Source organism: Bacteroides faecis MAJ27 (genome assembly GCF_900106755.1).
GTDB classification, from domain to species: domain Bacteria; phylum Bacteroidota; class Bacteroidia; order Bacteroidales; family Bacteroidaceae; genus Bacteroides; species Bacteroides faecis.
Window position 1 is genome coordinate 1 of record NZ_FNNN01000018.1, and the last position, 57,671, is coordinate 57,671.

General features: G+C 39.2%; 43 protein-coding genes, 1 tRNA gene and 1 pseudogene (1 of these 45 running past the window's edge). 24 read left to right on the forward strand and 21 right to left on the reverse strand.

The features are described from left to right. Positions 1-385: 385 nt before the first annotated feature. The 11 genes from BLW31_RS15440 to BLW31_RS15490 form a co-directional block, all read right to left on the reverse strand. Positions 386-1,432 (reverse strand): nucleoid-associated protein, encoded by a 1,047-nt coding sequence (locus BLW31_RS15440; protein WP_029424994.1) that lies wholly within the window; start codon positions 1,430-1,432, stop codon positions 386-388. A 1-nt stretch (position 1,433) separates the two neighbouring features. Further along, positions 1,434-2,840 (reverse strand): hypothetical protein, encoded by a 1,407-nt coding sequence (locus tag BLW31_RS15445; protein ID WP_010535355.1) that lies wholly within the window; start codon positions 2,838-2,840, stop codon positions 1,434-1,436. Between the two features lie 2 nt (positions 2,841-2,842). Continuing rightward, positions 2,843-3,886 carry a nucleoid-associated protein gene (locus tag BLW31_RS15450; protein ID WP_010535354.1) on the reverse strand — a complete coding sequence of 348 codons (1,044 nt, stop codon included), beginning with the start codon at positions 3,884-3,886 and terminating at the stop codon, positions 2,843-2,845. A 193-nt stretch (positions 3,887-4,079) separates the two neighbouring features. Further along, a complete protein-coding gene (locus BLW31_RS15455) occupies positions 4,080-4,409 on the reverse strand; it encodes a hypothetical protein (protein WP_010535353.1) in 330 nt (109 codons plus the stop codon). Positions 4,410-4,580: 171 nt separating this feature from the next. Further along, a complete protein-coding gene (locus BLW31_RS15460) occupies positions 4,581-5,570 on the reverse strand; it encodes a DUF5712 family protein (RefSeq protein WP_029424992.1) in 990 nt (329 codons plus the stop codon). Between the two features lie 4 nt (positions 5,571-5,574). Further along, positions 5,575-6,159, reverse strand: a complete 585-nt coding sequence (locus tag BLW31_RS15465) for a BfmA/BtgA family mobilization protein (RefSeq protein WP_010535351.1) — start codon at positions 6,157-6,159, stop codon at positions 5,575-5,577. A gap of 284 nt (positions 6,160-6,443) precedes the next feature. Then, positions 6,444-6,776 carry a helix-turn-helix domain-containing protein gene (locus tag BLW31_RS15470; protein ID WP_010535350.1) on the reverse strand — a complete coding sequence of 111 codons (333 nt, stop codon included), beginning with the start codon at positions 6,774-6,776 and terminating at the stop codon, positions 6,444-6,446. 129 nt (positions 6,777-6,905) lie between these two features. After that, positions 6,906-7,532: a hypothetical protein gene (locus BLW31_RS15475; protein WP_029424991.1), complete on the reverse strand. Its 627-nt coding sequence runs from the start codon at positions 7,530-7,532 to the stop codon at positions 6,906-6,908. A gap of 39 nt (positions 7,533-7,571) precedes the next feature. After that, positions 7,572-8,375, reverse strand: a complete 804-nt coding sequence (locus BLW31_RS15480) for a class I SAM-dependent methyltransferase (RefSeq protein ID WP_010535348.1) — start codon at positions 8,373-8,375, stop codon at positions 7,572-7,574. A 489-nt stretch (positions 8,376-8,864) separates the two neighbouring features. Further along, positions 8,865-9,350, reverse strand: a complete 486-nt coding sequence (locus BLW31_RS15485) for a DinB family protein (RefSeq protein ID WP_029424989.1) — start codon at positions 9,348-9,350, stop codon at positions 8,865-8,867. A gap of 85 nt (positions 9,351-9,435) precedes the next feature. Further along, on the reverse strand, positions 9,436-10,269 hold the full coding sequence (locus BLW31_RS15490; protein ID WP_010535346.1) for an AraC family transcriptional regulator: 834 nt from the start codon (positions 10,267-10,269) through the stop codon (positions 9,436-9,438). Positions 10,270-10,601: 332 nt separating this feature from the next. Here BLW31_RS15490 and BLW31_RS15495 point away from each other — a divergent pair, with 332 nt between their 5' ends. The 4 genes from BLW31_RS15495 to BLW31_RS15510 all read left to right on the forward strand — a co-directional run bounded on the left by BLW31_RS15495 (position 10,602) and on the right by BLW31_RS15510 (position 12,163). Beyond that, on the forward strand, positions 10,602-10,916 hold the full coding sequence (locus tag BLW31_RS15495; RefSeq protein WP_010535345.1) for a helix-turn-helix domain-containing protein: 315 nt from the start codon (positions 10,602-10,604) through the stop codon (positions 10,914-10,916). Next, positions 10,903-11,196, forward strand: a complete 294-nt coding sequence (locus tag BLW31_RS15500) for a DUF3876 domain-containing protein (RefSeq protein WP_010535344.1) — start codon at positions 10,903-10,905, stop codon at positions 11,194-11,196. Before BLW31_RS15495 ends, BLW31_RS15500 begins: the two co-directional genes overlap by 14 nt. Positions 11,197-11,249: 53 nt before the next feature. Beyond that, positions 11,250-11,543, forward strand: coding sequence for a helix-turn-helix domain-containing protein (locus BLW31_RS15505; RefSeq protein WP_010535343.1), 294 nt, complete (start codon positions 11,250-11,252; stop codon positions 11,541-11,543). A 92-nt stretch (positions 11,544-11,635) separates the two neighbouring features. Next, positions 11,636-12,163, forward strand: coding sequence for a GNAT family N-acetyltransferase (locus BLW31_RS15510; RefSeq protein ID WP_010535342.1), 528 nt, complete (start codon positions 11,636-11,638; stop codon positions 12,161-12,163). 311 nt (positions 12,164-12,474) lie between these two features. Here the strand turns inward: BLW31_RS15510 and BLW31_RS15515 are convergent, their stop codons facing one another. From BLW31_RS15515 to BLW31_RS15530, 4 genes are all read right to left on the reverse strand, one after another. Continuing rightward, the gene (locus BLW31_RS15515) at positions 12,475-13,695 is read right to left on the reverse strand and encodes a site-specific integrase (RefSeq protein ID WP_010535341.1); all 1,221 of its coding nucleotides are present in this window, start codon (positions 13,693-13,695) and stop codon (positions 12,475-12,477) included. 242 nt (positions 13,696-13,937) lie between these two features. Further along, positions 13,938-14,010 (reverse strand) — tRNA-Lys (locus BLW31_RS15520). A 94-nt stretch (positions 14,011-14,104) separates the two neighbouring features. Next, positions 14,105-15,238 (reverse strand): AI-2E family transporter, encoded by a 1,134-nt coding sequence (locus BLW31_RS15525; RefSeq protein ID WP_010535340.1) that lies wholly within the window; start codon positions 15,236-15,238, stop codon positions 14,105-14,107. Between the two features lie 18 nt (positions 15,239-15,256). Then, positions 15,257-15,856, reverse strand: coding sequence for a thymidine kinase (locus BLW31_RS15530; RefSeq protein WP_010535339.1), 600 nt, complete (start codon positions 15,854-15,856; stop codon positions 15,257-15,259). Between the two features lie 141 nt (positions 15,857-15,997). Between BLW31_RS15530 and BLW31_RS15535 the strand changes: the two genes are divergently transcribed. The 5 genes from BLW31_RS15535 to BLW31_RS15555 all read left to right on the forward strand — a co-directional run bounded on the left by BLW31_RS15535 (position 15,998) and on the right by BLW31_RS15555 (position 19,803). Continuing rightward, positions 15,998-16,717, forward strand: a complete 720-nt coding sequence (locus tag BLW31_RS15535; RefSeq protein ID WP_029424988.1) for a DUF8457 domain-containing protein — start codon at positions 15,998-16,000, stop codon at positions 16,715-16,717. A 6-nt stretch (positions 16,718-16,723) separates the two neighbouring features. Beyond that, positions 16,724-17,398 (forward strand): 16S rRNA (cytidine(1402)-2'-O)-methyltransferase, encoded by a 675-nt coding sequence (gene rsmI, locus BLW31_RS15540; protein ID WP_010535337.1) that lies wholly within the window; start codon positions 16,724-16,726, stop codon positions 17,396-17,398. 34 nt (positions 17,399-17,432) lie between these two features. Then, positions 17,433-18,287, forward strand: a complete 855-nt coding sequence (locus BLW31_RS15545; protein ID WP_008763834.1) for a Cbp1 family collagen-binding glycoprotein adhesin — start codon at positions 17,433-17,435, stop codon at positions 18,285-18,287. A 102-nt stretch (positions 18,288-18,389) separates the two neighbouring features. Next, positions 18,390-19,082: a YjjG family noncanonical pyrimidine nucleotidase gene (locus tag BLW31_RS15550; protein WP_010535336.1), complete on the forward strand. Its 693-nt coding sequence runs from the start codon at positions 18,390-18,392 to the stop codon at positions 19,080-19,082. 61 nt (positions 19,083-19,143) lie between these two features. Next, on the forward strand, positions 19,144-19,803 hold the full coding sequence (locus BLW31_RS15555) for a MarC family protein (protein ID WP_010535335.1): 660 nt from the start codon (positions 19,144-19,146) through the stop codon (positions 19,801-19,803). Between the two features lie 128 nt (positions 19,804-19,931). Here the strand turns inward: BLW31_RS15555 and BLW31_RS15560 are convergent, their stop codons facing one another. After that, positions 19,932-21,341, reverse strand: coding sequence for a RagB/SusD family nutrient uptake outer membrane protein (locus tag BLW31_RS15560; RefSeq protein WP_010535334.1), 1,410 nt, complete (start codon positions 21,339-21,341; stop codon positions 19,932-19,934). Between the two features lie 19 nt (positions 21,342-21,360). Next, positions 21,361-24,456 (reverse strand): SusC/RagA family TonB-linked outer membrane protein, encoded by a 3,096-nt coding sequence (locus tag BLW31_RS15565; protein WP_229112904.1) that lies wholly within the window; start codon positions 24,454-24,456, stop codon positions 21,361-21,363. A gap of 451 nt (positions 24,457-24,907) precedes the next feature. On the opposite strand from BLW31_RS15565, the gene BLW31_RS15570 reads away from it, so the two are divergent. The 11 genes and pseudogenes from BLW31_RS15570 (at position 24,908) to BLW31_RS15625 (ending at position 44,166) form a co-directional block, all read left to right on the forward strand. Beyond that, complete coding sequence (locus BLW31_RS15570; protein ID WP_010539501.1) at positions 24,908-26,098, forward strand: site-specific integrase; 1,191 nt, start codon at positions 24,908-24,910, stop codon at positions 26,096-26,098. A gap of 822 nt (positions 26,099-26,920) precedes the next feature. Continuing rightward, positions 26,921-29,923 (forward strand): annotated as a pseudogene (locus BLW31_RS15580) (SusC/RagA family TonB-linked outer membrane protein); the annotation flags it as partial. Positions 29,924-29,935: 12 nt separating this feature from the next. After that, positions 29,936-31,432, forward strand: coding sequence for a SusD/RagB family nutrient-binding outer membrane lipoprotein (locus BLW31_RS15585; RefSeq protein WP_010539499.1), 1,497 nt, complete (start codon positions 29,936-29,938; stop codon positions 31,430-31,432). 27 nt (positions 31,433-31,459) lie between these two features. Next, positions 31,460-32,152, forward strand: a complete 693-nt coding sequence (locus BLW31_RS15590) for a BT_2262 family domain-containing protein (RefSeq protein ID WP_022301463.1) — start codon at positions 31,460-31,462, stop codon at positions 32,150-32,152. A 10-nt stretch (positions 32,153-32,162) separates the two neighbouring features. Further along, a complete protein-coding gene (locus BLW31_RS15595) occupies positions 32,163-32,663 on the forward strand; it encodes a lipid-binding protein (RefSeq protein ID WP_010539497.1) in 501 nt (166 codons plus the stop codon). 467 nt (positions 32,664-33,130) lie between these two features. After that, positions 33,131-36,031 carry a SusC/RagA family TonB-linked outer membrane protein gene (locus BLW31_RS15600; RefSeq protein ID WP_055270589.1) on the forward strand — a complete coding sequence of 967 codons (2,901 nt, stop codon included), beginning with the start codon at positions 33,131-33,133 and terminating at the stop codon, positions 36,029-36,031. A gap of 19 nt (positions 36,032-36,050) precedes the next feature. Continuing rightward, positions 36,051-37,511 (forward strand): SusD/RagB family nutrient-binding outer membrane lipoprotein, encoded by a 1,461-nt coding sequence (locus BLW31_RS15605; protein WP_022301465.1) that lies wholly within the window; start codon positions 36,051-36,053, stop codon positions 37,509-37,511. Between the two features lie 105 nt (positions 37,512-37,616). Further along, positions 37,617-38,876, forward strand: a complete 1,260-nt coding sequence (gene hflX / locus BLW31_RS15610) for a GTPase HflX (protein WP_010539467.1) — start codon at positions 37,617-37,619, stop codon at positions 38,874-38,876. A 57-nt stretch (positions 38,877-38,933) separates the two neighbouring features. Then, a complete protein-coding gene (locus tag BLW31_RS15615; protein WP_029425720.1) occupies positions 38,934-40,925 on the forward strand; it encodes a DUF4954 family protein in 1,992 nt (663 codons plus the stop codon). A 311-nt stretch (positions 40,926-41,236) separates the two neighbouring features. After that, on the forward strand, positions 41,237-42,871 hold the full coding sequence (locus tag BLW31_RS15620; RefSeq protein WP_010539465.1) for a fumarate hydratase: 1,635 nt from the start codon (positions 41,237-41,239) through the stop codon (positions 42,869-42,871). A 134-nt stretch (positions 42,872-43,005) separates the two neighbouring features. After that, complete coding sequence (locus BLW31_RS15625) at positions 43,006-44,166, forward strand: acyltransferase (protein ID WP_029425719.1); 1,161 nt, start codon at positions 43,006-43,008, stop codon at positions 44,164-44,166. A 132-nt stretch (positions 44,167-44,298) separates the two neighbouring features. Here the strand turns inward: BLW31_RS15625 and pelA are convergent, their stop codons facing one another. The 4 genes from pelA to BLW31_RS15645 form a co-directional block, all read right to left on the reverse strand. Beyond that, positions 44,299-45,393: a pectate lyase gene (gene pelA, locus BLW31_RS15630; protein ID WP_010539463.1), complete on the reverse strand. Its 1,095-nt coding sequence runs from the start codon at positions 45,391-45,393 to the stop codon at positions 44,299-44,301. 150 nt (positions 45,394-45,543) lie between these two features. Beyond that, entirely contained in the window at positions 45,544-46,890 is a 1,347-nt protein-coding gene (locus tag BLW31_RS15635) for a TolC family protein (protein WP_010539462.1), read from the reverse strand. Further along, on the reverse strand, positions 46,887-49,919 hold the full coding sequence (locus BLW31_RS15640; protein ID WP_008759587.1) for an efflux RND transporter permease subunit: 3,033 nt from the start codon (positions 49,917-49,919) through the stop codon (positions 46,887-46,889). Before BLW31_RS15640 ends, BLW31_RS15635 begins: the two co-directional genes overlap by 4 nt. Before the next feature lie 15 nt (positions 49,920-49,934). After that, a complete protein-coding gene (locus BLW31_RS15645; protein WP_010539461.1) occupies positions 49,935-51,017 on the reverse strand; it encodes an efflux RND transporter periplasmic adaptor subunit in 1,083 nt (360 codons plus the stop codon). 552 nt (positions 51,018-51,569) lie between these two features. Here BLW31_RS15645 and BLW31_RS15650 point away from each other — a divergent pair. The 4 genes in view from BLW31_RS15650 to BLW31_RS15665 are tightly spaced (at most 32 nt apart) and all read left to right on the forward strand, a layout consistent with a single transcriptional unit that may run on beyond the window. Then, positions 51,570-52,508 carry an ABC transporter ATP-binding protein gene (locus BLW31_RS15650; RefSeq protein WP_010539460.1) on the forward strand — a complete coding sequence of 313 codons (939 nt, stop codon included), beginning with the start codon at positions 51,570-51,572 and terminating at the stop codon, positions 52,506-52,508. 25 nt (positions 52,509-52,533) lie between these two features. After that, on the forward strand, positions 52,534-54,828 hold the full coding sequence (locus BLW31_RS15655; RefSeq protein ID WP_010539459.1) for a Gldg family protein: 2,295 nt from the start codon (positions 52,534-52,536) through the stop codon (positions 54,826-54,828). Between the two features lie 32 nt (positions 54,829-54,860). Then, positions 54,861-55,784, forward strand: a complete 924-nt coding sequence (locus tag BLW31_RS15660) for an ABC transporter ATP-binding protein (RefSeq protein ID WP_010539458.1) — start codon at positions 54,861-54,863, stop codon at positions 55,782-55,784. 28 nt (positions 55,785-55,812) lie between these two features. Then, positions 55,813-57,671, forward strand: partial view of a Gldg family protein gene (locus tag BLW31_RS15665; RefSeq protein ID WP_010539457.1) — the 5' portion only. 466 nt of this gene lie beyond the right edge of the window; only the first 1,859 of its 2,325 coding nucleotides appear in the window; the start codon lies at positions 55,813-55,815; its stop codon lies off the right edge, out of view.

Here is a 57,671-nt window from a genome sequence, read left to right on the forward strand (position 1 = left end):
CAGTTTAGAGGAGTCAGAGATAAGGCATTTTTTTTATACAGACTTACTAAGTTATATGCATAAAATGAAAATCCCTCAGGTTTTTACATTGATCCCTTTTTTGTCTTTCAAGCAAGACTGAAACAATAAAAAAAGTCCTACAATACGTTGATATTGTAGGACTTGTCTCTTTTTTGTCACCGTTTGGCTTTGTTCTTATGTGATCCGCTTGGGATTCTCCTTGCAGAGTTACCATGCTGATATTTAAAACTTTATATTTCTGGCTTCAAGCATATCCCATGAATTATCCCACTAATTTGCTACGTGCTTTTGCGGTAGTTTGCTCATGGAGAATACTGAAAGCAAAGATAAGTACTTTCTAGTGATTATGTAGAAAAATGCATCGTTATTTTTCTTCTTTAAAAAAAAGCTGATAATAATATAGACCTGATGCATTATCATATCCTCTTTTTATCATCTGATTATCCCCATGAATATATATATGAAAGTTTTCATCCAGTTTAACTACGCTTTTTAAACCCTTTACCTGTTTATTTACAGCATTTTCAGATATTTCAAAATTATCTTCAATTGATATTTCTCTTTTCTGCTCGTAAGATTCTTTATATTTATTAAAGCTATCTATTATTTTTTGATCTCCAATGACCTGTTTCGAAAAATCTTCTAAAGTGAAGCTATTGTTCTCTTTAAAATATTTGACTGTATTATTTAATAATTCAGCTTGTTCTACTTTTGATATTTCGAATTCATTTGGAATTTGCTTTGTAACAAAGTTTTTAGATAATGATAGTAATGCTTTTGTATTATGATAATCATTTGACAATTTGTCTAAATGCAAGAAGCTATTAATCCAATATTTTGCTTCATTTTTTTTATTAGTATTATCTATAACAGAAACCACATATCCATTGTCTTTATCTATATTATAAATCAAGCATCCTTTATCTAATTTATTTATATTAATACCTTTGCCACATTCTATTGCAAAATTTTCTTTATCAGAATATACTTCCAAGAACGTTTCTTTATTTTCTGATTTGAATATTCCAATGGCATCTGTGTTTATGTTCTCAACCTCACAATTGGTAAAATAGGCAACATAAAATTCACCACTTTTTATATTAGGATGCGTAGATAATTCATATAGAAATTTGGCTAGCAATTGTGATTGTTCCAATATACAAGAACGATTTTGAAATATATTTGATACATAGTTGTACACTTCGTTGAGTTCAAGATTTGAGGTATGATGGAATTTGTACAAATCATCGTACTTAAATGAGGATATAAAATATTTAAGCAAGATAGAAGAAGTGTTTTCTGTTAACTCCACCTTGTGTTTTGAGATTGTAATTCCATCATCATTGGATTTATTTCCTACCCAATGAATAACTAATGAATCAAGATTTATGTCGTAATTATTTATTTCCATATTATTTAAATATTTCATTCCATATACTCGGAAAATTCCATGTTGCAAAAATTATTAATGCGTATAATATCATTAATAATATATATATAATTATAGTAACTATAATTCGTGGATTTAAAGTCTTTCTGATATGATTTTTAAGCTCTTTTTTAGGTATTACTTCACTGGTACACTTGCACCAATGATTAAGTTCAACTCTTGAAAGAATAAGGTCAGAGGTGTCTATAATGGCTTGTGTTATTGCTGATGCAGTAAAGTATATTGCTAATCCGCAAAAGATTATATTAATAATATTTTCATATCTCGATAGTTTTTCTATTTCCGTGAACTTTGTAAACATAGTAAAACCAATGAGAAGAATACCTGCAAGAACATCGCGTGTTAAATTGCCAAGTAGAGATCTTACTTTTGATGAATATAAATCAGATTGCGCCTTTAAATCTTTAAGAAGGTTAGTAAGCTCTTTTGCATATGCATCTCTTCTTTCAAGCATAACAAAATTATAGCGTTCTTTTGCTTGTTCAAAGGCGTTGTTGGCAACTATTGGTAATTCATTTAGTAATGGTTGCTCATAGTCAATGTCTAATGTTACTCTATCTAGAAAAAGTTTACGCTTAATATCAATTTTAGCAGAATCCCCATCTAAATAAATCCATTCTATGATTTCTTTTAATAATAATAGGAATTTAAGCGATAATTGAGTTTCCTCATTACATAGTGCAAGTTTTACTCTTTTTACTCCTTGTAGAATAACTGATTGCTCATTTAGTTCATTAACAAATGTACTACATAAAGTAATAGCTGAATTTCTCAAACAATAAGAGTAATACTTGTTTTTAGGATTTCTTTTTTCGACAAATGTTATTAAGTACTCATTTACATTGGAGCACAAATTGGAGTTATTGGGAATAACAACATGTTCTGCAACTATCTCATTGGATGGCAATAATGTAATGTTATTATCAAATGATTCATTTATGTTATTTGTAATAAGAAGATTTGGTCCACCTGTTATTGTATCTAAATTATATACGATAATTTTTAATTTACAATAAGAGGTGACCTTTAAAGGGTTTATACTTTTTATCCAATCTTCAAAGTAATCAATACTGTAAAAGAATTGAATATCATAATCATCAATTCTTTTTAGATTTAATTTGTTTATTATTATAATAAAATCACTTCCAGAGTAATCATCTATCTCTTCTATATCAATAGAATCAGTTTCTACGTTGATTTTTGGGGCTAATAAATAGTGATAATTCGTTAACTCATTACTTAGCTTTTGAATATCAGTTTGTAGCTCATTGTAATATCCAACATTAATTGTTAGATTACCCCATGATTCAACGAAACCTCCTTTGTGTGAAATAATTTCATCTAATATGTCAAATATTATGTCTAGCATATTTACAATGATATATCTTGAATGTCGTCTGTCTTTATTACTATATGATACATACCATCACTTTGGTCGCGTTCTTTGGGTAATGTAAGATTGACTAGAGCAGGATCGCCAGTCCAAGACATAGTCAATCCTTCTGCTGTTATTTTTTTGTGTTTTAGAGTATTGTTGTCAAGTGCTTTTCTGCTTATTTTGTAGTTTTGCCCATAGATACCCAATTCTTGAAGAAACTCTTTAAATGATGCTTTTGCTCTACTTCTTCGTTCTTCATCTTCATCATATAATACTGTATCAATAAACTCATCAGAATTAAATATACTATGGCTAGTCAGATAATTAATTGCACGTTGTTTATAGTTAGCAGCTGTATCGATACTGTTTAGTAGTGATTTATTGAGGTTAGCCCATTGAGTTGCAGCACGCAAAGTTTTCTTTGTTAGATCAAATATGTCATCTTTTTCTGTTACAGCTAAGAAATTCTTGAAATACTTTTTTATAGAATCACTATTTCGCTCATACACTAAAGCCTCCCATGCATACACATCAGATATTGATATTAAAGCCATCTTTTGTATTGCTTTAGTGTCTTCAACAAAAGTATCTTTTATTCTTTTTAATGTTGCTCTATCATTGTTGACTTTATATTGATAAACTAGCCTGTTATCTATTTTTATCAAAAAAATGAAACCGGGATTTTCTCGTATTTTTACTTGAGATACAATAAATACTCCATCAGATGTATTTCCTTTGTGCTGCTCCTTAAATGATGATGTTAGTTTTTTGGACATTTTGATAAAGCTAGATTCATCTTCTATAATTGTTTTGCAAAAATTATATGTAGAAGAATTTGGCTTATCAGGAAAAATACATCTTATTCCTTGAGCAACATCAATTAGCCTTTTTTTAAAGAACTCGATTTGCTCGTTATTTAAACTCACTTGATTTAGATAAAGAGGTTTTGCATCTTTTTCAATTATAATATGAAAAATGAACTGTACAATTTCTATTGATTCCTTGTCTTTTTCAGTTAAAACACTTTCTCTTTTCATATGGTCGTTTTTATGTGAGCAATTATGTTCATTATAAATGAGAGTCTAATGCTTACAAGTTCCTATAGATGAATTACACAGCTCGTATTTACAATGTTTCACAAATATAAGTTTTGTATCTATAAAAAACAACAGAATCGGACTTTTTTTGAAACAGTCATAATTTGATTCTTCATGTATCATAGAAAGTTAGTTAGTATTTTATAAACACTGTATCATTGGGATAATTGCTGCTATATGGATTCTTGTTGAAATCTATGAAAATTTCTTTGTCCCAGATCTTCTGCCATAGTATTCTGCTAATTTTAGTTGCATCACTAGGCAACATTTCTATTTCGCTATATTCAGTATTTGCCTCTTTTTTTAATTTACCCTCTTTCTTTGCTTCATTAAGAATATAGTGACATAGTCGTTTATAGGTAACTTCATTGTCTGATAAGTCAATGAAGTTAGAAATCTTATTCTTTAACTCTACGTCTGTATAAGATACAGCAAGAGGCGTTATACCATATTTATGTATCATTTCGTATATTTTTTAGTGTTCTCTACAAATATATATCATTGCTTTTATCTTTTTGTATAAAATCTAAAAATAATCAAGGCTATTACAACATCTGTATGAGTTAGCTTCTATAAGAGGTTAACAGTTATTGTTGTAAGTGAGGTATTAAGTGTAAAGAGTTTATGATGCTGATTAAATTATTCGCTTCAATTTCCTTTTTTTCTTTTTAGGCTTTTTATTTTGTTCTTCGGGACTATATGGTAAATCTGCTTTAGATGAAACAAGTGAGATAGACGAAGCAAGTACTTGATCCTCATCTTGATTTATAGAAGTATTACTTTCTTGTTTGGTCGTAATATAAGGAGTTATATTGAAAGTTACAGTGTCAGTTTTCTTGTTTTCAAAATTGATAGAAAACAAGTTTTCTTGGTTACTATCTAGGCTGATTTCTATTTTTCTTTCATTGGATTGGAATTCTTCTTTGTTCTTATCGCCAGTAAATTCTTGCTCTTGGACAGCAAGCTGTTCGGGTATAGAACAGTTTTTCATCGTATTGTAATAAAAGAACGATTCTATTTGTTGGCGGTTATAGTCGAATAGCTTATCAAACCCTTGCTCTGCCTGTTTAAACAAGTTCACACGGTTGAAACCTCCTGTTACTGTTCCTTTTTGAGTGTTTTTGTGGTTAGTAAGTGGTGACAACTTCTTTTTATTCGATTGATCTTTCCGGCTTACAATCAAATGACAGTGCATATCCAGTTCATTATCTGAACGGTTACGATCAAAATGAATCTTCCCGTAAAACTTTATATCCGAAGCGGATAGTTCTTTGTTGAAGTTAATGGCATATTCTGGGATAAACACCTCACGGATATAGCGTTTCATTGCTTCGACTTGTTCTTGTTCGGTGTTCCCCATTGCTCGAAGTTCCTTTTCTGATGGGCTGACATGGATAGCATAAAACTTAGCATCCGTCTTTAAGAACTGCCCGATATTGCTATCTATATCTTTTATGACCTTAGATTTATAGATATTATCCTCTGTCAGATTAAAAAAGCCTTCGGTATAGATGCCCTTTTCTATCCTTTTTAAATCTTCGTGTTCCATGTAATTAGCTAGTTGTCGGCAGCTTCCAGAATTATTATATGTTCCGTTTGATGGCGGAGCAAAGTCTATGTGCATGATCCTATGTATTTATCAGATTGATGATTTCGGCTTTTAGGCTCTCTTTTCGTTTGCTATCCATCACGCCACAAGCGGAAAGTTCTGAATAGAGTTGTATCAGGTGGAGTAGTTTTTTATAATCTCGTTGGTGTATTTGATAAAGTGCATTTATCTGTTTGGACTGATTGTTTATCACATCGGCATGATTACAGAACTGTTCACTTAGCTTTTTAAGCACGGCTGTTTGTCTCTCCTGACTGGCTTCCAGTTGAGAGAGAATAAGAGTTTCTAAAGTTTTACCGATAGCATCGAAACGTAAAGCGATAGAATTTGTAGCCCGTATCATGGGATTCAGTTGTTCTTCTTCATAGTGACGAATGAAGCGGATAATATTATCCTGCCTCTTATTTATTTTCGCCAGTTCTGATTTTACGGATTCAGGAGCTTCGGAAGGATTGATATGTGCCTTATCAATATACCCGAACGCCAACTTTACAACTTCACTCTTTTTCAGTGAATAGCGTTTGCATATCTTCTCTACCAAAGCTGCCGTTTCCTTGTCAATGGAAATGGTAGTGAATATCGTTTTTCGACTGCTGTTTGGCATAGTAATTACTTTTTTATAGAAATATGAGTGGATAAATACCTGATAATAAGCGTTGTAAAGAAAATACTTATTACAGGTGTCATTACTGCGTGTTCTTGTAACACGCTAAAGCCGAAGGCTTTGCCTCGCAGAGCAAGAGGAAAGAACAGGACTTGTCCAGTTCCCTCTTGCTCAATTTAGCGAAACGTGCGAAGCCGGAAGGCGTAGCTGTTTCAGCTAAATTGGGGTGGCAGCATAGAGAAATAGCCTAAACACAGGCTTCTTTCCTCTGCTACCTTTTGCTTTCAAGACTGATTCTCAAATTGATTAGCTTTTTCAAATTGTTTGTAGCTTTGAGAGTCGGCACGTTCACGAACAAAAGCCCGAATATCATTCGCTCGATAGTAAGTTTTCTTTCCAATGGTAAAGTAGGGTAGTTGTCCGCTTACCCTGTAACGTTGAAGCGTTCGGAAAGATACTTTCAATAGAAAGGCTAAATCCTGATTGTCGAGTATCTTTTCATTATCATCCAGTACCTTATCGGTGTTTATAAGAGATTTTAGGTTTTGCCCTATTTCAGTGAGTTTCTTAGATAACTTCACCATCCACTTTTCAAAGTCTTCGTTGTCAATATACATTTTGCTTCATTTTTAAGTTGAACATTAAGATTTCCAATCGATTGATAAAGCAAAGTTCAGCAAACGGGCGCAAATAAATTAGGGGAGTAGATCATCTATTCCCCCATAAATTATTGATAAACTACTGATTTACAAATACCCTCTATTTTTACTTTCTATCTTGATAGCGATTATTAATTCATTTAGAAACTCTGTCAGTTTTGTGGCTTTACGCTTAAAAACATCATCCCTTTTCTTATATATGTCTGCAAATTTAAAGTTCATTCCTTTCTCAAACACCCGTGCCAGTTCTGAAAAATTTACAGAATTTCCAATCTTGTTTTTTACGGAGTGTGAATAAAATAAACCGCATATCAATTCCATTATATCAATCATATCAACATCATTAGCTAAATACACATCAGGGTCAAAACTATTCTCTGTGTTTATCGGAAATAAATCAGGGTTATCCAAGCGAAATTGTATCACCTTAAAAGTAGAATCCAATATACTTAATACCTTGATTATTAACAACCGGATTTCAAGTGAAGATTTATCATCCTTAATCTCTAGACGCATATTCAATTCTTTTACCTCTGTTACTGTGTAATTTATAGCAAAGCATAATAATATAATATTCTGTTCTTCCTGACAAAACAAAAGGAGTTGCCGTACAAAATCATCATAAGCCATTGATAATTCTATATGGCTAATCTCATTGCCATTAACAGAGCAAGAGAGTAGTTTGAATAACTTTGTTTCTAAGAAACGTTTCACTTATACTTTAAATGGATAGGTTACATATAATCAAACATTTCACTTTTCTGCAACTATGAAAATTTCACTGCTTGATGTGAAATTGTTCTTACCGAGTAAATCTCTATAAATTGTTATTTTGCGGAATCCGACCTTTTCTAATATGTCTGTTATTTCTTTCTCTGAATAATATCTTTCCCAAATAATAAAATGTTTGATTATTCCTTCGAGTACCAAGTTATGTTGATATGCAAATACTTTGTTCTTAGGATAATGGAATGTTTGACTCAAAAGCAGATATTCATTTTCATCCCAGAAACCACCGTGAGGTGCGTATTCCCAATTTTTACTTTCTCGTCTGTCACTAATTATCCTTTCCGAGAAAACATCAAAAATAAAAGTTCCGCCATTAGTAAGAGAGTGATATATATTATCCAGTAATCGATCACGGTCACTATCGGAATGAGTTCCCATATCACAATAGATCATGGTTATAGTATCGTAATTGCCATTGGGGTAATCATTAATGTAGTCATTCAGAATGTATTTTATTCCATTCCGTTTTCTTTTAGCATACTCTATTGAAGACTTATTAAAGTCAATACCTGTTACAATATAATTTGCATCTGCAAAAAGTGACGTATATAATCCCGGTCCACATCCCAAATCAAGTAAATGACTTTTAGGTTTTGAATGTTTAAGAACAAAATTCACTATCTTTAAAACAGATTCTTGCCTTCGGCTAGCTTCATCAGACTGAAAATCGAGATGTTTTTTTAATATTTGCTGCTGAATATAAGGATCAGTCCAAATATTATGATTGGACTTTTCAAATAGAACTGGTTTTTTGTTGATGATTCTCATTTGTATTTTGAATATTTGTTATTTTAAAAATCCCATAATAGGATAAGAAATACAACTATCCGTTACAAACATAGAAATTTACGCACCTTTTTCGGGCTAAAAATAATATTGCTAAAACGTAGGAAATGATACGCAAACAAGTAACAGAAAGTTTTTCTGCTATAACTAAAAGTTTGTATGGATAGAATATCCGCGTATCTACATATAGAGTGTATTGGTTCAGTGTGCTAAAATAGCGATTTCTATTTAAATCGCGATATATTTTAATGTTTTTCTGAAAACAAATTTGATGGACTACTCTTCTTCACGAGTTCGATAAAATATTCTATAGTATGAAAAAGAGTTATTTGCAACAACGGAAAAACATAACGGACTAGGGTAGTTCATACGTTCTTTATCCATTCTCTATTTAGGCTTTCTGTTTTGCAAAACTCTAACTGTCAGGAATATACTCCAATATGTTATACTTGTTGCAAATAACTCAATAGTTTATTGAATAGTGCTTTCAGTTAGTTCATGAATTTCTTTCATATGCAGGTGTAAATGATCTAAATAACCCTCTATCATTTCTTTTAGTGTAACCTTAGTTCCTTCAAAATCACACCAGTAATTATCTAATTTCGTTACATCTACGGAATGAATAACGTGAATGATATGTAAATTATAAAACTTCCATAATTGGATTAAGTTAGCCCAATCTGCATTTTGATAATCTTGCAGAGCTATCCACAGGTCATTATCCTGACGATAATCAGGGAAAAAAAGCAGGTCTTTGCTGTATTGCAGGCGCACCATTCGTTGGTGATTGTTAGATGCCGAATCAATCAAATGACCGAGTATCTGCTTGATGGTACGATTTTGCTTGTTTATTCTTTGTGTTACCACTTCTACAGACAAGTCGTTTAACAACCTCTCTTCCGTTTCAATAACCTTTGCAATTCCATCGGTTATATAGCTAAAATTAGTTCTTTGCATCATATTTCAGTTTTAAATTCTTCTGTAAAAATAAGGCTTTTGCCTATCGTTCACTTGTAAAAAACTGACTTTATACAAATCGAAGCTATGCAAAACGATTGGATGTGATAACATTAAGCCTACAGTCTTCGGAGAAGAATGTAGAATAAGGAGAATGGGAAGATAAATATTGAGTTGGCGAACAACCTGAAAACTCCTTAAAGTCCTTTACCAAGTGCGAAGGATCATAAAAGCCACAGGAATAAGTCAGATCTGCAATCTCTATTTCCGGATTATTCTGTAATAGATACAGAACTCGCTGAAAACGGACTACTCTGTAATATTCTTTAGGGCTCATCCCTACATGTTTGGTAAATATTCTTTTAAACTGCCTATATCCTAAACAAGCACTTTCAGCAAGAGTATTCACCTCTATTTGCGGTTGATTGATTATTTGGCTGATAGAATTCTGTACCCTTTTGTGATTGTAATCTATATCAATCAGCCGCTTCATGAGAAAGAGTTCGATAAACTGAATACAAGTCTGAACGTTTCTTTCGCTGGAAATGGAATTTTTAAGATGGTTTAATTCTATATCCTCTAAATCTTCAATGTCTATGTAACGGTTATATAAGTCACTCATAGGGCATTGTATAAAAGGGTTTAAACCCAAAGGATGAAATATAATCGCAATCATATCAATATTACCTTTAGAAGCTAAACTCCCATAAACAGAAAATTGCCCTCGAATAAAATTCCTTGGCTGTACACCCTTTGATTGGATGTTCAAATTGTCACCTCGATGAAAAACAAGATGTGCACAGCCCGATGGAATAGTTTGAATCCTTACTGGTTCTATTTCATCGGTCTTTAGCACCCAATAATATTTAATATATTGGGAAAGCGATAGTGACGGATATATAATTTCACTTTCTCTCATTTTACATCTATGTGTCTGCTGAACATATTGCGGTAAATATAATGCTTAATCTCCGCATTACAATAATGAAGCAAATAAAAACAGGCTATAGACTATGATGTAAGTTCATAACTAGTTTTTTGCGTCCTTTTATCTGTTTTTATTAAGCGATTCTGATAGTGAGTTTGCTATTTTAACTTCCCCAGATTCTTATATATACATTTAGGTAGTTAGACATTAGTAGCTTTATCCTACCACTTCCAGACAGTTTGAAAAATGGCTTTTGATTCTTCTTTCATTTGCTGGTGAAATAGAATCAACACGTTTTATAAACCATTAAAAATTAAAAGAGTATGGAAGTAGTAACCATCGAAAAAAGAACATTCTCGTATATCTGCGAGAAGTTCATGGAGTTTGCCAAACGGATAGAGAGTTTGTGCAATACTCATACTCAAAAAGTAGAAAACTGGCTGGATAGTCAGGAGGTGTGCTTGTTGCTAGGCTTTAGTAAACGAACGCTACAATATTACCGAAGTAGTGGGCGACTGGCTTATTCTCAAATAGGGAGCAAGATTTATTATAAGTCTTCCGATATTGAAAGAATTATTATGGATAGTGAAACACAAAATCAATCACCCAAACAAATCATGCCTTATGAAAAGAACTAAAGAAGATTATCCGTCTTTCAACCTGTTCTCCATTGTCGGCACATGGGAAAGCATTAATCTGAATCCTACGGTTATCATCTATCGGAACGACAAAGATTATCTTCTCTCTATTATCTATGTATCGGAAACCACTAAACAGGCTTCACCCGCTACTTATGAGATACAGCAAGATGGTAACCAGTATTTTATTACCACTGCATCCAAACGGCTCTATATAGATTATGATCCGGGAAAAGATGTACTAAGCATTTCATCGCTGGGTGACTATCTGCGCAACTGACCGACTATCTAGCAATCTTGAAATCAATATTTCAATAAAACAATCTTTCAATCATGGAACTAATAAATAAAGATACCCCACAAGTTAAAGAATTTATTTCTTCGCTCGATTCAATGCTAAATGGTATTGAATCAATCGTCAAGCACTATAAGCCCCACCTGAATGGGGAATGCTTTCTTTCCAACCATGAAGTTTCCCAAAAACTGAATGTCAGTCTGCGAACCCTGCAAGAGTGGAGAGATACAGGGCTAATCCCCTTTATCCAGATAAAAGGTAAAATCATCTATCGCCAAAATGATATTGATAAGCTGCTCCAAAAGCACTACTTTGAAAGCTGGAAAGAATAACTATCTGAAAGAGTATGATTTCCACTATCTTAAAAGGAAACCTCTTTTATTATAGTGGAAATTATACCTTTGCATCCTAAACAGTTGAAATTATGAAGTTTGTAATAGAATCCGGTACGACTGCCGACATTGACGAATTAGAAAAGTTATATGATGATCTGAATGATTATCTATCAGCAACCACCAATTATCCCGGATGGATAAAAGGCATTAATCCTATTCATGAAGATGCGGTTGTTGGCATAGATAATAATACTCTTTTTGTTGTCAGGTATGACGGAAAGATAGCTGGCTCTATTATTTTAGACCATCATCCCGATGAAGCCTATAATAGTGTAAGGTGGAAAATAGATGCTGATTACAACCATGTTTTTGTGATACGCACTTTTGTGGTGCATCCCTCATTCTTGAAAATGGGTATTGGTCGTGCTTTGATGGACTATTCGTTTGAATTGGCTCAACAATCAGGCATAAAATCTATTCGTTTAGATGTGTATGAAAATAATCTTCCGGCAATCTCCCTCTATGAGAAATGCGGTTTTGAATACATTGATACCGTAGATTTTGGCTTTGGCAACTATGGGCTGGATTGGTTCAAACTGTATGAGAAACTTGTTTAAACTCTATTCAAGTGAAAGACGTTTTCCTCATGCCACTCACAAAAACATTGTTTTTCGGAATTTAATCTGAATCATTGACTTTTCCAGTGAAGTATTTAGTCTGTGCAAGTCTTTAGATAAAAATACGCTCGAATGTAATGAGAGGAAGATTTTTATCTAAACCGAAGGCTTGGACTTGAACAGGCTAAATGCGGAACTTACCTTTGTCAATGCTTCATATTGAGTTCTGGAAAACTTACTTTAAAAGAAAAGGATTGAGAATATGAAATTCATTCTTCCCAATCCTTTTTCTATATTGGCTACTGCCTTATTTATATAGCCAAATCCGACAGACAGCTATTAACTTTCTGCATATCCTTTAGAATATTCTGATCCAGTATTCGTGCATAGTGTTTCGTTACGCTGGTATCTGCATGACCTAACATCTTTGCTACATTCTCCATGCTTACGCCATTCGCTAGGCAAATGCTTGTGGCATAGCTATGACGGGCGGTATGAGTGCTAAGATTTTTCTGAATTCCGCACACATCTGCAATTTCCTTTAAATAACTGTTCATGCGTTGATTGCACAATACAGGCAGGAGTTTTCCAGTGCATTCTGCCACATCCTTATACTTGTCAAGAATAGAAGCAGCCACAGGCAACACGGGTATATTACACATAATTTTTGTCTTTTGACGGTTCTTTCTTATCCAAAGCTCCCCTTTGCTATCTCGTACCAAATGTTCAGGCGATAAGTCTTTCACATCGCTGAACGCTAAGCCAGTAAAAATGCAAAAAACAAAAATATCCCGTACTTGTTCTACTCGCTTAATAGTAAACTCTTTGGCGAGAATGATTTTAATCTCGTCCATCGTCAGGAATTCAGGATCGGTTTCTTCTAATTTGAAGCGGTAGTAAGCGAATGGATCTTTCTTAATCCAGTCGTTCTCCAAAGCAATGCGGATAATCTTCTTCAAGTTCTTTAATCGTGTGATAGCGGAGTTCTGCGCACAACCTTTTTCAATCTTCAAGAAAGCATCGAACTTAGAAATGAAGTTGGCTTCCAAGTTGTTCAGGGCAATATCCGATAACTGATATTCTTTCTTAATGAATTCCTCCAAATATCGGGTAGTGGTTTCATACCGTTGAACGGTTTTACTAACAAAGTCTTTGCCGATCAGCTTACGACTTTGTTCGTTGTGTTCTCTGAATACTTGCAAAAGGGTTTTGCTTTCTTCATCTACACCATAATACAGTTTTCTCACAAGATCAACGGTGATAACCTTGTCGGAAGTTTCCAGTTCCCTATAAATTTGGTGTATGCGTGAACGTGTGATTTCTAAGTAATGGTTCAGTTCGACCGACATGCGGTCTTTACCTTTTGAATTCTCTTTTGCCTGATTCCATAAGTTCACAGGGCAGCTTCTTTTGATAGAAATATCTACCATACAGCCGTTTACGGTAATTCTCATGCATACAGGAGCTTCACCGTTCTTTAATAATTTGCCTTTCTTGATGAAGAACAATACAGAAAATGATTTTCGAGCCATTTTTACATCGTTTTTAGAGTTACAAAACTATGTATTCTCTTCCAAAGTAGTACTACGCAAAATGTTATGAATCAGTGAGAAAGACGCAAATTCGTGGGACTTTTTTCGATTAAATTTTAGTCCCACGATTTATCCACCAATAATATGCTTGAAACGGCCGTTTTCTGCTACTTGCCAGAAAAAAGAAATCCCCGATAATGCTTGATTATCAGGGATTTGCTTGATTTTTCTTTTGTTTTCAGTGATCCGCCTGGGGCTCGAACCCAGGACCCCAACATTAAAAGTGTTGTGCTCTACCTGCTGAGCTAGCGAATCAATCCTTATTTGCGAATCAGTTATTTCCTGATTGCGGGTGCAAAGGTAGTTACTTTTATTTAATTTGCAAGTGTTTCGTAGAAAAAAGTTCCAATTATTTTTCCTCTTTATCGCTTGTTTCTTGATTATCAGTAATTTCTACTTCATCATATTTTATTCTTTCTTTGTTGATAATAAAGCGTTGATAGTAGGAAAGCATCAAAGTGGTCAGAGGCAAGGCAATGATCATACCCAGCATTCCCATTAATGAACCCCAGATAGAAAGGGATAAAAGGATGATGGCGGGATTCAGTCCCGTAATCTTTCCCATGATTTTGGGGACGAGGAAAGTATCCTGTATAATTTGGACGATGGCGAAGACTGCCAGTGCGCATGCTATAATAATCCAGAAATTCTCTCCCGTATCGGCAGCTTTAAGGATCGCCAATAGGACCGTAGGGAGGAAACCGATGATTTGCAGGTAAGGAACCATATTAAGCGCTCCAATGAAAAGCCCTAGAGCGATAGCCATCGGAAAATCGATAATAAGGAAGCCTATACTGAACAGAATCCCCACACAAAAGGCAACCAGTGCCTGACCACGGAAATACCGATTCATGCCGTCCTGTACATCATGTACGAGGTTGGATGCGAAGGTACGATACTTGTTGGGCAGCAGATGCAGCCATCCTTCGGCTATGACTTCATAATCCAGCAATATAAAGATTACATATAATAATATGATAAAGGAGGCGAGAATGCTGAACAGGATATTGAGCGACTCCGCAAGCAGGGCCCACACTCTGGGCACCGTATCTTTGATGGCTGCAAGAATATTCTCTTCGCTTAATATACGGTTGAGCGCCTGAAGATCAATATTCTCATGAATGAATTCGGAAAGATTCTTGGGTACATTATTCCCGGCTCCATTGGTGAGGTAGGTTACCAGTAAGTCATTCATCCTGCCTATTTCCGAAACCATGGGAGGCACCAACAAATAGAATAAGGATATTCCGACAAGAGTAATCAGAAACAAGGCGCAGAAGATAGAAACAATACGGCTCTTTAACCGTAGCTTATATTGGAAAAACTTGACTAACGGGTAAACCATGTAGGCAATCAGCCAAGCTATAAAGAAAGGTAATAACACTCCGCTGAGCCGTTCCACAAGCATTAATATCCCTACCACCAGTACACATCCGATGGAACCACGTATAAAACTGTCGAATGTTATCTTCTTTCTTTCCATATATGTTTTAAATAGAGTTTATATCTGTTGTCCGTCCTCTCCCCGTGCACGGAGGTAGCACTCCCTGCAAAGCGGCTCGTATTCGGCTGTCTCTCCTAAAAGTACCTGCTTGTCATTCTTGACGGTACGATGAGAGAAAGATGCCAGGTCACCGCACTTCACGCAGATAGCATGAACTTTGGAGACTTCGTCGGCAATAGCGCATAATTGCGGCATCGGTCCGAAGGGATTCCCTTTGAAGTCCATATCCAGTCCGGCGATGATGACACGGATACCGTTATTGGCAAGCTGTCTGCATACGTCAATCAGTCCGTCATCAAAGAACTGTGCTTCGTCGATGCCTACTACATCTATTTCAGAAGTGAACAACAGGATACTTGCCGATGAATCGATAGGGGTGGATGCGATGGAATGACTGTCGTGTGATACCACGTCTTCTTCCGAATAACGGGTGTCGATGGCCGGTTTGAATATCTCTACACGCTGGCGTGCAAACTTGGCTCTTTTCATTCTGCGAATCAGCTCCTCCGTCTTTCCGGAGAACATTGAACCGCAGATTACCTCTATTCTACCTCTTCTTCTAGTCTCTTGTATGTGGTCTTCTGAAAATAATACCATGTGATTTTCGTGCTTTCTTGATTAAATAAATGAATGGACAAAGGTAAACAATTCGATGTACAAGAACTGTTAAATTATCCATTATTTTAAGTTATTGCATAAATTATTCCTACATTCGCACCATAATAACAATGGATGGAAATGAAACAGAAGCTATTAACAGATATTGAGCTGGATGTTCATGAGCTGAAGCTACTCATGGATACGTTTTCTAAAGAGCCGACTCAGACTTTGTCTGAACTGTTGAAGCGGAGCATCCTGCGTATGCAGGATCGTTTGGAGCAGTTGTCGGAAGAGATAGAAGCTGTACCGGTGGAAGATTCGCCTTCCGCTATAGCGGAAGTGGAAAGTGAAGTCCCCATTGTTGAAGAACAAGCTCCTGTAATAGAGGAAATTGAATATCCGGTAATAGAAGAGAAGGTCGTGGAAGAGAATGAAGCGACAGCGCTGGGAGAAGATGAACCTGTGATAGTACAGGAACCGCAGGCTGTTGTGGAAGAAACAGTAATTGAGGAACCTGTTGTCGAAGACGAAATGGAAGAGAAAGAAGTGGAAGATGAGTCGGAAGACGACGAATCGCTTCTGATAGAGGAGCCGAAAGCTGCCGTATTGGGCGAAAGCATAAAGATGGCTGCCGGATTACGTCATTCCATCAGCCTGAATGATTCTTTCCGTTTCTCACGTGAGATATTCGGCGGAGACCCTGAACTGATGAACCGTGTTATCGAGCAGATATCAGTCATGAGTTCTTATAAGACTGCCGTGGCATTTCTTGCCTCGAAAGTCAGCGTAAACGAAGAGAATGAGGCGATGACCGACTTTCTGGAGTTGCTAAAAAAGTATTTTAATCAATCAGCATAAAAGTTTATGGGAAAGTTATATGTAGTACCTACGCCGGTAGGAAATCTGGAGGACATGACCTTTCGGGCAATCAAGGTGCTGAAAGAGGTCGATCTGATTTTGGCAGAGGACACACGTACTTCCGGTATTTTGCTGAAACACTTTGAAATAAAGAACGCAATGCAATCTCACCACAAATTTAATGAACATAAAACGGTGGAAAGTGTTGTTAATAGAATAAAGGCAGGTGAAACCGTGGCATTGATTTCGGATGCCGGAACACCCGGGATTTCTGATCCGGGATTTTTGGTAGTCCGCGAATGTGTGCGCAACGGTATCGACGTGCAATGTTTGCCGGGAGCGACAGCTTTTGTTCCGGCACTGGTAGCATCGGGACTGCCGAATGAAAAGTTCTGCTTCGAAGGGTTCCTCCCTCAGAAGAAAGGACGACAGACACGACTGAAGGCATTGGCAGAAGAACATCGTACTATGGTGTTTTATGAATCGCCTCACCGCTTGTTGAAAACGTTGACACAGTTTGCCGAATATTTCGGCACTGAACGTCAGGCAACCGTGTCTCGCGAAATTTCCAAACTCCACGAAGAAACCGTTCGGGGAAGTTTGGCGGAATTGATAGAACACTTTACCGCTACCGAGCCCCGGGGCGAGATTGTGATAGTATTAGCAGGAATAGACGATTAAAATAACTTCATTTAAAAACGTAAAACGTAAACGTATGAAAAAGTTAGCAGTTTTATTTATGTGCGCAGCCATGTTGGCTTCGTGTGACTTTAAAGGTGGAAGCAAAGACCTTAAGGCTGAAAATGACTCTCTTTTAATGGAATTGACACAGCGTAACGCTGAATTGGATGATATGATGGGAACTTTCAATGAAGTGCAGGAAGGATTCCGTAAGATCAATGCTGCCGAAAGCCGTGTGGACTTGCAGCGTGGTACTATTACCGAAAATTCAGCCAGTGCCAAGCAACAGATTGCTTCTGATATCGAATTCATCTCCAAGCAAATGGAAGAAAACAAAGCTCAGATTGCAAAACTGGAAGCTCAGCTGAAAAACAGCAAGTATAACTCTACTCAGATGAAGAAAGCTGTAGAAGCTCTGACTGCTGAATTGAAAGCTAAACAACAACGTATCGAAGAACTTCAGACTGAACTGGCGTCTAAGAACATTCGTATCCAGGAACTGGATGCAGCTGTCAGCGACCTGTCTGCTGCCAAAGAATCTTTGGCTGCCGAAAACGAAGCGAAAGCTAAAACCGTTGCCGAACAGGATAAGAGTCTGAATGCCGCATGGTTCGTATTCGGAACAAAATCAGAGTTGAAAGCCCAGAAGATTCTTCAGAGCGGTGACGTGCTGAAGAGCGCTGATTTCAACAAGGATTATTTTACTCAGATCGATATCCGTACAACAAAAGAAATCAAGTTGTACTCCAAACGTGCTGAGTTGTTGACTACTCATCCGACAGGTTCTTATGAACTGGTGAAAGATGACAAAGGTCAGCTGACTTTGAAAATTACTAATCCTGCCGAATTCTGGAGCGTATCCAGATACTTGGTTATTCAGGTAAAATAAGGTAGACATACCTGGTTAGAATTGCCAATGTGCTGATTCCTGAATTCAAGAAATTAGCACATTGGCTTTTTTATTTCTCATATTATATATATCACGGAGCCAATGAAATATAAAAATCTCTTTTTTGACCTGGATGACACCATCTGGGCTTTCTCACGAAATGCACGCGACACCTTTGAAGAAGTATATCAGAAATATTCATTTGACCGCTATTTTGATTCATTCGATCATTATTACACACTGTATCAACGACGCAATACCGAACTCTGGCTTGAATATGGAGAGGGAAAGGTGACAAAGGAGGAACTGAACCGCCAGCGTTTCTTTTATCCCTTACAGGCAGTAGGAGTGGAGGATGAGGCTTTGGCTGAGCGTTTCTCGGAAGATTTCTTTGCCATTATTCCTACCAAAAGCGGTCTGATGCCCCATGCCAAAGAAGTGTTGGAGTATCTTGCGCCGCAGTATAATCTGTATATCCTTTCCAATGGTTTCCGCGAACTGCAGTCGCGCAAGATGCGTTCGGCAGGAGTAGATCGTTATTTTAAGAAGATCATTCTTTCGGAGGACCTCGGCGTATTGAAGCCTTGGCCCGAAATCTTTCATTTTGCTTTATCTGCCACCCAGTCCGAGTTACGCGAATCGTTAATGATCGGTGACAGTTGGGAAGCCGATATTACCGGAGCGCATGGGGTAGGGATGCATCAGGCTTTCTATGATGTGACGGAACGAACCGCTTTTCCTTTTCAACCTACCTATCATATCCATTCACTGAAAGAATTAATGAATTTATTGTAGGTTTTATGGATTAAGTCGTATTTTTGTTGCATTTAATAAATGTATAAAATACGATAACATCATGGATAGTACGCTTCTGCCATTTGCCTTACTTTGTTTTACTTCGTTCTTTACGCTGACCAATCCTTTGGGGACAATGCCGGTCTTTCTGACCATGACACACGGAATGACAGATAAGGAGCGGCAGGCTATTGTGCGCCGTGCCACCATCGTGTCGTTTATAACGTTGATGGTGTTTGTCTTTGCCGGGCAGTTCCTTTTCAAATTCTTCGGTATCTCTACCAATGGTTTCCGTATTGCCGGTGGAGTAATTATCTTTAAGATTGGTTTTGATATGCTTCAGGCACGGTATACTCCGATGAAACTTAAAGACGAAGAGATTAAAACCTATGCCGATGACATCTCCATTACTCCTCTTGGAATTCCGATGTTGTGTGGTCCCGGGGCTATCGCTAACGCCATCGTTTTGATGCAGGATTCTCATACTTATGCAATGAAAGGTATATTGATCGGAACAATCGCTTTGATTTATCTGCTGACGTTCTTCATTCTCCGTGCTTCCACCCGACTGGTGAAAGTACTGGGAGAGACCGGAAATAATGTAATGATGCGTTTGATGGGATTGATTCTGATGGTGATTGCAGTGGAATGCTTTGTGAGTGGAGCGAAGCCGATATTGGCGGATATTGTGAGAGAAGGGCTGAGCGGTATCTGCAAGTAGAAGTCTGTATTGTGGGGAGGAACGGATAAGATTACTTTCATGTGTAAATTCGGAAATGAAAAATAAAAAGCGAGCCCGTTTAACTGCTTAAAGTTAAACGGGCTCGTTATTAAAATGGTTTCAGTGTATTAGTAGCCTTCGTTTTGTTTCAGCTTACCGTTAGATACATTGATCTCGGAAACCGGAATAGGCATTACGGTACGATAGTCGTCATAGTTGATCGGACCGGCCGGAACTTGGGCATTCGTTACTGCCTTTTTGTTTCTCCATGTATCCCAGGCGTTATGACCTTCACCATAAAGTTCCAGTCTGCGTTCTGTCAGAATATCATCGATAGTAACAGAAGCAACGTCTTCATAGCCGGCTATTCTTTGCTTACGCAAGTCATTGATATAGCTGGCAGGATCAGCACCACCTGCTTTTAATGCAGCTTCTGCGGCAATCAGATATACTTCGGACAGGCGGATTACTTTCGGATTATTTACATATATTTCTCCGTCGCGTCCCGGATACTTCTGGATATACCAGCCTTCGTTATCTCCACCGTCGCTTTCTTCAGCAATCAGAGTGCTGCGAACATCTTCCGGACGTTCTTGAAGGAAAGTTTTGAATGCATCGGTGATACCGGCTTCTGCATAACCTTCGGCATGTGTGTAGAATCCGAGAGAGTTACGTTGTGCATTATAGAGTGAGGTAATCAGGAACTCGAAAATGCTTTCACTGCTTCCAACTTTGGTCCATACTGTTTCGTATTCATCTCTGGTGTACAGCTTGTATGGAGATTTTTCGATTACATATTTGGCATCCTCAAGTGCTTTACTGTTCTCATTCATGTAGAGATATGCACGGGCTCTCAGTGCACGGGCTCCCCAATAGTCGATATGACCGGCAGTTACTACCTTGCTGGTTTCTGGGAGATTATCCAATGCAGTCTTCAAGTCATCCAGGATGGTTTCGTAAGTTTTCGCAATAGTAGCTCTTTCTGCTGTATATCCGGATTCGAAAACTTCTGTAGACAATACGATGCCCGGATCGCTGGCCTGTGCATTGCAAGGAAGTTTAGCGAACAAGCGGGCCAAGTCAAAGTGGAAAAGTGCCCGTAAAGCATACAATTCACCTACCTGAACATCAACTTCAGCTCCTTCCAGACCGGATTTCTTAACTCCCTCCAAAACTTTGTTTATTCTTGCCAGAGAAAGATAGAAGCGTTTATAGAAATAGTATGAATCAGAACTATTCTTAGTAGCTTGGTAAGCATATACATCGACAGTTTGTTTATTACTACCGATAGCTTTGAAGTCGCTACCTCTTTGGTCGGCGTACAAGAAGAAATCACCTGCGTAGCTGCCACGTGGATTAGTTCCCGCGTCTATAGAAGAAGTTTGAGACTCATAAACACCGTTAACTGCAAACTGTAAATCTTCGAGAGTCTTAATAGCACCTTCTGAAGGCCATTCACTGGAAGGCACTTTGTCGAAAGTATCGCATGAGGATACTGCCAACGTCAGTAATAGAATGGGTAAATATATTTTTTTCATTATTCAGTCTGTTTATAGATTATAATTTGATATTAATGCCGAATACACAGCTTCTCAATGCCGGTGTATCTGCCTGACGATAACCATTGATCGCTACATCCGGGTCAATGTTTTTAGTCTTCGACCACAACATAGCCAGATTGTTTGCTCTGAAGTAGATGCGGAAGTTGGAAATGTGCTTCTTCAATACCGGCAGAGTATATCCTACTGTCATTTCTCTCAGACGAATATTGTCAGTCGATTTGATTGTGCGGCTTGAGAATCTGTCCCAACGATAAGGGTTGGCATAGATAGGCATCGGGTTGTCTACTTTATCACCCGGATTTTTCCAGTAGTTTCCGGCTACATCTTCTGACAGGTTCATGGAACCGATTCTTACGCCATCATGATGAGAGAAATATCCCGGATAATCGAACATATCACCACCAAACTGATAAGTGATCAGGAATGACAGGTCAAAGTCTTTGTATGTGAAAGTGTTGCTGAATCCACCGATAACATCAGGCAATGCTTTTCCTACAATTCCCTTACCTGCTTCCGAGTAGTCATTTACCACTCCCTTTGAGTGATCTTCAGGATCTAACCAGAATTCTCCCAGACCTGTTTCAGGATTTACACCTTTCCATTCGGGCAGATAGAATGTGTACATTGACTCTCCCTCACGGTGCAGATACATTTCTCCGTCTCCATACTGGATATCTTTTCCTTCAGGAAGTTTGTCTACCAATGCACGTTGGTAAGTCAGGTTGAAGTTTGAAGTCCATGTAAAGTTCTTGTTGCTGATATTTTTAGAATTGAGTTCCAATTCGAAACCGTCGTTCTTCAATGCACCCAGATTTTCCCAACGGGAGTCAAAGCCGGTGATTAATGAAGTAGGTACTTCGAACAGCAAATCCGTAGTCTTCTTATTGTAATATTCCAGAGACAGATTTACGCGGTCGTACATATTCCATTCAATTCCCATATTGAAGTTCTTGGATTTTTCCCAGCTTAATTTGTCGTTAGCCATTCTTGACCAGTAAATGGCGGGAGCACTTCCGTATCCGGAACCTGTATACAGGTCCATGTAACCATAGTAATCTGAGGGTAAGTTACCGTTTGTACCATAAGATGCTTTGATCTTGAAGTCGGTAAATAACGGCATATCTTGCATAAATCCTTCTTTACTCATTCTCCATGCACCGGATACAGACCAGAAACTAGCCCAACGGTTGTCTTCACTCAAACGTGACGAACCATCACGACGGAAACTGGCAGAAAGATAATACTTGTTATCATAGTTATAATTGCCACTTGCGAAATATGACATCATGCCGGCTCCCAAGGTTGAACTTGCAGCCTGGTCCGGTTGTCCGTTGGCCAATTCGGGATAGTGGCTTGAATAACGTTTGGCAACAGTTACAATCTGCAGCAGGTCTCTGTTTTCAACTTCGAAACCGGCCATCAAGTTCAGATTGTGCATATCTTTAAAAGTATCCGTGTAGTTTAATGTAGAAGAGCTGGTAGCTACGCGGCTTTCGAAGGTATAACGAGAACCCATTCCGCTGACGGAACCACCGTTAACGCTGTTGCGATCCCAATATTCAAAGTGCTTGTTGTCTACATAGTCATAACCAAAGATAGAGTTAAGTGATAACTTATCACAGAATTTGATTGTTACATCTGCATTGGTCATGCTACGGAACATTTTGGTCTGAATCCACTCCAGAGCTGTATCGCTGTCTTTACCACCTAGCATCAGATGCGGGTTGGTAACTTTACCCCATGCTGCATTTTTATTATATGAACCATCTTCATTCTTTACCGGAGCAGTCGGGTCCATTGCGAATAAAATACCTATCGGAGAAGAAGTACCCATTCCTTGAGCCTGGTCTCCCTGATCGCGGAAACCATCTTGCGATGTAGCGGCTATCATTTGCTTGAGAGCTACGTTCAGCCAGTTATTTACTTTGTGATTAACGTTCAGACGACCGGAGATACGTTCGAAGTCACTACCAAGAACGATACCCTCGCTCTTATTGTAGCCAACTCCGGCATAGAACTGAGTCTTTGACGAACCGCCGTTGATAGATACCTGGTGATCTTGAGTGAAAGCAGTACGATAGATTTCTTTCTTCCAGTTCGTATTTACTTTACCGGATGGATCATGGATAAAGTCAGCAACAGTAGCCGGTGAGTCGAGCAGAGGAATGAACATATCACCTCCGTTATCGATGTTGTTCAATGCTGCTTGTTTGCTATCTGTTATTCCGTAAGTAACCAGACAGTTGGCTAATGATTCGCGTGTGTAGTCAATCAAGTCGGCTGATCCCATCATATTGAAAGCATTTACAGCCATCTTGTTCCAGCCTACTTCACCTGAATAGCTGACATTCGTTTTTCCTTCTTTACCTTTCTTTGTGGTAATGATGATAACACCGTTTGCGGCACGTGAACCGTACAATGAAGCAGCGGCAGCATCTTTCAGAACAGTCATGCTTTCGATGTCTTCAGGATTCAGTGTACTCAATACGCTTTGAGTCTTACCGTAGTAGTTCATGTCGTCGTCAGCCTTCGTTACAACACCGTCAATAACATACAACGGGCTTTTAGAAGCACTGATAGAACCGACACCGCGAATGTTGATTTCGGCCATAGAACCTGGGTCACCAGTTGCTGAGGCTGTGCGCACACCTGCCATTTTACCGGACAGCGCTTTGTCAAAAGACTCTTTAGAACCGGAAACGATTTTATCTGCCTTAATGACAGCAGCTGATCCTGTGAATGAAGACTTCTTCGCAGTACCATAAGCTACAACAATAACCTCATCAAGATTTTGTGCATCAGATTTCAGCACAACTTTCACAGTTGGTCTGATAGCCACTTCTTGTGTCTGCATACCGATATACGAAATCTGCAAAGTCTTTGCAGAACTTGGTACGTTCGCCAAATTAAAATTACCATCGATGTCTGTGATTGTACCTTGAGTAGTACCTTTTATCAACACAGAGGCTCCAACAACTGGTTGCCCGTCTTCTTCAGAAATCACAACGCCTGTGACTTTCTGAGTTTGAGCGGTTACTAGGCTTATGCCTACAAAAAGGCATGCCAATAACAGCATTAATTTTCTTTTCATAAATTCTCTCTTAAAGTTCAACTTTACATTAATTGTCTCTATACTCTAACAAGTTGCAAAATTATTAATAAATATGAAACTAACAATTAATTTGATAAAAAAAGGTTGTATATATAACATATTGTTATTTATAACATCAAAAAACATGCTGATAAACATCTTTATTCGCTTTGAATATTCCGAATTATCAAGCATTAAATGTCAATTTGTGAAGACAAAGTGTACTAATTAACATTCTGTTTGCTTGTTTTTGGACATAAAACTCACCCATACACGTTTCTTTTTGATTTATTATAAAGAAATGGCGATAAAAAAATAGCATTTAAATTAAAGTTATGTAAATACTTAATTATTGAATTTTAATTTTTGCAGAAATTAATGCAGGTTCAACCTTAATTATAGCACAGAACTTAGTTTAATTTGTTCTTAGTATTAACTAAAAGATTATAGAATGAAGAAGATTAGTTACAGCCTCGTGTTTAACAGAAAAAAGAAGCTGAACAAAAAGGGAATGGCATTGGTACAAGTAGAGGCTTACTTAAACAGGAGAAAAATGTATTTTTCAACCAGGGTATACCTTAAACCAGAACAATGGGACGTAAAGCGAAGGATGGTAAAGAACCATCCTAATTCAGATGCTTTAAATCGAATGCTATATGATTTTATAGCTGACATCGAACAGAAAGAACTTGGATTATGGCAACAGAGAAGATCGATATCTTTAGATTCGTTGAAAGACTCTATTGACAAACCGGAAAATAGTGGAAACTCATTTCTGACGTTTTTTAAAGAAGAAGTCAACAACTCTTCTTTAAAAGAAAGCACCAAACAGAACCATCTATCCACTTTAGAATTGTTGCAAGAGTATAAAAAAGACATTGTATTCACTGATTTGACATTTGAATTTGTGTCTTCGTTTGATAACTATTTGCAATCTAAAGGGTATCATCTCAATACCATTGCTAAGCATATGAAGCATCTAAAGCGGTATGTAAATGTGGCTATAAATAAGGAATACATGGATATTCAGAAGTATGCTTTTAGAAAATATAAAATAAAAAGTATAGAAGGAAATCATACGCACCTATCTCCGGAAGAGCTGAATAAAATGGAAAATTTGATTTTGGAAGGGAAATTTACGAAGTTGCAAAAATCGAAGGATGCCTTTCTATTTTGCTGCTATGCCGGCTTACGGTATTCTGATTTTATAAATCTGACGGCTGCAAATATTGTTGAACTCCATCAGGAGACATGGTTGATTTACAAATCCGTTAAAACAGGTATTGATGTGCGTCTACCTTTATATTTATTATTTGAAGGTAAAGGTCTTAAGGTTTTGGAGCACTATAAAGAGGATCTGGATGGATTCTTTAAATTGAAAGATAATTCTAATGTAAATAAAGACTTGAATGCATTAGCTAAGTTGGCAAAAATGGATAAACGTATATCATTTCATACAGCACGTCACACAAATGCTACCTTATTAATATATAGTGGTGCCAATATAACCACTGTACAGAAACTGTTGGGGCACAAAAGCGTGAAGACAACTCAAGTGTATGCCAATATCATGGATATGACCATTGTGCATGATCTTGAGAAAGCGGCCCATTCAAAATTAGCTAATAGACAAAAAGGTTAGACATTGATTGTCTAAGAATGTCCTGTTTTTAAGATTGGTTTCAATAAAATTGATTCAGAATCTAACAATATGGCAGAAATAATGCATAAATCAATGTAAGAATATGCAATTTACAAGTGATTTGTCGCATATAAATGACTGTAATATACATAATAAGTGCAATGTCAGGACTCATTCCTTTTAAAGGGACGATCCGTTCCTTTAAAAGGAACAGATCGTTACTCACCGAGAAACATCTAATTGCTTTAAAAGGAAGAGTCAAAAGTAGTTTTAATTTCTAAATCTGTTCTAACTGATAGTTTTTTTTGTCACAGGGGAATATATCATATCGAAACTAAACGTTTCTTTTATATTTAAAGGTGCAAGCTGATACAAACAATCGCATATCACAAGGAGACAATAGTAGACAGATATATTTCATCTGCAGATCTGCTGTTTTAAAATTCTGCCGATTTTTGTTACTACCACAAGCTAGTCTTGCATATTTTGAATTATACCATAACTAAATATGCTTTTATTCAGATTTGTTCTTTTTCTACTATTATGCAAAAAGTAATCATTCATTATGATTGGTGGTGAGAAATATCCAATAAATATAAAAATAGTATTCATTAATGGCGCTTCATATAAATAAAAAAAGACGCAACTTGCTTATAATAAATTACTTAGTTGATAAAAACGGATAGAAACAGGGTATCATCCGTTAAAGAAAAGGGTAGCTTTGATACTGATAAATAATTGATTATCATGTTTATATATGGATACAATAATATGTAAAATGATTAGGCTTATATTTCTCATTATTGTAATAATCAGCATTTTATATTAAAAATTAGTTCTGCAAAGACTTTGCAAATTTCGTACATCGGTATGCAAACTCAAGAAGTAGCGATTAAGCCTAATTTAAAGGTAGTACTTAGGTCGGATGCTCAACAGATCGATGAAGTTGTTGTTACAGCAATGGGTATTAAAAGATCTGAAAAAGCATTAGGTTATGCTGCGACCTCAGTGGGTGGAGAAAAAATTGCGGAAAGCCGTACATCTGATGTGATGTCAAGCTTGGCAGGTAAGATTGCAGGTGTACAGATTTCCAGCACTTCATCTGACCCCGGAGCCTCTAATTCGGTCATTATCCGTGGAGTCAGCTCACTCTCCGGTACCAACCAGCCACTATATGTCGTGGATGGAGTACCTTTGAATAACTCTACCGTATACTCTACAGATGGTTTGAATAGCGGATATGATTTTGGAAACGGTGCCAACGCTATCAATCCGGATGATGTGGCAAACATGACTATTTTGAAAGGTGCTGCGGCTACTGCTTTGTATGGTAGCCGTGCCGCCAATGGTGTAGTCATGATTACTACCAAAAGTGGCCGGAAAGAAAAAGGAGTTGGAATCGAGTATAACGGTGGAGTTCAGTGGTCAACTGTTCTGCGTCTGCCGGAATTTCAAAATGAATTTGGTATGGGATGGAACGGCAACCATACAGAATTGGAGAACGGTTCCTGGGGACCTCGTTTCGATGGTTCCATGCAGCTGTGGGGGAATGTGTACAACAACTCTCAGAAACTGAAACCTTATGTGGCAATGCCTGATAACATCAAAGACTTTTTTGATGCGGGATTCAGATATAGCAACAGCCTTTCATTCAATGGAGCTACAGATAAAAGTGATTATTATGTATCATTCTCTCAGATCAGCGATGATGGTATGATCCCGACAGATGCTGACAGCTACGATAAATATACTTTTTCTGCACGCGGCAGCCATAAGGCAGGAGCGTTGACATTCTCTTCTTCACTGAATTACGCTTATCAGAAGAATAACTTTGCTACTACGGGACAAGGTTTGTCCATGCTAAACTCTTTATATCAGACACCAAGAGATATCAGCATAATAGGACTGGAAGACCAGAATGATCCGTTCAACACTCCGGGATATTATTATACCCCCTACGGAGTTATGAACCCTTATTATATTTTGAATAACTATTTGAATGAATATGAATCTGAAAGATTCTACGGAAAATTTCAATTGGATTATGAATTCCTGAAATACTTCAAGTTTACGTACCGTATGGGCTTGGATACTACGACAGGACAAAGTGACAAAGGAAAACCGAATCTGTACGCTCTTTATTATGAAGGTACTCCTAATGGAGAAGGTCAGGGCTCCAGCAGTCCTTTCTCTGGTGAAACCGGACAATATTCCGAGCAGATAACCCGTCGTCGCGAGATAAACCAGGATATTATGGTTAATTTCAATATGCCGGTTAACGATTTTAATGTCAATGCACTGGTCGGTTTCAATGGCAATGAACGTAAAGTCTCTTATCAATATTCAGAAGTTAATGATTTAACGATTCCTACATGGTTTAATCTGAAGAACTCCGGCAAAACTCCTATAGTAGAACAGCACATGGAACTCAGACGTCTGATGGGTGTTTTCGGACAGTTTGAAGGTTCATGGAAGAATATGCTCTATTTAACGGTAACTGCCCGTAATGACTGGTCTTCTACTCTTCCGAAAGAAAATCGCAGTTTCTTCTATCCCGGTATTACCGGTAGTTTTATTTTCAGCGAATTATTGAATGACAATCTGCAGGATGTGATAACTTTTGGTAAGATACGCGCCAGCTGGGGTAAAACAGGTAACGATGCTGATGTGTATATGGTTAATCCTGTGTATGCACAATCTTCCAATAGAATACCTTTCGGTTCTCTGACTTTCCCTCTAGGAGGTGTCAACGCTTACTCTGCAGGAAATGTACTCGGAAGTAATACATTAAGTCCGGAAATGACCACAGAATCTGAAGTCGGTTTAAATATGGCTTTCTTCCAAAACCGCCTCTCTTTTGACGTATCTTATTATAACAGGAATACCGATAAGCAGATTTTCTCTTTGGCTATGGACCCTGCTTCAGGCTATACAGCACAGAATATGAACTTGGGTAAGATTCGTAACCGTGGTATAGAACTCCTGATCAGCGGTACTCCGATAAGAACAAAAGATTTTAGTTGGGAACTGACATGGAACTTCACAAAGAACTGGAGCAAGGTGATCAGTTTGCCGGAAGAATTGGGTGGCATTACAACGATTTATGGTCTCAATGGAGGTACCAGTATGTACGCTATAACAGGCATGCCTGTTGGTGTTTTCAAGGCTCAGGTAGCCGAACGTGATCCGCAAGGACGTATTGTAGTAAATTCATCAACGGGTCTTCCGGTTGAAGCCAGCGAATTCGGAATCTGCGGAGATATGAATAACAAATATCAAATGGGTGTTTCTACTAATTTAAAATATAAAGGCATAAGCTTAGGTATTGATTTTGATATCCGTCAGGGGGGAGTAATGTATTCACGTACTAAAGATATAAACTATTTTACCGGTAACGCAATACAGACTGCCTACAATGACCGTAATCCTTTGATTGTTCCTAACTCAGTAAATAAAATAGTGAATGGAGAAAACGTTACTTATGTAGAAAATACAACTCCTATTACTAGTTCTAACATTTATAAATACTGGGGTGACGGTGGCTCTGATATGGGAAGCTGCTTCCTGGTGGACAAATCATACGTCAAGCTTCGTTCTGTTGTATTAGGTTGGGACCTCCCCAGAAGATGGTTGGCAAAAACTCCTTTCCAGGCAGTAAAAGTGTCTGCATATGGCAATAACTTATTTGTCTGGACTCCATCCAGCAATACATTTATTGATCCCGAAATGACTTCATTTGGTAATGACCTTGAAGGTAACTATGGAGAATACACAGCTAATCCCAGCTCACGTCGTTTCGGTTTCAACTTAATGGTTAAATTTTAAACAGGAATAAAAATGAAAAAAATATTATTATATGCATCATTAGCAACAACAGCATTGTTTGCAGGTTGCGACCTGAACATCAATGACGACCCGAACTACCCGATGAATGATCAGGTGACGGCGGATTTGATATTCCCCTCTATCAGTGCTTCCATTGCTTCGGCGGTAGGCGGAGAAATTTATAATTACGCTGGCTTTTTCGCTCAGTACTATGAACAGAAACCGGAGTCGAATCAGTATAACACTCTATGTGAATATACATTTACCGAATCTTCCCAGCAAATGGATTATTCTTATAGAATCCTGTTTGCAGGAGCTTTGGAAGATGCAAAGCAGGTTCTGGAAAAGACTACAAACCCTGCCGACCGCTTCGCCACTACCATACTAAGAGCATATGCCTTTCAGATAATGGTAGATAATACCAGTGACTCACCTTATTCGGAAGCTCTGCAAGGTAATGCCAATGCCACACCTAAATGGGATACAGGTGAAACAGTATATAAAGGTATATTAGGTGAGATCGATGCAGCAGAAGCTGCTTTGGATGGAAGCGGTATGGATGTGCCGGATTTGATATTCAACAAAAATATCGCTCAATGGAAAGGTTTTGCCAATGCTCTTCGCCTCCGTATGTATCTGCGTTTCATTGATGCCAATATAGATGCGGCTTCGTATACAGAGAAAGTGAAGCCCTTGGTACAAAACAACGAATTCTTTACCGGTGACGTGAAACTGGATTGTTTTTTGGATGAAACAGACAAACGGAATCCATGGTATAATACAAATGCGGTCGGATTGACCGGTAATCATTGTGCTGCTTATCCATTAATTTCTTATTTAAGCAGTACGGGAGATCCTCGAATCGCCTATGGTATTAGTAAAACAGATGCGGATGGAAAGTATGTCGGTCAACTTCCCGGAGGAAAAACACATATGCAAAGCATTCTGGGTACTGACAACTGGAAAAATAAAAACGTGAGTGCGATTGATTACTCTATCGGGGCTACAAAACCTGTCTATTTCTTTACTCAGGCTGAATTACAATTCCTGATAGCAGAGGTATATGCTCGTTTCCTCAATGATGATGCGAATGCAAAAAGTGCTTATGAAGCAGGTGTAACTGCTGACTTTGCCGTTCGTGGATTTACAGGTCAAGAAAGCACTATTCTGGAAGGAGAGTGTGCATGGTCTGCTGCCTCTACACTGGCAGACAAGCTAAACTTGATTTATATGCAGAAATGGGTAGCTCTTTTCTATATGGATCACATGGAAGCATGGAGTGAGATTCGTCGTACGGATTGTCCGAAACTATCTTCTTATTCAGCAGCTCAGATACAAGCTAATGAGGCAGTATACACTCCGGGAGAGTTGGTTGCACCATGGACTAATGGTCTGGAAGCAGGCGGACTGATGAAACGTATGACTTATCCATTAAGCGCACGTCAGCAAAATGTAAATACTCCTGCAGGAGTACCGGGAAGTACTCCGGTTTGGTGGGATATCAAATAGTAACCAATAACTTAGTAAGTTTTACGTATGAAAAATATAATATACAGCATATTAGTATGTTTGCCGTTTGTCTTTGGAGCTTGCGACAAATCAACAGATGATACTTCTAAAGTCACCTATTTTGTAACGTTGGAAAGAGAAGGCGATGAAAAGATCGTTTTAGAAAAAGGACAACCCTTTGTGGAGCCGGGATATTATGCGGAAATGAATGGAGAGGATATAACTGAATCAGTTCAGATAAAAGGAAGTGTTGATGTCAACACTCCGGGAATCTACAATTTAGTATATGCGGCATACAATGAGGACGGTTTTGCCAAAACATTCACGAGAACAGTATATGTAGCAGATGATACTGCTTCTCCTTTGAAATCCGGAATTTATACTATAGCCGAAGGAAGCAAGCGTACCGCCCCTTCTGTGGTAGCTTTCAGTGGATATGAGATTGTGATTTTGCAGATGGAACCGGGAATATTTTATATCAGCGATTTCTTAGGAGGCTGGTATGACCAGCGTGCTGGCTATGGACCAGATTATGCAATGGTTGGTAAATTCGAATTGAATGATGATAATACCATTACTCCTCTGGAAAGTTATGTTGCAGGTTGGGGAGATTCCATGGATCAAATGACTAATACATTATTAGATCCTGCGACTGGGACTCTGAAATGGACTGTTGCTTATGCCGGTCAGCTATCTTTTGACATTATAGTAAAACAATAAAAATACGATTATGAAGAAATATATGATATTACTTTTAGTTTCACTGGCTTTTACATTCGTGGCATGCGACAACGATACAGAACCAGGTGGTACTGCTGTTGAAAAAATGGCAGGAGACTGGTGGGTGACAGTGAATGCATTTATTGACGGGAAAGAAGTAGAAGATCCCTTTGGAGCAGGACATCTGCAAATGAGTACTTACAATACAGCCAGCAACAGTGAAACTGAAATGTGGCTGGACGATTTAGGAAATTTCTGGGAATATAAACTGAAAGTAAACGTGAATTATGCAACGAGGACTTTCTCGACAACGGGCTTTGTGGATAATGTAACATATGAGTCCAAAGTGAAGATAACTGATGGTAAGGTACTGGAAAAAGCTGCCACAACTCCTAGCGGTATGCCTGCTGACAGTATCGTATATATGGTACAGTTCGACGACGATGAAGATGGATTAACTTATAAGGTTTCAGGTTTTCGTCGAACAGGTTTCCCTGCTGACGATTTTTAACAGAAGAGTTTAAATATGGAGAGGGCTGTTCCGCGAGTGGAACAGCCTTTTTTGCAATCTAACTTCAAATAAGACAGATCAATATATGGCAGTCTCTAATATTTACAATAATTGCTTGCCTTTAAAAGAAAAATGAATGGGATAATGTTTTTAATTAATAATATCCATTACCTGATTAATTGTATACAAATGAAGGCGCCTTTTATAACATGATACTATTTTTTTATTTATAATAGCTACCTGTTTTACAGATATAATATTGATTATAAGATAAATACTCCTCATTTCGGTAGAGAAATGGTATTACAAAGAGAGAGTAGATCATAAGCTGAATTTTGCTAACTAACTGTCAAATAGATGTATAGGCTATTTCTGTTTGATAAAATATCGACCTGTGTTACTGATTTGCACTCTGTATATCTTTCTGATTATCAGTTATATATAAATTTATTAGTTCTGCAAAGACTTTGCAGATTTCGTATATCGGTATGCGGACACAAGAAGTTGAAATCAAACCAACTTTAAAAGTCGTATTAAAGTCTGATTCTCAGAATCTTGATGAAGTTGTAGTAACAGCTATGGGTATCAAGCGATCTGAAAAATCTTTAGGTTATGCTGTCTCCAGTGTAAAAGGAGATGAGATAACTAAGGCGCGTGAAAGTAATGTGCTTAATTCGTTGTCCGGTAAGATTGCAGGTTTGCAAATTGCACAGTCGTCCGGAACAGTAGGTGGTAGCTCAAGTATACAGATTCGTGGCGCTTCTTCCATTGGTACAGTTTCTTCTCCTCTGTTTATTATTGACGGACTTCCTATTGATAATGGTTCTTACAATCCTGACAGAACCAATGGTATAGTCGATGTGGGTAACCGCGCAGGAGACATCAACTCTGACGATATTGAATCTATCAACGTATTGAAGGGTGCAGCTGCAACCGCATTGTATGGAGCGCGTGCAAAGGATGGTGCAATTGTTATTACCACAAAGAAAGGAAAAAAGAACTCACCGGTCTTTGTTACGGTGAATTCCTCAACACGATTTGAAAATGTACTCAAATTGCCTGATTTCCAGAATGAGTATGCACAGGGTAGTTACGGAGTGTATAATGTAAAGATGTTGAATGGATGGGGACCGAAGATTTCGTCGGTACAAGATCAGCAATTTACAGATTATAAAGGAGATAAAGTGACTTTGAAGGCAAATCCTGATAATGTGAAGGATTTCTATGAAACCGGAATGAGTTATATTAATAATGTATCAGTAGCCGGAGGTGGTGAAAAAGCTGATTTCCGTTTGAGTTTTACCTCTACCAACCAGACGGGTGTTGTACCTGGTTCTGACTATAATAAATATGCTTTTTCTGTGAATGCAGGTATGAACTTTACGAATAACTTTACAGGACGTATTTCTGCTCAATACATACGTTCTGATTCAGAAGGTCGTCCGGCACAGGGAGCAAATGATAGTAACTTGTTGATTCCATTGATCAATGGATTGCCAAGAACCATTGATATTCATGACATCAAGCAGAATTGGATTGATGAAAATGGTAAACAGATTACGCTAGACCCGGAAGGTAAAAGTAATAATCCGTACTGGATTATTAATAAGAATAAGTTTACCAATAATCTGGATCGTATGATCGGCAATATCACATTGACTTATAAACCGATTGAAGGATTGACTATTACTAATAATGCCGGAACGGATTTCTATACAGAAGGAAGACGTAAAGTTTATGCAAAAGGTACTGTAGGAGCCTTGAACGGTAAATTCCAGACTTGGAATTTGTATAAAAGAATTATAAATAATGACTTAATGGTTTCCTATGAGAAGACTTTTGCCAATGATTATCATTTTAAGGCTATGATAGGTCACAATCTCTATCAGGAAGAATGGAAAAATGAGAATGTACAAGCTCAGAATCTCGTAGTTGACGAGTTATATACATACACTAATGCAAAGTCTACTACTCCGGTGAATTATTATGAAAAGAAACGTCTTGTGGGTTTGTATGGAGATATTAGCTTGGGATATAAAGATATGCTTTTCGTTAATGTAACAGGACGTAATGACTGGTCGTCTACTTTGCCTGTCAATAATCGTTCTTATTTTTATCCGTCTATCAGCGGTAGTTTCATTTTCACAGAGTTGATGGAGAATAAAGACATTCTGAATTATGGTAAGGTTCGTTTAAGCTATGCGAATGTGGGTAGTGATGAAGACCCATATAATTTAGCATTTAAATATACTCCTGCCAGTACTTATTTCTTGCAATATTTGGGCAATGTTAATACTTTCCCACATATGGGACTGGTTGGTTTTACCGGCCCTCGTGTATTGCCGAATGAAAATCTGAAACCTCAGAATCAAAGTTCATTCGAAGTCGGAGCTGATTTACGTTTCTTCGGTGGAAAGATTCGTTTGGATATGACTTACTATAGTAACATTACAAAGAATCAGATTGTAAGTATTGATGTCCCGTTATCAACAGGTTACTTTGCTAATAATATCAATGCCGGAAAGATTGCCAATAAAGGTGTCGAAGTAACTCTGGGTTTGACACCTGTAGAAACACGTAACTTTAAATGGGATCTGGATGCAACGTTTGCTTCTAATAAGCAGACTGTGGAAGAATTGGCCGAAGGACTTGATGAATATACATTAACAAGCGGATTGAGTGGTCTGCAGATTAAGGCTGCGAAAGGTGATTCGTTCGGTTTGTACGGTACTGCCTGGAAGCGTGATGATCAAGGCAATTATGTGATCAATTCTAAGACAGGTTTGAGAGAAACTGTCAATAACGTACGCCTGGGAGATGTTTATCCTGATTTTACAATGGGTATTAATAACACACTTACTTATAAAGGATTGACCTTCAGTTTCTTGATTGATATTCGTCATGGAGGGTCTTTGTATTCAGAAACTGTTGCTAATTTAAGAAGCAGCGGTTTGGCTGCAGAAACAGTAGCTCATCGTGAAGATGCTTCTTTTATCGAACCGGGCGTAATCCTTCAGGATGACGGAACCTACAGACCTAATGATGTGCCGGTGAAGAGTATGCAGGATTACTGGCAACATGTGTCCAATTCTAGTAATAATGAAGGAAATATCTATAATGCATCATTCGTGAAACTTAGAGAGGTACAACTGTCTTATAGTTTCCCACGTAAATGGTTCAAGAGTTTCTTTGTTAAATCATTGGATTTAGGCTTCGAGGCACGTAATTTATGGATCATCAAAGACCATGTGCCGCATATTGATCCGGAAGCAAACTTTTTTGGTCCCTCTCAAATCGGAGGTGGTGTAGAGTTTAACAGCATTCCTTCTACCAGAAGTTTCGGATTTAATCTCAGATTAACATTGTAAGAATTAAACGAAGATGATTATGAAAAAGAAAATATTAGTATATGCATTAAGCGCTTTGACATGTGGGCTGTTTACCTCATGCAGCGACTGGCTTGATATTAACCATGACCCCAATACTGCCGAGAAAGTTGATCCCGGATATTTATTTAACTATGCAGCTGTAAACTGGGCCGGAACACGAACAGGTGGTGACTTCTATATTCCTTTATCTATGAGTTCACAGTGTCAGGTTGACGGTGGACTTGATTATGGTGGATGGGATGAATCAGTATATACCATTTCTCCCTACAGCACAGGAAACGTGTGGAAACATTATTATTCTGTTGGTGGCAACAATTTGATGCTGGCTATTAAAAATGCAGAAGAATCAGATCCGGTGAATCACAATGCTATTGCACAATGTAAGATTCTGCTGGCTGAACATATGTATGAAGCAACCATGTTATGGGGAGACATACCTTTCACCGAGTCATGGAACGGAACAATCAAATATCCGAAGTTTGATTCTCAGGAAAGTGTGCTGAATGGTGTTCTGTCGTTGCTTGATGAGGCATTGCAGGTAATGGATCTGAATGATGCTAATGCGATTGATGAGTACGATATCTATTATAAAGGTGACATGAACAAATGGATGACTCTGGCAAAATCGTTAAAGTTCAGGACACTGATGGTCATGGTAGACAAAGATCCTTCTAAGGCTACTGCTATTGGTACGATGTTGCAGGCTGGAGGAATGGTTTCATCAGCATCAGATAATTTGGTATTCCCTTATTCTACAGACCCGGGCAATCAGAATCCTAAATATGAACTTATAGAGTTGGTCGGTGGTACGCAGATTTTGTTTTTTGCCAGCAATTATATGCTGAAGCCGATGCAGGAACGCAATGACCCCCGTATTCCTTGTTATTTTGAGCCGGGTGCCGATGGTGTGTACAGAGGGTTAGGCAACCGTGAGCCTGCTGAGACAGATGACAAGGATAATATGTTATCATCTGTTGTGAGCAGCTATCTTTTCAGGAAAGATGCGCCGGAGCTGATTTACTCTTGTCAGGAACAGCTGCTTCTGGAAGCGGAAGCTTATGCTCGCGGTTTGGGAGTTGCTCAGAATCTGTCGAAGGCTAATGAATTGTACAAGAAAGGCGTTCGGGAAGCATGTGCATTCTATGGAGTAGCTGAAAACGATATTGATACATATGTTACAGGTTTGCCGGAATTGACAACAGTGACTCCGGAGAATGCATTATATGAGATTCATATGCAACAGTGGATTGATTTGATGGACCGTCCGTTCGAGGAGTTCGTGCAGTGGAGGCGTTCCGGAACTGCAGGCAATGAAGTTCCAACTTTGCAAGTACCGGAAGATGCAACTTCAAAAGAACTGATCAGAAGATGGGAATATAGCCCCGAAGAGATGACGGCTAATATCAATGCTCCGAAAGAATCTCCGAAGATCTGGGAAAAATTATGGTTTGATTTATAATCGAATTATTATAAATGGTTACGAAAAAGAGGACAATACAACATTGTCCTCTTTTTTTTTGTTATATTTGCGACCATATTTAGATTTATATATCAGAAGAAAAGAATGAAAGAATTTATAATATCCGAAGCCAAAGTAGAAACAGCAGTACTTGTCGGACTCATTACCCAGACGCAGGATGAGCGGAAAACAAACGAGTATCTCGATGAATTGGCTTTCCTTGCTGAGACGGCTGGGGCGGAAGTAGTAAAACGATTTACACAGAAATTGCCGACTGCCAATTCGGTAACTTATGTCGGAAAAGGGAAATTGGAAGAGATCAGACAATATATACGAACGGAAGAGGAAGAAGAACGTGAAGTAGGAATGGTTATCTTTGATGATGAACTTTCCGCGAAACAAATACGTAATATTGAAGCCGAACTGAAAGTGAAGATACTGGACCGTACTTCATTGATTCTCGATATATTTGCGATGCGCGCTCAGACTGCCAATGCGAAGACGCAGGTGGAGCTGGCTCAATATAAATATATGTTGCCACGTCTGCAACGGCTTTGGACTCACTTGGAACGCCAAGGTGGTGGATCAGGTAGCGGAAGCGGTAAAGGAGGCTCTGTGGGACTTCGCGGACCGGGTGAAACGCAGCTCGAAATGGACCGCCGTATCATCTTGAACCGTATGTCATTGCTGAAAGAACGTCTGGCTGAAATTGATAAACAGAAAGCTACCCAGCGTAAAAATCGAGGACGTATGATCCGTGTCGCACTGGTTGGCTATACCAACGTTGGAAAATCGACAATCATGAACTTACTGTCAAAGAGCGAAGTTTTTGCAGAAAACAAGCTTTTTGCTACACTGGATACAACGGTACGTAAAGTGATCATCGATAACCTGCCGTTTCTCTTATCTGATACAGTCGGATTTATCCGTAAATTGCCTACCGATCTGGTGGATTCATTCAAATCGACTTTGGATGAGGTGCGAGAAGCAGATTTATTGGTACATGTAGTCGATATCTCTCATCCCGGATTTGAAGAACAGATTGAAGTGGTGAACAGGACACTGGCCGACATTGGCGGCGGCGGCAAACCCATGATACTTATATTTAATAAAATAGACGCTTATACCTACGTGGAGAAAGCGCCGGACGACCTTACCCCCCGAACAAAGGAAAACTTAACACTCGAAGAACTGATGAAGACGTGGATGGCAAAGATGGAGGACAACTACCTCTTTATTTCCGCCCGCGAACGAATCAATATAGACGAACTGAAAGATGTGGTTTATCAGCGAGTGAAAGAATTGCATGTTCAAAAGTATCCCTATAACGATTTTCTTTATCAGACTTACGAAGAGGAAGAATAATAATCAATGTACCGCTTACTGATTGGGGGAGGCGGTACATATCTATTTTTTATCTATATGAAAGACTATCGTAAACTGACTGAAGACGAAGTGCTTCAGTTGAAGAGCCAGTCGTGTCTGGCTGATGATTGGGGGAATGTTTCGGTTGCTGAGGGCTTTAACTGTGAGTATGTTCACCATACTCGTTTTTCGGGTGAAGTGAAATTAGGCGTATTTGATGCCGAATTTACGCTGCCCGGAGGAATCAGGAAACACTCGGGACTCCGTCATGTCACTCTGCACAATGTAGTAGTAGGGGATAACTGCTGCATTGAAAACATTCAAAACTACATTGCTAATTATGAAATTGGAAATGATACCTTCATTGAAAATGTAGATATCATTTTAGTAGATGGGCTGAGCACCTTTGGTAATGGGGTAGAAGCAACAGTGCTCAATGAAACGGGGGGGCGTGAAGTGCTGATTAATGATAAGCTGTCGGCACACCAAGCGTACATACTGGCCTTATATCGCCACCGCCCGGAACTGATTAATCGCATGAAAGCGATTGCTGATTATTATTCCAATAAACATGCTTCTGCTACAGGCAGTATAGGCGACCATGTGATGATCCTTAATACGGGATCTATCAAGAATGTGCGAATCGGTGATTATTGCCATATCTGTGGTACTTGTCGTTTATCAAACGGTAGTGTAAACAGTAATGTAACAGCACCTGTACACATCGGACATGGAGTAATATGTGATGATTTCATTATTTCTTCTGGTTCTGAAGTGGATGACGGTACAATGTTGACCCGTTGTTTTGTTGGTCAGGCATGTAAGTTGGGGCATAACTACTCAGCTTCCGATTCCTTGTTCTTTAGTAACTGTCAGGGAGAGAATGGAGAAGCATGTGCTATCTTTGCAGGACCTTTTACAGTGACTCACCACAAATCGACTTTATTGATTGCCGGAATGTTCTCGTTTATGAACGCGGGATCGGGCTCCAATCAGAGTAACCACATGTATAAATTGGGACCTATCCATCAAGGAACAATGGAAAGAGGGGCTAAAACGACTTCAGACTCGTATATCTTATGGCCGGCACGTGTCGGAGCTTTCTCTCTGGTAATGGGACGACACGTTAATCATGCCGATACTTCTAACCTTCCTTTCTCTTATCTGATTGAGCAACGAAATACGACTTATTTGGTTCCGGGAGTGAATCTGAGAAGTGTAGGTACCATTCGCGATGCTCAGAAGTGGCCGAAACGTGATAAGCGGAAAGATCCGAATCGCCTGGATTATATCAATTATAATCTTCTGAGTCCATATACTATTCAGAAAATGTTCAAAGGACGCTCTATTCTGAAGGACCTTAAACGGGTATCCGGGGAAACATCTGAAATCTATTCTTTCCAAAGTGCAAAGATTAAAAATTCTTCTCTGAACAACGGCATTCGTTTTTATGAAATTGCTATTCATAAGTTTTTGGGGAATTCAATCATAAAGCGCTTGGAGGGTATTAATTTCCAAAGTAATGAAGAGATACGCCAGCGTCTGAAACCGGATACGGAAATCGGAACTGGTGAATGGGTGGATATGTCCGGACTGATCGCTCCTAAAAGTGAAATAGACCGCCTGCTCGATGGTATCGAGAATGGTTCAGTCAACCGATTGAAATCCATTAATGCCAGCTTTGCGGAAATGCACGAGAATTACTATACGTATGAGTGGACTTGGGCTTATAACAAAATTCAGGAGTTTTATGGTTTGAATCCGGATGAGATAACAGCGCAGGACATAATCTGTATCGTGAAAACATGGAAGGAGGCAGTAGTGGGTCTCGATAAAATGGTATATGATGATGCCCGTAAAGAGTTCTCACTGTCTTCAATGACAGGATTCGGGGCGGATGGGTCTCATGATGAAATGAAGCAGGACTTTGAACAAGTACGCGGTGACTTTGAAAGTAACACATTTGTTACAGCGGTATTAAAACATATCGAAGATAAAACGGCCCTTGGAAATGAACTGATCAAAAGAATTGAGTCCATTCAAGACTAAGTGATAAAGCTGGCTTATTCTTTAATTCATTCATTTATAATAGCTTTTGTTGTACAGAGTTCTCGGCCAGTTTTCATCTTGATGAGAAAAAAATCTCACCTTGATGAGAAAATTTTCTTATCGCAATGAGAAAAAAAACTCATCACGGTGAGAATAAATTCTCACTGTAACAAGAAACTATTCTTGTTGCAGTGGGCATTGTTCCTTTCTCCGTTATTCATTCTTAATTCTTCATTCATCATTCATCATTCTTCATTCTTAATTGCTACCTTTGCCTCACTAACTAACATTACGTAATAAAAAAAGAGATTATGGCAACACCTCCGTTTAAGTATCAGCCCATGTTTGAAAAGGGAAAAGATACAACTGAGTATTATCTGCTTACAAAGGACTATGTATCGGTAAGCGAGTTTGAAGGACATCCTATCCTGAAAATTGAGAAAGAAGGTTTGACTGCGATGGCTAATGCTGCTTTTCGTGATGTGTCATTTATGCTTCGTCGTTCGCACAATGAACAGGTTGCTAAGATTCTGAGTGATCCGGAAGCCAGTGAGAACGATAAGTACGTAGCATTGACTTTCCTGCGTAATGCAGAAGTGGCAGCCAAAGGGGTACTTCCATTCTGCCAGGATACCGGTACCGCTATTATCCACGGTGAGAAAGGACAGCAGGTATGGACTGGCTATACGGATGAAGAAGCTCTGTCACTGGGTGTTTATAAAACATATACTGAAGAGAATCTGCGTTACTCTCAGAATGCGCCTCTCAATATGTATGATGAGGTGAATACAAAATGTAACCTGCCTGCACAGATTGACATCGAAGCTACTGAAGGAATGGAATACGAATTCCTCTGTGTTACTAAAGGTGGCGGTTCTGCCAATAAAACATATTTGTATCAGGAAACAAAAGCAATTCTGAATCCCGGTACACTGGTTCCGTTCCTGGTTGAAAAGATGAAGACTTTGGGAACAGCTGCTTGTCCTCCTTATCACATTGCTTTCGTTATCGGCGGTACTTCTGCCGAGAAGAATCTGCTGACTGTGAAACTGGCTTCCACTCACTTTTACGATAATCTGCCGACTACAGGAAATGAGTATGGTCGTGCTTTCCGTGATATTGAGCTGGAAAAACAAGTGCTGGAAGAAGCTCACAAGATTGGATTGGGCGCACAATTCGGTGGTAAATATCTGGCGCATGATGTCCGTATTATTCGTCTGCCTCGTCACGGCGCCTCTTGCCCGGTAGGTTTGGGCGTATCTTGTTCTGCGGATCGTAATATCAAATGTAAAATTAATAAAGAAGGTATCTGGATTGAGAAACTAGATTCAAATCCGGGCAGTCTGATTCCGGCTGAATTGCGCCAGGCTGGTGAAGGTGATGTGGTGAAAATCGATCTGAACCGTCCGATGGCTGAAATTTTGAAAGAACTGACTAAATATCCCGTATCCACTCGTTTGTCACTGAGCGGTACAATCATTGTTGGTCGTGATATTGCTCATGCTAAACTGAAAGAGCGTTTGGATCGTGGAGAAGATTTGCCTCAGTATATCAAGGATCATCCTATCTATTATGCCGGTCCGGCCAAAACTCCGGCTGGTATGGCTTGCGGTTCAATGGGACCGACAACTGCCGGACGTATGGACTCATATGTTGAGTTGTTCCAGAGTCATGGTGGCAGTATGGTTATGCTGGCGAAAGGTAACCGTAGCCAGCAGGTTACAGATGCTTGTCAGAAATATGGCGGCTTCTATCTGGGGTCTATCGGCGGACCGGCTGCAATCCTAGCTCAGAATAATATCAAGAGCATTGAATGTGTTGAATATCCGGAATTGGGTATGGAAGCTATCTGGAAAATAGAAGTAGAAGATTTCCCGGCATTTATTTTGGTAGATGACAAAGGAAATGACTTCTTCAAACAGATTAAACCACGTTGTGCCAAATAATAAGTAACAAGTAATAAGTAATAGCAAGTAATTCTTGCGGTTGATTACATAAACATTCATTTTAGGGATACCTGTCAGTTTTCGTATGGGCATCCCTTTTTTTATAAACTTGCTTATCTAATAATTAAAACACCATGAAACCACTAGTGATGAATTTATCCAATCAAAAGAACCAGCATATTGTTTGGCTGGATGTCGTTCGTTTTATTGCGATGTTTACAGTTGTCTGCTGTCATTGCACCGATCCGTTTAATTTTTATCCCGGTACGGCTCCGAATATCGGAGAAATAAAACTTTGGGGTGCTATCTACGGATCTGTACTGCGTCCGTGCGTGCCTCTGTTTGTGATGATTACCGGTGCATTGCTTCTGCCTGTAAGAGGTGATACTTCTACTTTTTACAAGAAACGTATTCCCCGTGTCTTTTATCCGTTCCTGATATGGTCGGTGCTATATAATCTGTTCCCTTGGATTACAGGCCTGTTGGGACTGAATCCTCAGATTATTCTTGATTTCTTCCCGTATGCGGGAGAGGAAGTGATGCAGCAATCATTCTCTGTATCTTTGGAATATATTTTGATGATTCCGTTCAACTTCTCCATTTTAGCCGTGCATATGTGGTATATTTATCTGCTTATCGGGCTGTATCTGTATTTGCCGGTTTTCTCAGCTTGGGTAGAGAAGGCTTCGGAACGTGCCAAACTGATGTTTCTGCTGGCTTGGGGGGTAACTTTGCTGCTTCCTTATTATTATCAGTTTGTTTCTAATTATTTATGGGGAACCTGTTCATGGAACTCTTTTGGAATGCTGTATGCTTTTGCCGGTTTCAATGGCTATCTGTTGTTGGGGCATTATCTGAAAAATCTGGAATGGAGCTTGAAGAAAACGTTGGCGATTGGCATTCCGATGTTTGCAGTCGGTTATGCGGTGACATTCTTAGGTTTCAGGCATATAACCGCATTGCCGGAATATACGGATGAGATGCTGGAACTCTTCTTTACCTATTGTTCTCTTAATGTTGTAATGATGACGATACCTGTGTTTATGCTGGCAAAGAAAGTAAAAGTGAACTCGGAAAGAATGAAAAAGGCATTGGCGAATCTCACTGTATGCGGATTCGGTATTTATATGATACATTATTTCTTTACAGGGCCGTCGGTCGTGCTGATGAGAGCTATTAATATGCCGATTGGTTTGCAGATACCTGTAGCCGCTATTCTTGCTTTCGCCGTTTCATGGGGATTGGTATGGCTGATCTATCGTGCAGGAAAGGTTGCTAAATATATAGTAGGATAATAAGTTATAGAAAATAGAAATAGATGAGAGGTTATCAAAGGTTAATAGTAACTGGATTATCCTCCTTCCTGAAGGAGGAGAGTTTAATTACTATTGACTTTTGACATCCCCCTCTTATCGTTTCTTCCGATATTATTTTTTATTTAATTCCTTCTTCCATTTCTCATATTTTGCCAGTACTTTGCTGCCATCTTTGTTGTACCAGCTATATCCGTTCCGGCGTTCATGTCCGATTTCCGATATGTCATATTTCTTAATTCCGTCGCGGTCGGAGAAGAAAGGACGATTGGTATCCAGTTCATAAAAACGTGCCCATAGTATGGGGCAATCTTCGCAAGGGATCATCCGGTAATCTCTTTTTCCGTCACTGTTGGTGAAGTATTCTTTTTGTATTCCTTTTATTTCGGATTTCTTGAACCATTTGACGGCTGATTCTATCGATTCAATTACTTTTTCCGATGGATGGGGGAGAGACATGAGCAAAAGCACGATATTGTCGGATTCTTGTCCGCTCAATGAAGGTAACTCGTATGCACGTGCCTTGCAGGGCTCCAGTGTGATGCGGTCATGCTGTGCACACCATACTGTCAGGTCCCCGTTTTGGCGAACCTGTGTCCGGAGGATACATTCTATTCCTTTGTCAAAGGCTTTACGTGCTTGCTGGCAGGTTTCATCGGGGATGAAACTATAAGGAGACTGCTTTTCGTAGATTTCCCGTAACTGCTGCATGACTCTGACCATTGCGTTGTCATTGTATGTGATTTGGACATAGTATCCTGTAGGACGCGGGTAGAACTGAGGCCATCCGCCGTTGTCATATTGCGCTTTGAGCAGATATTGGATGCCTTTCAGTACTCCTTCTTTGTATTTCTCTTTTTGTGTAGCTTGATAAAGACGGGCCAGATATTGGATTTCAGTTGTCGTGGCGTTGTTGTCAATGGTACTTTGGTTGACGTCTCCTTTCGCATTCCATGCTTTGGTGTATTCCTGCTCTGTCAGTTCTGCCGGCATGTAAATGTTTTTGGGCCAGCCTCCCGTGACTTGCTGATACAATAATACATTGTCTCCGATGCGTTGTGCTTCTTCTGTCCGGAAAAAGGCATCATTGAACTTGGGAGCGAGGTGTACCCATTCTTTGTAATTCTGTTGTTTCCTGTAATCTGTTGCTTGGGCTGAAACTCCGGTCTGAATGAAAAGTAACAGAAAGAAAAAGGCTGTTTGTCTCATGACTTCTATTGTTAAGTGAATGTTATGGTGTGTGCAAATGTAGAAGAAAAGGTCGGGAATGAAGGGTAATATCTGTTCTTAATGGCATAAAAATTGGGCTAATCGCTTTTATCAGATGATTAGCCCAATGAAAACAGGAGAATCAATGTTTTATTGCTCCAGATATTTGGTGATTTTTCCGCTGATTTGCAGTAGTGAGATTTCGCAAAGTTTGGTGTTGTATTCTGCCGAGAGAATACGTTCTTCGGCATCCAGCAGACTCTTTTGTGCCTCGCGTACTTCAAAACCGGAAAGGTCTCCCTGTATATAACGGTCCATGGCGATATCATGATTGTCTTTGGCAGTCACAAGATTCTGCCGTTCCAGATTCAGCAGCTGAAGATTATTACGGTATGCTTGCCACAAGTTGCTGAGATCGGAACGAAGGGCTAACTCCAGTTCCTGTCGTTCCAGACGACGATTCTTGAAGGCAAGGGTTGCGTTGCGCTTTTCACGGCGGCGGTTGCCGTCGAAGATATTAAAACCGACAGTAACTCCGGCATTAAAGCCTAAGTTGCCTCTTCTGCTATTTGCATTGATATCATACTTATTAAAGGTGTATCCATAGCCGGTATTCAGTTTGAGGTATGGATAGTTGCGGGAGTTGATCTTTTTGTAATCCAGCTGTGCCAGTACGGTGTTCTGGTCGGCTTTCAGCAAAGAAGCATTGGTGGATAAGGTAGCATTCCATAAATCGTCGAACAGTAAGTCACTGTGTACGTCAATGGTAGAATCTTTGATGACGATAATCTGATTTACATTATTGTTAGCCATCAATTCATTAAGTTGGATGCGTGAGGAGTGCAGCAATTCCTGTTGCTTGATGTATTGGGCACTGTCCGCATTGAAGTCCACTTTGGCTTGCTGATAATCCAGACCTGAGAATTTACCGACAAGATGGCTCGCTTCTGCTATACGCAAGCGTTCTTTGGAAAGTGACATCGCATAATGAAAGTTCTTCAAACGGATCTTTTGCTGGATGAAGTTGTAGTATTCCGAGGCAAGATCGGCGATGAAGTCTTCAATGGCAATGCGGGTATTGATTTCGCCCTGCCGTTCCAGTTCCTTTAGTTGCTTGTACGTAGTGCTGATATTGAATCCGTCGAAGATGGTCCAGTTGAGGTTGAGGCCGACGTTAACTGTCTGGTCGTAGACTCCATTATTTTTGGTGACCTCTCCGGTGGCACGGGCTTTCGTCTCGATGTTGTCCAGGTTTCCGGTATATCCGGCAGAAAAGTCCAAAGTAGGCAGATAACCTGCATTTCCGAGTGTCGCGTTATTCTTGCTGATCTGTTCTTCGTTATGGACGATGCGCAGAGAATAATTGTTTTGCAGCCCTTCTTCCAGGCAGTCTTTTAAGGAATAGATTCGCTGTGCCTTCACTGGAGAAACTGATATGAAGACACATGTGGTAACTATGTATATGATTTGTTTCATGCAAATACTTTTCTGTTTCATTCTTTTGTTATTTTGATTCGGTTAGTCGAAATATAACTGTAGATGGCCGGCACGATATACATAGTAAGCAGTGTGGAAACAACCATACCACCTACTACAGCTGTACCCATGGCGATGCGCTGATTGGCGCCTTCTCCGCTGGCAAATGCCAATGGAATAAGTCCCAGTACAGTAGAAGCACTTGTCATTAGAATCGGGCGCAGACGCTGTAATGCGGCATCTTTGATGGCGCTCATTTTATCCTCGCCTGCTTCTTGTTTCTGATTGGCGAATTCCACGATCAGGATACCGTTTTTAGCCACGAGACCAATCAGCATGATAATACCGATCTGACTGAAAATATTCATTGTGATATCTCCGAAATACATGAATACCAAGGCTCCGGCGATAGCCAAAGGCACTGTTAACATGATTATTAACGGGTCCTTGAAACTTTCAAACTGTGCTGCCAGGATCAGATAAATCAGAAGGATAGCCAAAATAAAGGCAAACATCAGGCTCGAAGAACTTTCACGGTATTCCTTGGAGTCTCCGGATAATGCGGTACGGAAAGTATCATCCAATGTTTCTTTGGCAATCTTGTCCATTTCATCCAGTCCTTGTCCGATGGTCTTTCCGTCAGCCAGTCCGGCGGAAATTGTGGCTGATACAAATCGGTTGTAGCGGTACAGTTTGGGTGGAGCGATACCGTTTTCCAGCTCAATCAGATTATCCAGTTGTATCATATCTCCATTGCTGCTGCGGATGTAGATAGCTTTCAGATCGGCAGGCTTGTTTCGTTGCTGGCGGTTGATTTCACCCAAAATTTCATACTGCTTTCCGTTCATATAGAAATATCCCATACGTTGGCCGCTCAATCCGTATTGCAGCGTTTGGGCGATGTTTTTGGTACTGACTCCCATTACACTTGCTTTGTCACGGTTGATCTTGATGCGGGCTTCCGGTTTGCTGAACTTTAAGTCTACGTCTGCCATCTGGAAAACCGGATTCTCATATACTTTGGCCATGAACTGCGGTAATACCTCCTGCAGTTTTTCAAGATTGGTAGCCTGAAGTACGTATTGGACAGGCATACTTCCCCGGCGTCCGCCGAAAGAAGACTGCTGTTGTACGAACGAGCGTGCCATGGTCTTTTTCTGAACTGCCTTTGATATCTTTTCCGCAACTTCCATCTGCGTGTAGTCACGGTCTTTCATGTCTTTCAGTGTAATGCGTACGTTTCCGCTACCACTGGATACACGTGCTGTCACCGCTTCCGCATCCGGCAGAATAGAATCTACAAGCTGGTTGATATCTTCGGTATAGTCCCGGATATATTCATAAGTGACACCCTCCGCACCTCGGGTGTTGATAGAGATTTGCGACCGGTCTTCAAGCGGTGCCATTTCTGCCGGAATAGCATTCCATAAGAAGCCGATCAGGCAGATGGTTATAAAAGTGAACGGAAGTGCCAGCCAGCGCTTGCGCAAAAAAGCAGCGAGCGAACGGCTGTACCATCGGTTCATCCCTTCAAAAAACGGTTCTGTTTTAGTGTAGAACCAGTTTTGTTTCTCACGTTTGATGAGTAACTTTGTGGCCAGCATCGGTGTGAAGGTCAGTGCCGCAAATGAAGAGATAATGACAGAACCGGAAATTACAATACTGAATTCCCGGAACAAACGTCCTGTCATACCTTGCATAAAGACAATCGGGAAGAATACTGCAACCAGTGTGATGGTCGTTGAAATAACGGCAAAGAAGATCTCTTTGGCTCCTTCTATTCCCGCTTCTTTCGGACTCATTCCTTTTTCAATACGGATATAGATGTTCTCCGTCATTACGATGGCGTCATCCACCACCAGTCCCACGGCCAGCACAATGGCAAGCATGGAAAGTACGTTAATGGAGAATCCGGCAAGATACATGACGAAGAATGCTCCAATCAGCGATACGGGAATTACGATGCACGGAACCAGCGTCACCCGCCAGTCGCGTAAGAAAAGGAAGATGATGATGATAACCAGAATAAAGGCTACATATACAGTCTCTTTTACCTCATTGATAGATGCCCGGATAAATTTGGTATTATCAAAACCATAGCTATACGTCACATCTTCCGGCAGGTCCTTCTTCATCTGTTCCATGCGTTTGTACACAGCATCGGCAATTTCGATGTGATTGGCTCCCGGCTGTGGAATAACAACAACACCTACCATGGGTACACCGTTCATTTTCATGTAACTTTTGATGTCGGCAGGCCCAAGTTCTGCGCGTCCGATATCGCTGAAGCGGACGATACGGTTATTGTCTTCTTTTACAATAAGATCATTGAACTCATCGGCGGTATGCATTAATCCCAACGTACGGATTGTCAGCTCAGTAGTGTTTCCTTCAATACTACCCGAAGGAAGTTCGACATTCTCATTGTCTACTGCATTCTTTACATCAATCGGAGTGATACCGTATCCCGCCATCTTGACCGGATCGAGCCAAAGGCGCATGGAATAACGCTTTTCACCCCAAATGGATACACTACTTACATCAGAGATTGTCTGCAATTGCTCTTTGACAGTCAGGTCTGCAATCTCACTTAATTCAAGCAGTGAGCGTTTGTCGCTTTGGAGGGCAACCATCAAAATGGGCATCGCATCGGCATCCGCTTTTGATACAGTCGGTGGGTCACAGTCTCGGGGCAGATAACGTTGGGCACGGGAAACTTTGTCACGTACGTCATTTGCTGCAGTTTCCAGGTCGACTGAAAGTTCAAATTCTACCGTAATACGGCTTTGTCCCTGCTGGCTGACGCTGGATAGAGACCGGATGCCCGGTATACCATTAATATTTTGTTCCAGTGGCTCGGTTATCTGGTTTTCAATTACGTCGGCATTGGCCCCTGGATAAGAACAGCTGACAGAAATGATCGGGTTGTCCACCGATGGATATTCACGGACACCCAGATAACTGTATCCGATGAAGCCAAAGAGGAGAATAATGATTGTCAGTACCGTAGCTAATACCGGACGGCGTATACTTAATTCAGATATATTCATAAGGCATGGCAGGTATTAGTCAATATTGTCCAATGTAACAGGTAGTCCCAGACGAAGTTGCAGTGTTCCTGATGTAAGAATGGTATCTCCTACTTGAAGTCCTCTTACAATTTGTACTTCAGCATCCGTACGAATGCCTGTTGTTACTTCTACAGGCTCAGCTTTTCCTGATTTATACAAGAAAACTTTATCCTTTCCCATTTCTGGCACAATAGCTTCCGTCGGGATGGCGATCGCATTCGGAATTTCTTCTTTTTTCAATTGTATACTTGTATATCGACCGGGAAGCAGGGCACGATTGGTATTGGGATAAAGTGCGCGTGCTGTGTATTGATGCAGGTTAGGGTCAATCGTTGACTCTACTGCATATACCTTTGCGCTGAAGGCATCTAGTTTTCCTTCAATTCTGAAATTCAGGTTCGTCCCTTTCTTAATCTGGCTTGCATAGCGTTCCGGTACTGAGAATTCAACTTTCAACGGAGTAATCTTTGTCAGTTTGGCAACAATGGTTGTCGGCGAAGCATATGAACCGACACTGATTTGCCGGAGACCAATGATTCCGTCAAACGGAGCGCGGAGTTCAGTCAGGGCAATGTTTGCTTTCACTATTTCTATATCAGCATTTAAAGTTGCCAGGTCAGTTTTTACCTGTTCATAGGCTTCTTTACTGACTGCGTCCCGTTTGAGCAGGGCATCTTGTCGGAATACTCGGTCCTCAGCTAATTTTAGTTGTGATACCAACCTTTGTAGCTGTGCTTGTAACTGCCGGTCGTTCACCTTGGCAAGAAGTTGGCCTTTCTTTACGGGCGTTCCTTCTTCGAAATTGATCTCGACTACTTTTCCGGAGGTTTCAAAAGATAAATCTACTTCCTCGTCCGGTAAAAGTACACCGGTAGTGGTGTATTCGTCTGTTAATAGTTGAGGTTTTATGACTTTGGCATTGACGTTCAGAATTTTCTTCCCATTCTTTTGGGTGTTTTTTACCTTGTCAGCAGCAGCCAGTTCGTCGTTAGTTTTAGGTAACTGTGAGTAAATTCCTCCACCGATAATTCCGGCACCGATAAGAATAATGATGCCCCATTTAGTTTTTTTATTCATGGTTTAGTATAGTATATAGCACGTTATATAATATCTTCTTGTGATTAGACGACACCTGAAAGAAAAGGTTTAATAGCAGATAGATTAAAAGAAAGTTAATGGTATGTGCGGCTTTAATAACAGAAAAAAAGAGTAAACAGGATCGTTTTATTTGTTAAATGGTATTTGAATTTTAGAATCAATTCATTAAAACTCGTAAAACTTTGCTTAAAGTTTAAATAAGGTTAAAGTTGAATTTGTAACTGTTTGACTTTTAGAATTGAAATATCTGAATATTGTCGCTTTTTAAAATAAATACTAGGCTATTATTGCGAATTCAGAGTAGATAATGCTGACTTTATGTCATTTCTTTCGTTTTTTGTCAAATCGCTCATAGAAAATGTCTTCCTGAAAAATTTGCGTATAAATATAAAGGTTTATAATTTCGCAAAGTTTTTTAGGGATTTATAAACAAGAGCATCACAAGGTTAAAACACGTATTCTTTTTTTATAATAGCCTAATTAAACCTGTCGTGAGTTTAATTTTTATTAGGGTATTTAACTTTTTAAATTATGGATGAACCTATAGTGAGGGTAGAGCACCTTTCACATCGCTACAGCGTACAATGGGCTATCCGGGACATTAATCTGGAGATCAAGAAAAAAGGAGTTTTTGGTCTGTTGGGGTCTAATGGCGCAGGAAAGTCAACCACTATGAACATCATGTGTGGGGTACTGAACCAAACAGAGGGTGAAGTATTTGTAAATGGTATTAGTTTGAGAGAAAATCCGGTTGAAGCCAAGAAGTTTATAGGCTTCCTTCCTCAAAAGCCTCCTTTGTATGCTGACTTTACGGTAGATGAGTACTTGGTCTATTGTGCACAACTCAGGCACATGGACTCTAAAAGTATCAGGGCTGCTGTTGATTGTGCGAAAGAAAAGTGTGGAATAATGCACTATAGCAAACGTCTCATTAGTAATTTGTCTGGTGGATATCAGCAGCGTGTCGGTATTGCCCAGGCAATCGTACATAATCCGCTTTTCGTTGTTTTGGACGAACCCACCAACGGACTTGATCCGAATCAGATTGTCGAAATCCGTCACTTAATAAAAGAAATAGCGGTAGACCGTGCAGTGATGCTGTCTACTCATATCCTGTCGGAAGTACAAGCCACTTGTGATGAAATTAAGATGATTGAACATGGAAATGTTGTATTTTCCGGAACTATCCGTGATTTCAATAATTACATGGCCCCCAGTACTTTGGTGACTATCCTGGAGAATCCTCCACAAATAGAAGAATTAGAGAAAATTCCAGGTATACTTAAAGTCGAAAAGCTGACTGCTACTCGTTTCCGTTGTCATTTTGATGGAAACGATCATGGCATGACACGACGTATAACGGAAATGGGCGTGGAGAAAGGGTGGCGCCCCAGCGAAATTATTCTTGAACGGGACTCATTGGATACTGTTTTTGCACAGTTGTCCGGAAAAGGAATAAAAATCGATTAATCACAAAATATAATAAAACATTGATATGAAAACTACATATCGGATAGCTATTGCCGAATTGCGTTCCTTATTTTGTTCCCCGGTGGCATGGCTTATTCTAGTTATTTTTGCTGTGCAGGTGGGTGTGGCTTTTGGAAATGCGTTCGATCGTCAGGTACAGGGACAAGCATTAGGATATACTCTTTGGGATGTGACAGCCTCTATTTTTACAGGTTGGATGGGAATCTTTCCGGGCTTCCTGCGTAACCTTTATCTATATATCCCTTTGTTAACAATGGGGTTGATGAGTAGAGAATATAGTAGTGGTTCTATAAAACTGCTGTTCTCATCTCCGGTTACTGACAGCCAGATTATCTTTGGTAAATACTTGTCGGTATTGATTTACAATTTAGTATTGATTCTTCCCTTATTAGTTGTTGGGGTATTTTGTGGCATCACTATTACGAATGCCGATTTAGGCTTACTCTTTACCGGAATATTGGGTATATATTTGCTGATTTGTGCTTACGGGGCTATAGGTTTGTTTATGTCCAGTATTACTTCTTATCAAGTAGTAGCCGCTATGGGAACTTTGGCTGTATTGGCTGCATTGAATTATGTTGGTGAAGTTGGACAGGATTATGCTTTTGTGCGCGATGTCACATATTGGTTATCTATATCCGGACGTGCGGATGAATTTATAAACGGATTGATTTGCAGTGAAGATCTGTTGTACTTCTTATTAATTATTGCATTGTTTTTAACTCTTTCTGTATTGAAACTGCGTGCCGGACGTCGTAAAGAATCTCGTGGGAAAACATGGGGAATTTATGGTGCTGTGGTTTTATCTGCTTTATTGGTGGGGTATATTTCTACATTACCTACTTTGAAATTATATCATGATTCAACAGCAACAAAGCGTAACACACTGACGAAAACGAGTCAGGATATTATGAAGCAAATAGATGGTGGTTTGAAAATAACCAGCTACATGAATCTGCTGGATGATAATTATGCTATTGCTTTGCCAAGTCAGCTGAAGAGTGATTATGAGAGGTTTGAAAAGTATATTCGCTTCAAACCGGATACAAAGATGGAGTATGTTTACTATTATGATGAGGCTAATTCTCAATTGGATTTCCGCCTTGAAGGCTGTAATACTCTTGAGGAAAAAGCTCAAAAAATGGCAAACATTTTGAATTTGAATATTAATATGTTTTTGACTCCGGAACAGATTCGTGAGAAAATAGATTTGCGGAATGAAGGAAATCACTTTATACGTGTTGTAGAACGGGATAATGGTCAGAAGAGTATTTTGCGTTTATTTAATGATAATGAAAAGCATCCGTCGGAAACCGAAATTTCTACAGCTTTGAAACGTTTTGTGGTACAATCACCGAAAGTTGCTTTTCTTACTGGTCATGAGACGCGTGATATTTATAAAACGGGCGATCGGGACTATAATCAATTTGCGGAGAATCAATATTTCCGTTACTCTTTGAGAAATCAGGGATTCGATGTAGTAACCTTGTCTTTGGAAGATCAGGAAGTACCGGAAGATATAGATATTGTAGTGATAGCAGATATGAAAACGCCTTTCAATGAAGTTGAAAATGATCGTTTGAATAAGTATATCGCTCGTGGAGGAAATCTTTTCATTTTAGGTGATGCCCGTCGTCAGGAAATAATGAATCCCATAACTGAACAAATGGGAGTGACTTTTATGTCAGGAACATTAGTTGAAATGAAAGAGAATGATTCTCCGTCATTGATTGCCGGGCATATAACTAAAGAAGCTGCGCAGCGTTTTAAACCTTATACCCGTCCATATGAGTTCAGATCTGTCATTACAATGCCTGATGCTGTTGGTTTGGTATTTGACCCTTCTAAAGGTTTCAATGCCTCTCCGGTGATTGTTACAGACTCTTTATGTTGGAATGAGTTGCAAACAACAGACTTCTTAGATGATAAACCGCAGTATAACCCTGAAACGGGTGAGAAGCAAGGTATTATTCCTACAATTTTGGCGCTTGACCGTAAAGTTGGTGATAAAGAACAACGTATCGTCATAACAGGAGATGCGGATTGCGTAAGTAATGGAGAAATGAGCAAAAGTCGCAATGGTTATTCATCTAATAATTTTACAGTAATTACCGGAACTTTTAAATGGCTTTCTTACGATGAATATCCGTTAGATACAGAGCGGATTAATCCGGAAGATAATGCAGTATCTATAGGACGTGATGCTCGTAAAATGGTGAGATATGGCTGCTACGCACTTTTGCCGCTAATCTTTGCCGCTTGCGGAATTACGATCCTTGTTCGTAGAAAGAGAAGATAATAAAGAGTATCCTTATAAAATACAAACACATCATGGAAGAAGCTATTGTCAGAGTAGAGCACCTTTCTCACCGTTATAGTGTAGATTGGGCTATCCGCGATATAAATCTTGAAGTAAAAAGTAAGGGAGTTTTCGGTCTGTTGGGTTCCAACGGCGCCGGTAAGTCCACAACTATGAATATTATATGTGGGGTTTTGAATCAGACAGAAGGAAATGTCTGGATTAATAACATCAATCTGCGTGAGAATCCGGTAGAGGCAAAGAAGTTCATAGGTTTTTTGCCTCAACGCCCGCCTTTATATCCGGATATGACAGTTGAGGAGTATCTTACTTATTGTGCAAATCTTCGTCTGATGGAACCCATGGAGATTGGGAAAGCCGTAGAGCGTGCTATGGCTCGTTGCGGAGTAACTCATTTTCGTTCACGTCTCCTGCGTAATCTGTCCGGTGGTTATCAGCAGCGTATTGGCATTGCACAGGCTATTGTTCATCATCCGCAATTTGTTGTGCTGGATGAGCCGACAAATGGTCTTGATCCTAATCAGATTGTCGAAATTCGTAATTTAATTAAGGAACTTGCTACCGATCATGCAGTAATGCTTTCCACGCATATTTTACCGGAAGTTCAGGCTACTTGTGATGAAATTCGTATGATTGAACATGGAAAGGTCGTTTTCTCTGGAAGTATGGATGATTTTGATAATTATGTTGCTCCTACTTCTTTCACTGCAACATTGGTTAATGCTCCGGCAATAGAAGAACTTGTCAAGCTTAAAGGTATTACTTCTGTCGATTGTTTGGGGGATTGTCACTACCGCTTTCATATAGCTGAAACGGATGGAATAACCGAGAAAATGATTGCTACTAGTGTCGCTAATGGATGGCAACTGGAAGAGATTCAGTTAGAACGTCTTTCTTTGGATGAGATTTTTGCCCGTCTTTCTGGAAAGAAGTAAACACAAACTTAGAAAATAAAGATTAAGTATGAAAACTATATGGAAAATAGCAAAGGCTGAACTGAATACTCTCTTTTGTTCACCTATTGCATGGTTGATCCTTATCATATTTGCATTTCAGGCCGGACTGACATTTTCCGACTTGATTTCCGATCAATTACGTTATTTGGCACTAAACTACCGCCCTTATAACCTGACCAGTGCTTTATTGTTAGGATACAGTGGTGTTTATTCAAGTATGCAGGATAACTTGTACCTTTATATACCATTACTTACAATGGGATTGATGAGTAAGGAGTATAGCAGTGGTTCCATCAAGTTGCTGTATTCTTCCCCTATTACCAATATACAGATAATTCTAGGTAAATATATATCTATGTTGGTATATGCATTGATTCTGGTTGCTATCTTGTTTGCCTATTTTATCTATAGTGCATGTATTGTGGAGAACTTTGATTTTCCGTTTGCTTTGACCGGGATACTTGGAATCTTTTTGTTGGTATGTGCTTATGCAGCTATAGGTTTGTTTATGTCTACTTTGACTGCTTATCAGGTGGTTGCGGCTGTTGGAACATTGACTGTTCTTGCTATTCTTAATTTTATGGGTAATATTGGACAGGACATTGATTTTGTTCGTGATCTTACCTATTGGTTATCTTTGGCAGGACGCTCGGACAAGTTTCTTCACGGTATGATTTGTAGTGAAGATGCATTCTATTTTATTATTGTGGTTGTACTGTTCTTGTCACTTTCTGTTTTGAAATTGAAGTTCGAACGTACTACAGCCAATAGTTTAAGTAAGATGGTGCAGTATATCGGTGTGTTGTGTGTTACATTATTGGTCGGTTATGTGACTTCCCAACCTAAGTTAATGTGTTACTATGATGCAACAGCAACTAAGGCAAATACTTTGACTCCTCCAAGTCAGGAAGTAATGACGAAGCTGGACGGTGGATTGACTCTTACGATGTTCGTTAACCTGCTGGATGATAATTTCAACAAGGGAATACCGAAAAACAGGAATTGGGAAATGCGTAAGTTTGAAGACTATATCCGTTTCAAACCGGAAATGAAGATGGAATATGTGTATTATTATGACCATACGGATAATCCTCGTCTTTATGCACAATTCTCTGGACTATCAGACAAAGAAATAGCTCAGCGTTTGTGTGATACTTATGATTTGGATTTTAATATGTTCCTTTCTCCGGAAGATATCAAGAAAGTAACAGACTCCAAGGGTATTAATCTGGAAGAAGAAGGCAATCGTTTTGTTTATCTTTTCGAACGTGAAAATGGTCAGAAAGCTTTTTTACGCATTTATGATGATAATCAGCGTGATCCTCGTGAATCTGAAATTACGGCTGCCTTGAAAACGATGGTTGTCAAGTCTCCACAGGTTGCCTTTATCACAGGACATGGTGAACGTGATATTTACAAAGGCGGTGAACGTGATTATAGTGCATTTGCAAAAAATCTCACTTTCCGATATTCTCTGATCAATCAAGGGTTCGGAGTGAGTGTTTTGGATTTGAAGGCGGATTCTATGGCAACAGATATTGCTGATAATATTGATATTATCGTTATAGCAGATGTACGTGAAGCATACACACCGGATGAGATAGCTAAAATACAACGTTTTATAGCTCGCGGAGGTAACATGATTATAGCTTGCGAACCACGGCGTCAACCATTGATGAATCCATTAGTTGAAAATTTGGGTATTACATTTATGCCAGGCATTGTAGTGGAAGAGACAGAGGGATATGCTCCCAATCAATTATTTGTGAATCCTACAGAAACAGCTATAACAGAGAATAAAGGTTATTATACAATGGGGCGATATGGCTCTAAACTTTCTATGCCTGGGGCTGTAGAATTAGTACT

Coding starts and splice junctions, on each gene's coding strand:
- BLW31_RS15440 (WP_029424994.1), bottom strand. CDS start 1,432: ATGGAAATAAATAATTACGACATAAATCTTGATTCATTAGTTATTCAT.
- BLW31_RS15445 (WP_010535355.1), bottom strand. CDS start 2,840: ATGCTAGACATAATATTTGACATATTAGATGAAATTATTTCACACAAA.
- BLW31_RS15450 (WP_010535354.1), bottom strand. CDS start 3,886: ATGAAAAGAGAAAGTGTTTTAACTGAAAAAGACAAGGAATCAATAGAA.
- BLW31_RS15455 (WP_010535353.1), bottom strand. CDS start 4,409: ATGATACATAAATATGGTATAACGCCTCTTGCTGTATCTTATACAGAC.
- BLW31_RS15460 (WP_029424992.1), bottom strand. CDS start 5,570: ATGCACATAGACTTTGCTCCGCCATCAAACGGAACATATAATAATTCT.
- BLW31_RS15465 (WP_010535351.1), bottom strand. CDS start 6,159: ATGCCAAACAGCAGTCGAAAAACGATATTCACTACCATTTCCATTGAC.
- BLW31_RS15470 (WP_010535350.1), bottom strand. CDS start 6,776: ATGTATATTGACAACGAAGACTTTGAAAAGTGGATGGTGAAGTTATCT.
- BLW31_RS15480 (WP_010535348.1), bottom strand. CDS start 8,375: ATGAGAATCATCAACAAAAAACCAGTTCTATTTGAAAAGTCCAATCAT.
- BLW31_RS15485 (WP_029424989.1), bottom strand. CDS start 9,350: ATGCAAAGAACTAATTTTAGCTATATAACCGATGGAATTGCAAAGGTT.
- BLW31_RS15490 (WP_010535346.1), bottom strand. CDS start 10,269: ATGAGAGAAAGTGAAATTATATATCCGTCACTATCGCTTTCCCAATAT.
- BLW31_RS15495 (WP_010535345.1), top strand. CDS start 10,602: ATGGAAGTAGTAACCATCGAAAAAAGAACATTCTCGTATATCTGCGAG.
- BLW31_RS15500 (WP_010535344.1), top strand. CDS start 10,903: ATGAAAAGAACTAAAGAAGATTATCCGTCTTTCAACCTGTTCTCCATT.
- BLW31_RS15505 (WP_010535343.1), top strand. CDS start 11,250: ATGGAACTAATAAATAAAGATACCCCACAAGTTAAAGAATTTATTTCT.
- BLW31_RS15510 (WP_010535342.1), top strand. CDS start 11,636: ATGAAGTTTGTAATAGAATCCGGTACGACTGCCGACATTGACGAATTA.
- BLW31_RS15515 (WP_010535341.1), bottom strand. CDS start 13,695: ATGGCTCGAAAATCATTTTCTGTATTGTTCTTCATCAAGAAAGGCAAA.
- BLW31_RS15525 (WP_010535340.1), bottom strand. CDS start 15,238: ATGGAAAGAAAGAAGATAACATTCGACAGTTTTATACGTGGTTCCATC.
- BLW31_RS15530 (WP_010535339.1), bottom strand. CDS start 15,856: ATGGTATTATTTTCAGAAGACCACATACAAGAGACTAGAAGAAGAGGT.
- BLW31_RS15535 (WP_029424988.1), top strand. CDS start 15,998: ATGAAACAGAAGCTATTAACAGATATTGAGCTGGATGTTCATGAGCTG.
- rsmI (WP_010535337.1), top strand. CDS start 16,724: ATGGGAAAGTTATATGTAGTACCTACGCCGGTAGGAAATCTGGAGGAC.
- BLW31_RS15545 (WP_008763834.1), top strand. CDS start 17,433: ATGAAAAAGTTAGCAGTTTTATTTATGTGCGCAGCCATGTTGGCTTCG.
- BLW31_RS15550 (WP_010535336.1), top strand. CDS start 18,390: ATGAAATATAAAAATCTCTTTTTTGACCTGGATGACACCATCTGGGCT.
- BLW31_RS15555 (WP_010535335.1), top strand. CDS start 19,144: ATGGATAGTACGCTTCTGCCATTTGCCTTACTTTGTTTTACTTCGTTC.
- BLW31_RS15560 (WP_010535334.1), bottom strand. CDS start 21,341: ATGAAAAAAATATATTTACCCATTCTATTACTGACGTTGGCAGTATCC.
- BLW31_RS15565 (WP_229112904.1), bottom strand. CDS start 24,456: ATGAAAAGAAAATTAATGCTGTTATTGGCATGCCTTTTTGTAGGCATA.
- BLW31_RS15570 (WP_010539501.1), top strand. CDS start 24,908: ATGAAGAAGATTAGTTACAGCCTCGTGTTTAACAGAAAAAAGAAGCTG.
- BLW31_RS15585 (WP_010539499.1), top strand. CDS start 29,936: ATGAAAAAAATATTATTATATGCATCATTAGCAACAACAGCATTGTTT.
- BLW31_RS15590 (WP_022301463.1), top strand. CDS start 31,460: ATGAAAAATATAATATACAGCATATTAGTATGTTTGCCGTTTGTCTTT.
- BLW31_RS15595 (WP_010539497.1), top strand. CDS start 32,163: ATGAAGAAATATATGATATTACTTTTAGTTTCACTGGCTTTTACATTC.
- BLW31_RS15605 (WP_022301465.1), top strand. CDS start 36,051: ATGAAAAAGAAAATATTAGTATATGCATTAAGCGCTTTGACATGTGGG.
- hflX (WP_010539467.1), top strand. CDS start 37,617: ATGAAAGAATTTATAATATCCGAAGCCAAAGTAGAAACAGCAGTACTT.
- BLW31_RS15615 (WP_029425720.1), top strand. CDS start 38,934: ATGAAAGACTATCGTAAACTGACTGAAGACGAAGTGCTTCAGTTGAAG.
- BLW31_RS15620 (WP_010539465.1), top strand. CDS start 41,237: ATGGCAACACCTCCGTTTAAGTATCAGCCCATGTTTGAAAAGGGAAAA.
- BLW31_RS15625 (WP_029425719.1), top strand. CDS start 43,006: ATGAAACCACTAGTGATGAATTTATCCAATCAAAAGAACCAGCATATT.
- pelA (WP_010539463.1), bottom strand. CDS start 45,393: ATGAGACAAACAGCCTTTTTCTTTCTGTTACTTTTCATTCAGACCGGA.
- BLW31_RS15635 (WP_010539462.1), bottom strand. CDS start 46,890: ATGAAACAGAAAAGTATTTGCATGAAACAAATCATATACATAGTTACC.
- BLW31_RS15640 (WP_008759587.1), bottom strand. CDS start 49,919: ATGAATATATCTGAATTAAGTATACGCCGTCCGGTATTAGCTACGGTA.
- BLW31_RS15645 (WP_010539461.1), bottom strand. CDS start 51,017: ATGAATAAAAAAACTAAATGGGGCATCATTATTCTTATCGGTGCCGGA.
- BLW31_RS15650 (WP_010539460.1), top strand. CDS start 51,570: ATGGATGAACCTATAGTGAGGGTAGAGCACCTTTCACATCGCTACAGC.
- BLW31_RS15655 (WP_010539459.1), top strand. CDS start 52,534: ATGAAAACTACATATCGGATAGCTATTGCCGAATTGCGTTCCTTATTT.
- BLW31_RS15660 (WP_010539458.1), top strand. CDS start 54,861: ATGGAAGAAGCTATTGTCAGAGTAGAGCACCTTTCTCACCGTTATAGT.